The organism is Tessaracoccus sp., assembly GCF_016714275.1.
In the GTDB taxonomy this organism is placed as follows: Bacteria; Actinomycetota; Actinomycetes; order Propionibacteriales; family Propionibacteriaceae; genus Arachnia.
Genome location: NZ_JADJNP010000004.1, coordinates 171,701 through 229,371, shown reverse-complemented (window position 1 = coordinate 229,371; position 57,671 = coordinate 171,701). Strand labels below are relative to the sequence as shown.

The window sequence follows — 57,671 nt, the reverse complement described above, 5'->3', positions numbered from 1 at the left end:
CAGGTTGACTGTGGGGCCTGCGAGGAAGATCAGCGGGAACCAACGCCCCAGGCTCAGGTCCTCCATCCGCTGCGCGTGCAGGGTCACGTCGACCCCGGCCGCGTGCGCCTTTGCGCGGCAGACCTTGAGGATGTCGGGCGACGAGTCGACGCCCTCGACGTCGAGGCCCGCGCGCCGCAGGACGATCAACGGGTCCCCGCCGCCGCAGCCGAGCTCCAGGGCGGGCTCGCCGAAACGCCGGACGAGAGCGATGTACTCCGCCGGGTCCGGCGCCGACCCGCGCAGCGGCTCATACAGTTCCGCCACCAGTCCCGTGTAGAAGTCCGCAGCCTCCATGGCGACTCCTCTCTCGCTGCAGCCATCCTTCCAGGCCTTCACGACAACGACCATGGAGTTTTGACGCATAGTCGGGCCCGCTGTGCCCAATCGGGCACAGGAAGGCCAACCGTGCGTCAAAACTCCATGTCTGCCGAGTAGCCCTCCCTCTGGGCGCCGGTAGGCTCTGGGAATGCTCACCGTCTTGTCGCCCGCGAAGTCGCTGGACTTCGAGTCCCCGCTCACCACGAGGAAGCGCACGGAGCCTCGGCTGATGGACGAGTCCGCGAAGCTGATCGACGTCATGCGGGCCAAGACCCCCGCCGACATCTCGCGCCTCATGCACATCTCCGACGAGCTGGCCCATCTCAACGCGACCAGGTACGCCCAGTTCGACCCTGAGCACACGCTTAAGAACGCGCGCCAGGCGATCCTCGCGTTCAACGGTGACGTCTACCTGGGCATGGAGGCGCGCACGTTCGACGCCCGTGACCTGACCGAGGCGCAGAAGACCGTCCGTATCCTGTCTGGCCTGTACGGGCTGCTGCGCCCGCTCGACCTGATCCAGCCGTACCGCCTGGAGATGGGCACCCGCCTGGAGACCGAGCGCGGATCGTCGCTCTACGACTGGTGGGGCACGGAGGTGACCGACCTCGTCGCCGAGGATCTGGCCGCGTCCCCCGGCACCGACGTGCTGGTGAACCTGGCCAGCGTCGAGTACTCGACGGTGCTCGACCAGGATCGGCTCGGGGCCCGTGTCGTCGCACCCCGGTTCGAGGACGTCGACGCCAAGGGCGTGCCCCGCGTCGTCAGCTTCTTCGCCAAGCGTGCCCGTGGCGCCATGGCGGCCTGGCTCGTGCGCCACCGTGTGCGCACGCCGGGGAAGATCGCGGACTTCGACGGCCTCGGCTACCGCTACGACGAGGCCCGCTCGACGAAGGACCGCCCCGTCTTCGTCCGCGCCAGGGCAGCCGCCTGACAATCCGTCCGAATCCCCCACTCTTGGGGGGACTGCGGCCGGCGGTGCGGTCGCCACGAGCGTCTAGGGTGGAACGGAGCCCGCACCGCGTGCCCCGGAAGGAAACGACGATGATCCATTACGCACTCCCCACCAACGCAGACCTGCGCGAACTCGGCACCCCGCGCGCCGACGCGCTGTCGATCTACCTGGCGACCGAGCCGACCCCCGCGGGGCGCGACCTCGCCCACACGACAGCCAAGAGCGCCGTCGACGAGGCGATCCGGTCGTTGCGCGCCGCCGGGCGCAGCCATGCCGAGCAGGAGTGGCTGCGCACGCAATGGGATGTCGTTGCCGAGGACAGCGAACTATGGGGCAACCTTGCCAGTTCCCTGGTGATCTTCATCGCACCCGACTTCATCGACGAGTACGTGCTCCCGAATGCGCTCGAGGCCCACACCCACCTGGGCACCCGGTTCGACCTGGGCCCCCTCATCCGCGCGGTGACGACGCCGCAGGGCGCCTTCGCGCTCACGCTCTCGGCCAACGGCTGGAACCTGTGGGAGGCGACCGAGTCGTCCCGCGCCACGGAGTTCCCGCTGACGGGCGAGTACGCCGAGGACGCCGCCGAGGCCACCAACAGGATGAGCATCCGCGGCAGGAAGCTATTGCGCAGACTCGGCGGCGACGAGGGCCAGAAGGTGCTGCTCGACCGTTACGCGCAGGTGGTCGCGGGAGCGGTACGCGACGAGCTCGCGCCCCTCGACCCGTCCGGCGCTGTGCCGATCTTCGTCTTCGCGAACGAGCCGCTCGCCTCGATGGTCGTCGCACACGGGCTGCCCGGGGAGGTGGTCGTCGTGCGCGGCGCCGCCGACGAGCTGCGGCCCGACCAGATCGACGAGGCCATCCGCGAGCGCATCGGCGAGATTACCGCGCGCCGGCTGAGCGCGGCCGCCGACAAGATCGGCGACGGCTTTGCCGCGGGCTTGGCGGGCACGGACGTGGCGCAGGTCGCCCGCGCGGCCGCGATGGGCGCCGTCGGCACCCTCTACTACGACATGACCGCCGACATCCACGGCACTCTCGACCCCGACACCGGCGCCATCGCGTTCGACGACGACGGCGAGGACCTGCTCGCCGCCATCGCGCTGCTGGTGCTGGCCAACGGCGGCACCGTGCACGCGGTGCGCCCAGGCGAGATCGATGCCGAGATCTGGAACGGCCGCCTTCTCGCCGGCCTGCGTCGCGCCCTGATCTGACTAGTGGTCTGGGCGTCACGGCGTGGGCGGGCAGCCAGGTGATCGAGCGCGCGGGGCGGGAGCGCACGGTGCTGCTGGTGGTCGTCGGCCTGCTCGTCGCCGTCGTGACGGCCTTCGTCAGCGTCAACGGCGCCGTCGCTGCCCTCATCCCGATGGTCGTCGTGGTCTCGATGCGGGCGAAGATTCCGCCGTCGCAGATGCTCGTGCCGCTGGCCTTCGCCGCGCACGCAGGCTCGCTGCTGGCCCTGACCGGAACCCCCGTGAACATCATCGTCAGCGAGCTCGCCCAGGGCGCGGGCGGGCGGCCGTTCGGCTTCTTCGAGTTCGGGTTCGTCGGCGTTCCCCTCCTGATCGGCACGCTGGGCCTGACGCTACTCTTCGGGAAGCACCTGCTCCCCCACCGCACCCCTGACGAGCTCCCGACGGACCTGTCCGCCCACACCGTCATCCTGCGGCGGCAGTACGACCTGCCCGCCGGGATCTCGTTGACGACCCCCGAGCACGGGATCGCGGAGGTCACCGTCGCGCCGCGGTCCAACCTGATCGGGATGCACCTCTTCCCCGGCATGAGCACGCCCAGTGGCGACCTCGTCGTCATCGGCCTGCAGCGCGGCGGCACCGACCTGACCGGCACAAAGTCGAAGCTGCAGGCAGGACACACGCTGTTGGTGAGCGGCGCGTGGGACGACCTGGAGCGCCACACGTCCGGCTCCGGCGATGTCCTTGTCGTCACCCCGCCCGCCGAGCTGCGGCGCGGCGTCCCGCTCGGCGAGGGCGCGAAGCGTTCGATCCTCGTCCTCATCGGCATGGTCGCCGCGCTGGCGACCGGCCTGCTGCCCGCCGCGATCGCGGGTCTGATCGCGGTCATGGCGCTGGTCCTGCTGCGGGTGGTGTCGCCGGTCCAGGCCTACCGCAGCATCTCGTGGACGACGGTGGTGCTTGTGGCCGGCATGATCCCGCTCTCGACCGCGTTCGTGACCACGGGCACCGCCGACATGCTCGCCGACATGCTGCTCAGCCTCACCGGCGGCGCGTCGCCGAGGATCGCGCTGCTCGCCATCTGCGTGCTCACCATGGTGCTGGGGCAGCTCATCTCGAACACGGCGACGGTGCTGGTCGTGGCTCCTGTGGCGATCGCGGTCGCAACCGACCTCCAGGTCTCCGTGCTGCCGTTCATGATGGCCCTCACGGTCGCCGGCGCGGCGGCGTTCCTGACCCCCGTGGCGACGCCCGCCAACACGATGGTGATGGAGCCGGGCGCGTACCGGTTCGGCGATTACTGGAAGCTCGGGCTGCCGCTGCTGCTGATGTACCTCGTCGCCGCGGTGTTCTGGGTGCCGGTGCTCTTGCCGTTCTGACGCTCATCCGCGAGAGCGGCGCGTCGGAACCGTCCTCCTAGTGCCCCGCATCGGAAGGACGCAGGACACTAGTGGCCCGTCGCGCCCAAATGCGCGGGTACGCGACGCCACGCGGGCGATTGACGTCGTTGTCGTCGGTCGACGTAGTGCCCCGCTATGACTCCCTCCTCCGCCTTGTCACTCATCCCGCCTGACGCCCCGTCCTGATCCGCACCTTTAGGCGCGACAGGCCACTAGAACGAGGTGAGCATCCACATGATGAACCCGAAGTAGGCGATCCAGAACACGATCCCCAGCGCGACGCCGACGATGCTGATGATCCCGAACACCTTGCCGAGCAGGTAGCCCGTCTTCAGGTTGCCTTCCCAGCGATAGGGCGCGCCCCCCTGGATCTCCTTGCGGGCCTGACCTCCCATGTACCAGGCGATGAACGCGGGGATGCCGGTGAAGATGCCGACGATGCCCAGGATGAAGACGATCTGGGCCTGCGGATGCTCTCCCAACGCGTAGGGGTTGCCCTGGTATCCGCCGTAGCCGTACGGGATCGACGGCGCGGGCGCCAGATCCTGCGGGTACGGTGCGGACGCGCCGTACGGTGTCGGGGCCGGTCTCCCGTTCCCGTACGGGTCTGCATAGGTCGGGGCCGACGGCGCGGCCTCGGGCGGGGGCGCGAAGGATGTCGTCGGCTCGTCGTCGAGCCGACGCGTGTGCTCCCACGCGGCCTGGTTCTCCTGGCCGCCCGTGAAGTCCGGGTACTGCCCCATGACGCTCCCTCGTCGTGTCGGTCACTCTAGTGGTGCGTCTCAGTATTGAGGCACCATTTGACGACGCCGGATGCGGCGCCTCGCTTCGTTCTCCTCAGTCGCGGGACCGCCACGTAGCACTCCTTCGTCGGCCTTGCGATGCATCCACCCCGCTCGCCGCCAAACGGCACCCCAATACTGGGACACACCACCAGTGTCGCACCTGGAGCAAGAAGGCGGACAGAGGCCCGGCTGTCCGCCGGGCCCCTGTCACATGATCGAGTGGTGTCGGCTCAGGAAGGGACGACCATCATGAGCGGGATCAAGATCGCCCAGAACAGGATGCCGAGCACGACGCCGACGATCTGCAGGATGCCGAAGACCTTGCCCAGCAGATAGCCGGTCTTGAGCTTGCCCTCGAACGCGTACGGCGCGCCGGCCGCGATCTCCTTCTTGGCCTGGCCACCGAGGTACCACGCGATGAAGGGGACGATGGTGACGAAGATACCGACGATGCCCAGGATGAACACCGTCTGGGCCTGCGGGTGCTCCGCCGGGGCCTGGTAGCCGTAAGACGCCTGCGCGTATGCGGGCGGCTGGCCGTACGAGGCCTGTTGGCCGTAGCCGTATTCGGGGGTCTCCGAGACCTCGGGCTGGCCGTAGCTGTACTCAGGCTGGGCCGTCTGCTGCGGGTCGGGCTGACCGTGTTCGGGCTGGGACATGGTTCTTTGTGCTCCTTGGGAGTGGTGTCACGGGGCGCTGAAGCCCCCGTGGCCGGCGGCGGACTCGCCGGCACCGGGGCCAATTGTAGAGCGCGGCGCGGGAGATCCCCACGCCGCGCTCACGTTCGCCCGCGAAGGTCAGCCCTCAAGGACCGCCTTCGCCGCCGCGAAGCGCGCGATCGGCACGCGGAACGGCGAGCAGCTGACGTAGTCGAGCCCGACGGAGTTGAAGAACGCCACCGAGTCCGGGTCGCCGCCGTGCTCACCGCAGACGCCGGTCTTCAGGCCCGGCTTGGCCGCGCGGCCCTTCTCGACGCCGATCTGGACGAGCGCGCCGACGCCCTCGACGTCGATCGTCTCGAACGGGTTGCGCTCCAGCACGCGCTCCATGACATAGGTGGTCAGGAAGCCGTTCTCCGCGTCGTCGCGCGAGATGCCGATGGCCGTCTGCGTCAGGTCGTTCGTGCCGAACGAGAAGAAGTCGGCGTGCTCGGCGATCTTGTCCGCGACCAGCGCGGCGCGCGGCAGCTCGATCATGGTGCCCACCGTGTAGTCGAGGGTGCGGCCGGCCCTCGCCAGCTCGTCCTCGACGGCGGCCACGACGATGGCGCGCTGCGTCTCCAGCTCCTGGCTGAGCGCAACGAGCGGAATCATGATCTCGACGCCGACGGTCTCGCCCTCGCGGTCGAGGACGGCGAGCGCTGCGCGGACGATCGCGCGGGACTGCATGTCCGGGATCTCCGGGTACAGCATGGCGAGGCGGCAGCCGCGGGTGCCGAGCATCGGGTTCAACTCGTGCAGGCGCTTGACCTGGGCCAGCGTCTCTCGGGCCTCTGCCAGCTCGGTGCCCTCCGCGCCCTGCAGCTCGAGGCGCTGGACGAGCAGCGACTGCTCCACGAGGTTCGGCAGGAACTCGTGCAGCGGCGGGTCGAGGAGACGGACGGTGACAGGCAAGCCCTTCATGGCGGTGAAGATGCCCTCGAAGTCGACCTGCTGCATGGGCAGGATCTCCGCCAACGCGGCCGCGCGCTGCTCCGGGGTCTCCGCGAGGATCATCTTGCGGACGGCCGGGAGCCGGTCCTGCGCCATGAACATGTGCTCCGTGCGGCAGAGGCCGATGCCCTCGGCGCCCAGCTCGCGGGCCTTCGACGCGTCCTCGAAGTTGTCGGCGTTGGCGCGGACGCCGAGACGGCGCACCTCGTCGGCCCACTGGACGACGCGGGTGAAGTCCTCGTTGATCTGCGGCGGGATGAGGTCGAGGGCCTCGCCGTAGACGCTGCCGGTGGTGCCGTCGAGCGTGAGGACATCGCCCTCCGCGTAGGTCACGTCACCGATCGTCAGGGTCTTGCCCGCGACGTCGATCCTGATGCCCTGCGCGCCCGCCACACAGGGCTTGCCCATGCCGCGGGCGACGACCGCCGCGTGCGAGGTCATGCCGCCGTGGGCGGTCAGGATGCCCTGGGCGACGATGACGCCGTGGATGTCGTCGGGCGTCGTCTCGTAGCGCACGAGGATCACGGGTTCGCCCTTGCCACCGCGGTCGGCGGCGGTGTCGGCGTCGAAGACGACCTCGCCGACTGCGGCTCCCGGCGACGCGGGCAGGCCGATCGCGACCGGCTTCTTGCCGTGGTTCGGGTCGATGGCGGGGTGAAGGAGCTGGTCGAGCTGCGCGGGCTCGATGCGCAGGAGCGCCTCCTCCTTGGTGAGGATCCCCTCGTCGACGAGGTCCGAGGCCACCTTCAGCGCGGCCGCCGCCGTGCGCTTGCCGTTGCGGGTCTGCAGCAGGTACAGCTTCCCGTCCTCGATGGTGAACTCCATGTCCTGCATGTCGCGGTAGTGCTGTTCCATGCGGTGCATGGTGTCGAGGAGCTGGTCGTAGGCCTCGGGGAGGATGTCACGCATCTGCTCAAGCGGGTCCGGCGTGCGGATGCCGGCGACGACGTCCTCGCCCTGCGCGTTGACGAGGAACTCGCCGTACAGCGCCTTCTCACCGGTGGAGGGGTTGCGGGTGAAGCACACGCCCGTGGCGGAGGTGTCGCCGCGGTTGCCGAACACCATCTGCATGATGTTGACGGCAGTGCCCAGCGACGAAGGGATGTTGTTCGCGCGGCGGTAGACCTCGGCGCGCGGGTTGCCCCACGACCGGAACACGGCGTTGACGGCGCGGTTCAACTGCTCGCGCGGGTCCGACGTCCATTCGCCGCCCAGGTGCTCGTTGGAAATCTCCTTGAACGAGGCGACCAGGTTCTTGAGGTCCTCAGCGTTCAGGTCGGTGTCGTTCTCGACGCCGCGCTCGGCCTTGAGGCCGCTCAACGCGTCCTCGTACAGGTGCTGCGGGACGCCCTCGACGACCTCGCCGTACATCTGGATGAAGCGGCGGTAACAGTCCCAGGCGAAGCGCTCGTTGCCGAACTCCTCGGCCAGCGCGACGACGGACTCGTCCGAGATGCCGAGGTTGAGGATGGTGTCCATCATGCCGGGCATCGAGAACACGGCGCCGGAGCGTACGGACACCAGCAACGGCTTCTCGGACCCGCCGAGCGTGCGCCCGGTGCGCTCCTCGAGGCGCGCAAGCCCCTCGGCGATCTGCCCTGCCAGCTCGGCGGGCCACTCTCCGTTGTTGTTCATTGCCTCGACGCACGCCTCCGTCGTGACGGTGAACGCGTCGGGGACCGGCACCCCGACCTTGAACATTTCTGCCACGCCTGCACCCTTGCCACCCAGGAGGGGCTTCATGCTCGCGTCGCCCTCGTGGAGGTCGTAGATGTAACGAACGTCACTCATAGTGGGGAAATCTCCTTCGACTGCCCAGATTGGGTCTGTATCCACGCACAGCCTAATGCCGCCCGCCCCCACATCCGATTCAGGGCCCACGATCGCACCCGGGGACGACCCGCCGGTCGGGCTATGGGTTCCAGGCCCGCTCGGTGTTCGAGATGCCGGGCGGGCGGCGGAGGCGCGCCCCCGCCTTGCGGGCGCGGTCGTCGACGATGTCGATGATCCGCGCCGCCGCCTCCTCCAGCGCCACCCCGGTCGTGTCGACGATGGGGCACCCGAGCCTGCGGTGGACCTTCGCGATCTCGTCCAGCTCGTCATAGATCTGCGCCAGGTTCGCGTAGCCGTCCTTCGTGCCGAAGCCGCCCATGCCCTTGACGCGCTCGCCGCGGATCATGAGCAGCCGCTCGGCATCGATGGTCAGGCCGATCAGGCGCCACCGGTCGACCTCGAACAGCTGCTGCGGCGGCGCGATGCCGGGCACGAGCGGCACGTTAACGGCCTTGTACCCGAGATAAGCGAGGTAGATGGACAGCGGCGTCTTCCCGGAGCGAGACGGGCCGATAAGGCAGATGTCGGCCTCGCGCAGCAGCGCAGGGAGGGAGCCGTCGTCGTTGCGGACGGCGAAGTCGATGGCGGCCATACGGACGAAGTACTCGGCCTCGACGCCCGGCGGGCGCATGGGCACATGGTCGGCCTCGACGCCGGAGATCGTGGCGAGCGCGTGCATGGCGTCGCTCATCAGGTCCGCGAACGGGATGCCATGGTCCCGGCAGAAGCCCGTCACCAGCTCCATCAACTCCTCGTTGACGAGGGTGAACACGATGGCGGCACGCGGCATCGCCGCGCGCACCTCCTCCAGCGCCGCCAGCAGCCTCGATGTCTTGTTCATCTTCCTGTGCCGGACGATGCTGAACTCCCGGCTCGGGAATTGCGCCATGGCGGCGCGGGCGATGCGGGCGGCGGACTCGCCCGTGGAGTCTGCGATGACGTGGATCTCCAGCAGCTCTGCTGTCATGGGTCGCAAGTCTATGGGGTATGGCGTACACAAATCTGCGTGATCGCGCTTCGCGCTGCAACGCATTCCTTGGCCTCGGTAACCGAGCAAGCTCGATTGCCCTCGACCTTCGTCTGCGTGGGCTCGCTCAGCTGTGAAATAGGCGGCCGATCTCTGGCAGTTGGCGAAACCTCAGGGATATGTCATCGTTGTCAACGACGGCTGCGGCGCCGCAGCCACGTGAGGAGAAACACCATGTCGCCCGCCGCGCCCGGATCAGCCGCCTACCGCGCCCTTCGCCGGGCCAACCTGCTGCGCTTCGCCGTGGGTTCGCGCCATCCGGCAGGGTTCGGATACCTCGACCCCGCGGGCGACATCGACCCGAGACAACCCGTCGAGCTGTACGTCACCTGCCGGATGACGCACGTGTTCGCGCTGGGCCTCCTCGCCGGGGAGGCGCCGGCTCCCGGCGGACCCGATGCGGCGGCCCTGCGCACGCTGGCCCAGCACGGTGTCAACAGCCTGCTGGATGGTCCCCTGCGCGACGGGGTCAACGGTGGCTGGTTCGCGGGTATCGCCCCGGGCGGCACTGCCCTCACCACGAAGATGGCCTATGCCCACGCGTTCGTCGTCCTCGCGGCGACCAGCGCGCGCGTCGCCGGGCTCGACCGGGCCGACGAGCTGCTGAAACTCGCACTCGCTACACAGAGCGAGCGCTTCTGGGACGACGAGGAGGGGCTCGTCGTCGAGGAGTGGGACGCCTCGTGGAGCACGCTCAGCCCCTACCGCGGCGTGAACTCGAACATGCACGCCGTCGAGTGTTACCTGGCCGCCGGCGACGTCACCGGCGACCCGACCTGGCACCGCCGGGCGGGCCGGATCGCGGAACGGGTCGCGGGATGGGCGCGGGACAACGGCTGGCGGATCCCCGAGCACTTCGACAGCGACTGGCGGCCGCTTCTCGACTACCACCACGACCAGCCGTCGCACCCGTTCCAGCCCTACGGCGCCACTGTCGGCCACGGGCTGGAGTGGGCGCGACTCCTCGTCGCGGTGCACGAGAGCCTGAGAGCGGACGCCCCCGCGGGGCTGCTCGAGGCCGCCGTCGCCCTCGCCGATCGGGCCGTGGCCGATGGGTGGGCCGCCGACGGCGCCGACGGTTTCGTCTACACCACCGATTGGGATGGACGGCCCGTGGTGCACGCCCGAATGCACTGGGTGCTCGCGGAGGCGATCAACACCTCCGAGGTCCTGCTTCGGATCACGGGCGACGAGCGCCACCGCCGGGACCTGGCTCGCTGGTGGGACTACGCCGACACCTACCTCGTCGACCACAAGCTGGGCTCCTGGCACCACGAACTGGGCGCGACGAACCTGCCCGAAGCCACGACGTGGCCTGGGAAGCCCGACGCCTACCACGCGTATCAGGCGGCGTGGATGCAAGACCTCCCGGTCACCCCGTCGTATGCGTCCGCGCTCGCGCGGCGCACCACATGACCGCGTGATCCCGCGCCGGCGGCGCCGTGGCGGTCCCTGAGCAGGACCGCCACGCTGCCGTCAGTTGCGCGCGGCAAGGGCCGCGTCGATGACCTCGGCCAACTCATGAAGCCGGGGGGCGGCACGGCCGGTAAGGAGCGTCTCGCGGTCCTCCGCAGTCACTGCCAGGCTGTCCTTCCAGAGCGACCGGCCGGCCATGGCGCCGCTCGCACCGTGTTCGACGGCGATGCGCACCTGCTCGATGAAGGTCTCGTGGTCGACGCCGGCGGAGAGCACGGCCCACGGCGCGCCCTGCGCTGCCGCGGTCACCGCGTCGCACGCCTCGGCCGATCCCGGGTAAGGGAGCTTCAGCACCTTCGCGCCGCACGCGATAGAGAACGCTGCGGAGTCCGCGATCAGTTGGGGGAACACGCGTGCGTACTCCTCCTCGCTCTCCTCCGGCAGCCGATAGGTGAGGATCTCGATGATGACGAGCACGCCCTCGTCCTCGCAGGCGCGGATCAGCTCGCGCATCTCCTCGGCGACGCGCGACTCCAGATCCTGGCGGTCCGGACGCAGGTAGTAGAGCATCTTCGCGGCGTCGCCTGCGAAGTCGCGGACGGTGCGGGCCGTGACACGGTCGACGAGCCGGGTGAACCGAAGCCCGTCGACGGTCTCAAAGCCGGACGCGTCCATGCCGACGACCAGCGCGGTATCGCGGGCAAGTACGCCGTCGTCCACGACGTGGGGCAGCGCCACCTCGGGGTCGAGCAGGATCGCGGGGCCGCGGTTCGCGAGGAAGCGGACGAGGTCGGCCTTGGCGGCGCGCAACTCGTCGATGCTGATCGACGAGGGGCCGTCGGGCGCGTTCATGACGGCCTTCATGGAGTTGCGCTGGTCGGCGGCAACGATCAGCATGCCGCCGGGGTTGGTGCTGATCCGCGCGAGAGCGCGGCGTTCGGTCGTGGTGAGGGTGGACATGTACTTCTCCTGAGGGATCGGTTAGGAAGGGGTTTGTGGGCGCGTCAGGCGCGCGGGGCATCCAGCAGCTGGCGGGCGAACAGGACCGCGCCGCTGGCGGTCTCCTGGCTGCGCGACGACGTCCGCACGCTCGGCAGGACGCGCGCGCGGGCGTCCCGCACCGACTGCATCTCCGCCCAGCCGCCCGTGAGCAGAGATGCGTGCGCCGGGGGCACCTCGCGATCGATGGCCTCGATCAGCATCCGGATCTCGTCGTTTCCGTGCTCAAGAGCGGCGAGGAACAGCTCGGCGGGCGACACGCCGTCGGCGCGAACGGTGAGCCGCAGCACGCCGTCGTCGTTGCGCGCGCCCCGCACCTCGAGGGCGCCGGGCGCGAGCTTCGTCTCTCCCAGTTCAACGACTTGGGCGTCGAGGGCGTCGCGACCCCCGCGGTCGGAGATGCCGAGCAGCTGGAGCGTGCGGCGCATCAGCAGGCCGGTCTTCACGCCCGCGACGAGCGCGTACTGGCCCGGACGCACGTGGCGGACGCAGTTGATCAGGGCGTCGCCGAGGCGACGCCGGGCGTCGAAGGTGAGCGGGTCGTCGAGCACCCGCAGGAGCACCTCTGCGGTGCCGATGGAGACGTGGTAGGCGTCGCGCTCCGCGCCACCCGAGACCGCGGCGACGAGGTGGTCGTGCCCGGCGACGGTGAGCGTCGCTCCCCGGAATGACGGCGGAAGCCAGCCAGCCGTCGCCGCCCCCAGCGGGGTGCCGGCGTCGACGAGCTCGGGCAGGAAGCGCTCGTCGACGCCGATGTAAGCCAGCATCTCGGCCCACGGGCGGCCGGTCGACTGGTCGAGCAGCCCGGTGCGCGACATCAGGGAGTACTCCCCCGCCCGCCGCCCGCCGAGGAACGCGACCGTCCAGTCCGGCAGGTTCACCCATTGCGTCCCGGCGAGCGGAAGCCCGCCGTCGCGGAGGTGGAGGATCTTCGCGGCAGACACCTGGACGCCCCAGGGGAGGCCGGTGCGGCCCGAGAACTCGTCGCGCAGGGGCCTCGGGAGCGCGGCCGCCTGTTCGGCGCCGCGAGGGTCGAACCAGGCGTAGCCGGGCGCGAGCGCCGTTCCTTCCCGGTCGACGACGAATCCGGTCTCCCCCATTCCGGCGACGGCGATCGCGCCGACCACTGCGTCATCGGGAAGCCGGGCCGCGGCGCGCTCAATCAGCGTCCGGACCGCGGAGCCGACGTCGTCAGTCAGGATGTCCGTGGTGCCGCCCGGGCCGTTGCGCCACGGCGTCGACACCTGCTCCACGACCTCGCCGCCCGACTCGTCGACGACGAGGATCTTCATGGACGTGCTGCCCAGGTCGAGGCCTGCCGCGTAGCGGGGCATCTGGCTCCTTGAAGGGATGTGGGGATGGAGCGGGGGCGGCGCGCCGCCCCCGCTGATGGCTTCCAGGTCGGCTATGTCGACCGCGGTCAGCACTTGGACGCGTAGAGCGCCTTCTGACCTTCCTCGGTCTCGAGGTTGTCCTGGGTGACGATGGTGAAGCCGGTCTGGATCTTCGCCTCGGTCGGCTTGCCCTCGATCGCTGCCAGCGCCTGCTCGACGCCCTGGACGCCGATGTCAAACGGCTGCTGCGCGATGATCGCCTGGACGGTGCCGTCCTTCAGTGCGTCGACCTGGGCCGGTCCCGCGTCGAAGCCGACGACCTGCACCTTCTCCTTCGCGCCCGCCTGCTCGATGCCGGTGGCCGCGCCCTCGGCACTGAAGATGTTCGTCGCGAAGATCGCCTTCAGGTCCGGGTAGCGCTGCAGGGTCGCGGTCACGATGTTTGCCGCCTCGGCAGGCTGGTTCTTGGCGTACTGCACGCCGACGTACTCGAACTTCGAGTCCTTCTTGACGGCGTCTTCGAAGCCGGCCACACGAGCGTCGGAGGTCGAAATGCCGGGCTGGTTGTCGATGACGAGCACCTGGCCGCCGTCCGGCACCAGCTTCTGGATAGCCTCGAACGCAGCGGCGCCGCCACCGAAGTTGTCCGACGAGATCTCGGACACGGCGAAGCCGGGGTCCTCCACCGTCGTGTCGACGAGGACGATCTTGCTGTCCTTGGCCGCCTCTTCGAGCGGGCGCTGGAGTGCGCTGACGTCGTTGGGGGCGATCAGGATCGCCGACGGCTTGGTGGCCGAGACCGACGTGAGGATCGGCTGCTGGAGAGCCGGGTCCCACTTCTGCGGGCCCTGCACCGACACCTCGACCCCCGCCTTGGAGGCGGCCTCGCGGACCCCGCACTCCATGGAGATGTAGAAGTTGTCGCCGATGACCCCCTGGATGAAGGCGATCGACACCTTGTCGTCAGTGCCGCCACCTGTGGTCCCACCGGGCGCGGGATCCGCAGGGGTGCCGGTCGAGCACGCCGCCAGGCCGGCGGCGAACATGAGCGCGACTCCGCTCAGAAACACCTTGTTCTTACGCATGTCACTTTTCCTTTCGTTGTGATGCGAACAGTCGGGAGAGAAGGGACTCTTTGGCCTGGCCGCGGTTCGCTGCGGCGCGCCGGACCTGATCGAAGTAGACGGCGCCGATCAGGAAGGCGCCGACGACGACCTGCTGCCAGTAGGGCTGCACCCCGAGGATCACGAAGCCGTTGCGCAACGTCGCCGGGATGAGCAGGCCGATGACGGTGCCGAACACCGTGCCGAAGCCGCCGAAGAGGCTGGTGCCGCCGATCACGACGCCGGCGATGACGTCGAGGTTGGTGAGGCTGTGGCCGGCGATCGTCGTCGACCGGAAGAAGCACAGGTTCAGGATCCCGGCGAGGCCGGCGAGGAAGCCGGCGAGGGCGTAGACCTTGATCAGGTGAGCGTCGACGTTGATGCCGACGCGACGCCCCGACTCCGGGTTGGAGCCGATCGCCTCGGTGTAGAGGCCGAACTTCGTGCGGTGCAGCACGACGATGCCGATCGCCACGACGATCATCGCGATCAGCACGAGCACCGGAACGCCCGCCACCCGGCCGAAGCCGACGGTGTCGACGAGCACCCTCGGGGCGGAGCGCATGTCGATGCCACCGGTAAGCACCTGCGCGAGCCCCAGGGCAGCGCCGAAGGTGCCGAGGGTCACGATCATCGGTGGGACCTTGGCCTTGGCGACCAGGAAGCCGTTGAGGGTGCCCCAGAGGGTGCCGGAGACGAGAGCGACGACGATGCCCGCGATCGCAACGCCCCACCCCTCGCCGTCGCCGATCGACTCCATGGTCATGGAGGCCACGACGCCGCTGAACACCAGCACCGATCCCATCGACAGGTCGATGCCGCTGGTGATGATAATGAAGGTGGTGCCGACGCCGAGGACCGCGAGGATCGAGACGCTGACGGCGATGTTGAGGAAGTTGTTCGCGGCGAAGAACGACTGTGGCGCGAGCGCGCTGAAGATCGCGACGATGGCGAGCCAGACCAGGACGATCTGCATCGCTTGGGCCCGGACGGCCTGCCGGATCCTGTCCCCCGCCGTCACCTTTGTCGGGGTGGTGGCCGGGTTAGCTTGCTGGGTCGTGCTCATGCGACGTCCTTCCCGTCCAGGCTGCCGGTCATGGCGCCGACGAGCTCCTCGACGCTGCTCTGTTTCGCGTCGTAGACCGCGACGCGGCGGCCGTGGCGCAGCACGTGGACGCGGTCGGCGACCTGCAGCACCTCCGGCATCGAATGGCTGATCAGTACGACGCCGACGCCCTTGTCCCGGATGCGGCGGACCAGGTCGAGGACGCCCTTGGTCTGTACGACGCCGAGGGCGGCCGTCGGCTCGTCGAGAAAGATGACCTTGCTCGCCCAGGCGGCGGCACGAGCCACCGCGATGGCCTGCCGCTGACCGCCGGACATGCCGCCGACGGGGCCGTCGTAGTCGCGCACAGTGGCGCCGAGATCGGCGAAGGCCGTGACGCCCTCGGCGCGCATCTTTCCGCGCTCCATGAAGCCGAGCTTGCCCAGCAGGCCCGGCTTCATGACCTCGCGTCCCAGGAACATGTTCTGGATGGGGTTGAGGTGGTTCGCGAGAGCGAGGTCCTGGAACACGGTCTCGATGCCGCGCTCGCGGGCATCGGTGGGGCTGTGCAGCTCGAGCAGTTGGCCCTCGAACTTGATCACGCCTTCGTTGGGGATGTCGGCGCCCGCGAGGATGCGCACGAGGGTGGACTTGCCCGCGCCGTTGTCGCCGATCAGGGCGACGACCTCGCCGGGTCGGACGTCGAAGTCGGCACCTTGCAGGGCGCGCACCGGTCCGAAGGTGCGCACGATTCCCCGTGCCTCGTAGACGGGCGCGTCAGCCATGACGGCACCTCAGGTGAGTGGCGAGCCGCATGGGCTCAACTGCTGTCGGAGCCATGATCCTCCTTGATCATCGATGCTCATGTCATCGTTGTCATTTCCTGCCGCCAATACTACGGGGACCGATGACAAGGTTGTCAAGCGCTGTGGCCAGTTTGTTATACGAGAGTTTTCATATGCGTTTGACTAGGCAGAACGCGGGCGCAGCTCGCCCGAACCGCGAGCGATCAGGCCAGCGGGCACGTAGATCACCGACTCCCCCGACCCGGCGGTGCCCTTCCCGTCGAGCCGGGGCAGCAAGGCGGCGACGGCAGCGGCGCCGATCGCCGCCGGGGAGTGGTCGATGACGCTGACGGCGGGCGAGAGGCTGCCCGCGAGCGTGAAGTCGCCGTAGGCGAGGATCGCGATATCCGTGCGGCCGAACTGCTGCAGCGTCGGCAGCAGCGCCAGCGACAGGCGGGAGTTGGTGGAGAGGATCGCAGTAGGCGGCTCCGACAGCGCGAGGAGCCGCTCGACGGCGGGGACCACATCGGAGGGCTCGGGCACGTCGGCGGCGATGAGGTCCTCGTCAACGGGGAGCCCATGCCTGTTCATCGCGTCCCGGTAGCCGTGGTGCCGGTTCTGGGTCGTCTCCAGGAGCGGCCGGTCGCTGAGCACGGCGATGCGCCGATGCCCGTGCGCGATCAGGTGCTCCGTGGCCTGCGCGCTCAGGCCGCGGTCGTCGACGACGACCGACTGCGCGCCCGCGACCTCGCCGATCCGGTCGACGAAGACCAGCGGCGTGCCGCGCAGCCGTGCGGTGGAGAGCGAGTCGCGGCCGAGCGGCGCGACGATCATCCCCGCGCACCGACGCTGTACGAACATGTTGACGGCGTCGCGCTCGCGCTGCGGATCGCGATTGCTGGAAACGATCATGCTGCGGTACCCGTGCGCGTCCAGCTCCGCCTCGATCGACGCCGCGAGCTCGGCGAAGAACACGTCGCCGATGGAATCGACGAGAACCCCGACGCTGCGATCCGTTCCGCCGCGCAGCGACTGCGCCGCCGGATCGGGAAGGTAGTCGAGCACCTCCATGGCCTCGAGCACGGCCTTCCGCGTCGTCGGCGCCACGCTGGGGTGGTCGTTGAGCACGCGCGAGGCGGTCTTGATGCTGACGCCGGCCCGCTTGGCCACATCTTTCAGCGTCGCGTTCTCGGGTTCCGCCCCGGTCCCCCCGCGCGGGCTGTCAGAGGTGGTCGACATCCAAACCCCCTTCACGCGGCGCCATGTCTGGCGGAAGCGTATTCCGGTCTACCGGGTTTCACCAAGCACCCACGACGGCAGGCACTCACCTGACTGCGGTGCGAGCGCCCTGCTCGACGATCCGCCGTCGCGCGGCCAGGTACGCCGTGCGGAGCCGGTCGTCGCCGCCGAGGTAGCCGAAGACGGGGACATAGCCGAGCAGCGCACCCGGTTCCTCCTGCTCGAGGGCGGCACGGGCGAGCAGTTCCTCGGCGCGCCGGTCGGCCAGCGGCGGGGACCCCTCGACGAGGTGGCCCTCGAGATAGAGGCCCCAGCCCGCGAGGACGGTCGCGCAGCGATCGATCGGCCCCCCGGCAGCGAGCTGCTCCCGCACGACAGGCAGCAGGAACTTCGGGATCCGGTCCGAGCCATCGACGACCTGACGGGCGAGCGTGTCGCGCACCGCCTGACTGGCAAAACGCGCGATCAGCTGGTGGCAGTAGTCGTCTAGGTCGATGCCTGGCACGGGGCCCAACGTCGGGATGGCCTCGTCGCGCATATAGCCCCGCAAGAAGGCGAGGAAGTCGGGATCGGTACACACCTCGTCGACCATGGTGAATCCGGCGAGCAGGCCGAGGTAACTCATCGCCTGGTGGCTGGCGTTGAGCAGCCGCAGCTTCATCCGCTCGTACGGGACGACATCGTCGACGAGCTGGACACCCACGGCGTCGAGCGGCGGGCGGCCGAGCGTGAACTCGTCCTCCAGCACCCACTGCAGGTACGACTCCGACTGCACGGGCCACCGGTCCTCGACGCCACACCGCTCCTCGACGCCCCGCGCCACCTCGGGCGTGACCACCGGGGTGATGCGGTCGACCATCGACGACGGGAAGGCCACCTCGGCGTCGATCCAGCCGGCCAGCTCGGGATCGCGGTGGCGGGCGAACGACGTCAGCGCGAGCCGGGCGACGTGTCCGTTGCCCTGGACGTTGTCGCAGGAGAGGACCGTGAACGGCGCGATTCCCGCCGCGCGCCGCCGGCGCAGCGCCTCCGTCAGGTAGCCCCAGGCGCTCCGCGGGAGGCCGGCGCCGTCGAGGTCGGCGAGGGTCAGGGGGTCGCTCGGCGCGAAGGCGCCGGTGGCGTCGTCGATGGCGTAGCCGCCCTCGGTGATGGTGAGCGAGACGATCCGCGTCGTCGGCGCCGAGAGGAGGGCGAGCACGCGCTCCGGGTCGTCGGGGCCGAAGACCACGTCGAGGATGCTGCCGACGACGCGGGTCGCGGCCTCGCCGTCGGGGGCCAGGGTCGTGAGCGTGTAGAGGCCGCCCTGCTCTGCCGCGACGTCACGAGTGGCGCTGTCCCCCGGCAAGAGCCCGACGCCGACGATGCCCCAGCCGGCGTCTCCCGCGTTGAGCACGCGGTCGAGGTAGAGCGCTTGGTGAGCGCGATGGAAGGCACCGACACCGAAGTGGACGATGGCAGGCGTGACCGCCGCGCGATCGTAGGCGGGGACGGGGATGGCGAGGTCGGCGAGGGCGTCGGGCCGAAGTACGGTCATGGGGGTTCCTAGGAGAGCTGGAAGATGTGATCGGCGTGGCGCTTGGATGCCTCGACGACGTCGGCGTTGGCCTGGTCGACGCGCAGCACCCAGTCGGTGGCATCGGCCACCGAGTCGCCATGCCCGATGCGGCGGCCGATGAGCCGCCGCTGCCGTTCCTCGGTGGGCACCTCCAGGTACCAGACCTCGTCCAGGAGCGGACGGACCTGCTCCCACCCGCCGTCGTCGTGCAGGAGGTAGAGGCCCTCCGTGACCACCAGCGGGATGGTGTTGACGACCGGCACGGCGCTGCCCACGCTGGTCTCGATCTCGCGGTCGAACCGCGGGGCGTAGGTGACGGGCTCCTCGGCGGCGGCCAAGCGGCGCAGGAGGGAGACGTAACCGGGGACGTCGAAGGTATCGGGCGCACCCTTCGCCTGTCGCCGGCCGCGGGCCTCGAGGACCGGGTTGTCGAGGTGGAACCCGTCCATGCCGACGATGACCGCGCCGTCGCCGAGTTGCTCCTCGAGGGCGGCGCACACCGTCGACTTGCCGGCGCCGGGCGCGCCGACGATGCCGAGGACGCGTCGCTCCCCCGCGCCGACGAGGGCCCGCGCGCGCCAGACGAGGTCGGCGAGCGTGGCGGGGATCACCGGGGGTTGCTCAGACACGGGCGCTCCTTCGAACCGTCTCCTCGAGCATCGGGCTGCTCACGGGCAAATCTAGGAAGGAGTGTCATCGTTGTCAATAGCCATGACAACGATGACTTCGCGTGCCATCATGTCTACCGACAGGCCGGCCGCGGAGCCGCGGGAGCGCCGAAAAGAAACGAGGACTGACATGAACATCGACTTCGAGGGCCGCCCGGTCCTTGTCACCGGGGCCACCGGCGGAATCGGCAGCGAGATCGTGCGTCAGCTGGTCGCGTCGAACGCCGACGTGATCGGCGCCGGCACCAGCGACGAGCTGCTCGCCGTGCTGAGCGAGGACACCGGCTGCCGCACGGTGCGGTTCGACCTGACCTCCGAGGAAGAGATCGCGGAGGCCATCGGCGACCTCGACCTGTGGGGCGTCGTCAACTGCGGCGGCTTCGGCGGAGAGATCGCCTCCCCGATCGACACGGACATCGCGGTCTTCGACAAGGTCATCGCGATCAACGCTCGCGGCACGCTGCTGGTCACCAAGTACGCCGCCCGCACCATGATCCGGCTCGGCCGGGGCGGCTCGATCGTCAACGTATCCAGCCAGGCCTCGCTCATCGGCCTGCGCAACCACGTCTCCTACGGCTCCTCGAAGGCCGCGGTCGACAACATCACGCGGGTCAGCGCGCTCGAACTGGGCGAACACGGCATCCGCGTCAACAGCGTGCATCCCACGGTCGTGATGACCGAGATGTCCGCGTTCTACTGGGGCCGCCCTGAGATCGAGGGTCCGGCGCTCGCGCGCATGCCTCTCGGCCGCTGGGCGACGGAGGCCGAGATCGCGGGACCGGTGCTGTTCCTGTTGAGCAATGTGGCGTCAATGATCACGGGCGCGCACCTCCCCATCGACGGGGGAATGACCTGCTGCTGAACGCGCCAAGGGCGCGTCATCTGCGGCATCGGATGGATTTCCCGGGGTCCCTGTCGGGGTCTCGCGGGGAGGGCTAGGCTTGGTGTTCAGGGCGCCGTGGTAGTCGCCCGTTGGATACCTGGAGGTGTACCAATGTCAGTGGTGGAGGAAACCGAAACCTCAAGCGTGACCGTCAGCCTCGTCGTGGAGCGACCGCTCGACGAGGTGTGGGACGCCCTCATGAAACCCCACGGCGCGGAGGCGCTGCTCGGCGAGGGTGGCCAGTTGGGCCAGAAGGGCGAGCACTGGGCCGCGACCGACGGCACGTACGGCGTGACCCGCAGCTTCCATCCCAGGGAGCAGATCCGCTTCTCGTGGCACGCGGATGAGGACGCGCCGCGCACGGTCGTCGACCTTCAACTGAGCGGCGACGACGCGACCACCAACCTGAACCTCTCCCACGAGCATCTCCCCGAGGACGCCGACGTCGACGCGCTTGCCGCACGCTGGCAGGCGGCGCTGGAGGCGATCGCCGCGGCGTGAGATCCGTCGGACTCGAGGCGATGGCCGGGCGCGAACTGCGCCCGGCCGTTGTCGTCGTCGGCTACCGCAGGAACTGGTAGTCGCTCCGCTCCCCCGCCGCCTGAAACATCCGCGTGCCGAACCGCAAGGTCGCCCGGTCGGGTTCAAGACCCTGGTCCCATCTCACCTCGCCCGTTTCGGGGTCGAGGCCGACGACGCCGCTCGCGGAACCGGAAGTGCTTTCGGCCTCCGACAACGCCCGATATACCGACGCCACGAGCTGGCCCTCGCCTCGGGCGATCTCGCCGACCGTCCCACCAAGGTCGGTGCGCCACCGCTGCCGCCCCGTCGCGAGGTCGAACGCTGCCACTCGACCCATCGGGCTGCCATCGTCCGCTCCGACGAGGCCAAGGAATCCTTGATAGACGACGATGTCGTCACCCCATCTCGTGAGGCTGGCCCATTCGTCCTCGGAGGGCACGGACCAGATCTCGGCACCTGTGCGCGGCGACAACAACGCGAGACGGCCGTCCACGACTTCGGCGATCACCCCGTCGAGGGTGGCCAGGGTGTATCCGCCGCGGTGTCGCCAGAGTTCGGCCCCGTTGGCGAGGTCGTAGGCGATCCGGCCCTCCCCGGTCTCGACGACCGCGACATCGCCGTACGGGGTGGCCTCGGCACCGGGCGGCAACCAGTCGGCGCGCTCGCCGTTGGAGGCCTGCAGCGCAATCACGTACCTGCCGAAGCGGTCGGCGTTGCCGTCGCCGATCAGCAGGTAGGAGCCCCGTGCCACCGCCTGCGGGTCCCACCAGGGCGAGTCACCGCCCGCCTCCGGGAGTTCGATCCGCCAGGCGCGGTCGTCCACGCGGGGCGCGCTCAGCTTCGCGACACTCATCCCCTCCTGCATCGGCGTCGCGAGGAGTAGCGTCCCGTCAGAGGCGGAGAACAGCGTCGTGGCCTGGTAGTAGTCGGAGTAGGTCTCCTCCGGCGCGGGCAGTTCCAGCCGGTGCGCGACGCGCCCCGTCGCACGGTCGAGGAGCAGCCCGACGGACTGCGGGGAGGAGTCGAACCCCCTGGCCGTGACCGCGACCCAGGGCGTCCCCGGGAGATCGGAAACGACCGGCACGGCGCCGATGCCCAGCGACGCGGCCGTGACCTCCCACGACAGCGCGCCGTCGCTTCCTCGGCGGGCGCGGACGGCGTCCTCGTTCGAAAGGACCATGAGGTCGCCCTCCACGGCATCGAAGCCCGTGAATGCCTCCGACGCCGCTATCGTCCACCCCACCTCGGGACCGTGCCGCATGCCGAGAACCTGAGCCGACAGCGGCGAACGGTCGGCGAGCACCGCCCAGCCGGTCACCAGGGCGAGTACCAGCACGCCGACGACGGATGCCACGCGCTGCGGTCGGAGCAGTCGCCGCGCCGACCTCACCCACGGGCGCCGCTCACGAGGGGCCGTCCCTGCCTCTTCTTCGGCGGCCAGCTCATCCAGGTCGACGAAGTCCGCCCCGTTCATCGCAGGAACTCGTCGCCGCCGGTGTCGGGGCTCCACACGATCCGGGTGCCTCGACGCGAGACCCAACCGGGGCCGAGATCCTCGCTCCACCTCATGCGGCCGGTGCCGGGGTCGACGGCCGCGAGACCGCTCCGACTCTCCACCTCGGTGACAATGTTGAACTCAGACTCTTGCTCAGGAGAAACCAGCTCGCCCTCATAGAAGTGCTGCACCACGACCAACTGGCCCTCGCCGCGGAGCACCTCGACGACAGGGTCGCCCAGGTCGATACGCCACCGCCGCGCGCCGGTAGCCAGGTCGAATGCCGTGACGATCGCGGCGTTCGGATCGCGATCTTCGCCCCACGACACTTCTACGCCCGAGTACGCCACGACGATGTCGTCCCAGCGCGTCACCCGCACCCGCTCGTGCTCGGTCGGGACCGACCACAGCTCGGCGCCCGTCCGCGGCGACAACAGCGTCAGCCGACCCCCGCTCACCTCCGCGAGCACCTCGTCGGCCGCGCCGACAGACACCGCTCCAGGCCGGCGCCACAGCTCGGCCCCCGTGCGGAGATCGACGCCGACGCGCCCGTCCTCGCCCTCGATCACGGCGACGTCGCCGAACACGTCGAACCGAGCGCCATCGGGAAGCCACGGCGCGGGCGCGCCGTCGGCGAGGGCGAGGGCCCCCAGGAGCCTTCCGGGCCAGCTCGCGTCCTCGTGGCCGAGCAGCACGTAGCCGGCCCTCTCCTCCGCGTACGGCCACCAGAGGGGAAAACCCTCCGCACCCGTCGGCATCTCGGAGCGCCACACCACGTCGTCGAGGTTCGGCGAGGCGAGCCTCGACACCGCGATCCCGCCCCCGTCCGCGGGCGGGGTCAGGACGAACAGCGTGCCTTCGGCCGTCGAAACAAGGGCGGACGTTTGGTAGTACTCGCTCGCGGTCCTCTCCGGCCCGGGAAGCTCGAGCCGGTACGCGGCCGCGCCCGCGTCCCGGTCGAGGAGGACCGCGACCGTCGTATCGAGGCTGTCGGAGTTGCCCACCAACACCCACGGCGTTCCCGGCAAGTCACGCAGCTGCGACGCGCTGTAGAGGTCGAGCGAGTTCCGGTCGACGCTCCACAGCTCCATGCCGTCGTCGGCCCGGCGGGCGCGGATCGTCATGTCGTCGGTGGTGACGACGCGCGCGTCGTCGATGGTGATCACAGCGCTCAGCCCTCCCGGGGAGCTCCACCCGACCCGAGGGCCGTTCCGCATGCCCGCCGCCTGCACCGGCAGCGGATCACGGGAGGAGACGACGGCGCCCACGGTCACGACGGCGAGGGCGACAGCGCCCGCTACGACGGCCACCGCCCGACGGGAGACCAGCCGACCCAGCGAGGGTCGCCTCCGCGGGCGCCTCGGCGCGGAGGACTGCTCGGCGGCGAGCTCATCCAGGTCGACGACGTCCATTCCGCCAGCCTATAGCGGGGGTAGCGGAACCCCGCGGCGGACGCAAATACTACGAGTCGTAGGATGAGATTGGCGGCGAAATCGCCGCCTCAACCTGGTTCCAACGGAAGTATCAGAAATGGGCACATCGCAGTCCCCAACCCCCACGTTCCTCCGCCGCGCCCTGTGGACGTCGGCGGCCACCGCGGCACTGCTGCTGGCGGGCTGTGCGAGCGGAGGCTCGCCCGACGCACACTCGGGCGGTGAGGCGAACCTGCCGCTGCCCGACCTGAGCAAGGTCGCCTTCTTCGGCCTCCCCGGCGACGTCCTGCTTGGCCTCGGCCTCATCGTCTGCGCGCTGGGCCTCGGCTTCGGCGTGCTCACCTACTCGTCGTTGAAGAAGATGCCCGCACACGCCGCGATGCGCGAGATCTCCGAGCTCATCTACACCACCTGCAAGGCGTACCTGAAGCAGCAGGGCAAGTTCCTGTTCCTGCTGTGGGGGTTCATCGCGACGATCATCGTCGTCTACTACCTCTTCCTGGTCGACCTCGGGATCGGCAAGACGGCCATCGTGATCGCTTTCTCGCTGATCGGCATGGCCGGCTCGTACGGCGTCGCGTGGTATGGCATCCGCGTCAACACGCTCGCCAACTCCCGCACCGCGCACGCGGCTCTGGGCGGCAAGCCGTACCCGCTGCACGACATCCCGCTGCGCTCCGGCATGAGCATCGGCATGGTGCTGATCTCCGTCGAGCTCGCGATGATGCTCGTCATCCTCGTGTTCCTGCCCCCGGAGATCGCGGGCGCGTGCTTCATCGGCTTCGCGATCGGCGAGTCGCTCGGCGCCTCCGCGCTGCGCATCGCCGGCGGCATCTTCACCAAGATCGCCGACATCGGCGCCGACCTGATGAAGATCGTCTTCCACATCAAGGAGGACGACGCCCGCAATCCCGGCGTGATCGCCGACTGCACCGGTGACAACGCGGGCGACTCCGTTGGTCCGTCCGCCGACGGCTTCGAGACCTACGGCGTTACCGGCGTCGCGCTCATCACGTTCATCCTGCTGGGCGTGCAGGATCCGACGATGCAGATCCAGCTGCTCGTGTGGCTGTTCGTCATCCGCGCCGTCATGGTCGTCGCGTCCGGCCTCTCCTACTTCGTCAACGCGGCCCTCACCCGCGCCCGCTACGCGAATGCGACCGAGATGGACTTCGAGCGCCCGCTCACCTCTCTGGTGTGGATCACCTCGGTGGTGTGCATCGCCACCACCTTCCTCACCTCGCTCGCGCTGATCGGCGGCCTCGGCGACGGCCTGTGGTGGAAGCTCTCGCTGATCGTGTCCTGCGGCACTCTCGCCGGCGCCCTCATCCCCGAGCTGGTGAAGGTTTTCACCTCGACCAACGCGCGGCACACGCGCGAGGTCGTCGTCTCGTCCAGCAAGGGCGGCCCTTCGCTCGGCATCCTCTCCGGCCTCGTGGCGGGCAACTTCTCCGCCTACTGGCTGGGCATGGCGATCGCCGGCCTGATGGGCATCTCGTACTGGATCTCCTCCTTGGGGCTCGGCGAGATCATGCTCGCGCCCGCGGTGTTCGCGTTCGGCCTCGTCGCATTCGGTTTTCTCGGCATGGGTCCCGTCACGATCGCCGTCGACAGCTACGGCCCGGTCACGGACAACGCGCAGTCAGTGTTCGAGCTGTCCACCATCGAGGACATGCCCGGGATTGAGGATGAGCTGGCCCGCGACTACGGCATCACCCCGGACTTCGAGCGCGCCAAGTACCTCCTCGAGGACAACGACGGCGCGGGCAACACGTTCAAGGCGACGGCGAAGCCGGTGTTGATCGGTACCGCGGTCGTGGGCGCCACCACCATGATCTTCTCGATCATGATGGGCCTCACGGACGGGCTGACGCACGACGTCGAGAACCTTTCCCTGCTGCACGCCCCGTTCCTGCTGGGCCTGCTCGTCGGCGGTGCCGTGATCTTCTGGTTCACCGGCGCCTCGATCCAGGCCGTGACCACCGGCGCCTACCGGGCCGTCGAGTTCATCGGCGACAACATCCGCCTCGACGACGACGCCACGAAGGCCAGCGCGGAGGACTCGTCGAAGGTGGTCCAGATCTGCACGCAGTACGCGCAGAAGGGCATGTTCAACATCTTCCTCGGCGTCTTCTTCGCCACCCTCGCCTTCGCGTTCGTGGAGCCGTTCTTCTTCATCGGCTACCTGATCGCCATGGCGCTGTTCGGCCTGTACCAGGCCATCTTCATGGCCAACGCGGGCGGCGCGTGGGACAACGCGAAGAAGCTGGTCGAGGTGGACCTGGCGGCGAAGTCGACGCCGCTGCACGAGGCGACGATCGTCGGCGACACCGTCGGCGACCCGTACAAGGACACGTCGTCTGTCGCATTGAACCCGGTGATCAAGTTCGCGACACTGTTCGGCCTCCTGGCCGTGGAACTCGCCGTGAGCCTCAAGGAACAGGGTGGCGGCACGCTGACCACGGTCCTCGCGGTCGTGTTCCTGCTTGCCAGCATGTACTTCGTGTACCGCTCGTTCTACCGCATGACGATCGGCGAGGAACTCCACGACGTGCGCGCGGGCCTCCCGCTGGAGGTCGACCAGGCGGCATAGCCAGCCGGGAATCTGTCATCTAGAATCGGACCTACCACGCCATTTGTCCGGACATGGCGGTACAAGGAGGAACAGTGTCTGTCATCACCATCTCGCGCCAGCTGGGCAGCCACGGCGGCCGTATCGCGCGCGGCGTCGCCAAGGAACTCGGCTGGAAGCTCGCCGACAAGTCCACCATCAACGGTGTCATCAAGCAGTACGGCCTCATCCACCTCGACGACATCTACGGCGACGAGCCCCCCAGCTTCTGGGACCTCTACAAGGAGGACAGCGTCTGGACCATCGAGTGGATGAACAAGACCATCGAGGCCATCGGCGCCGGCGGCGACGTGGTCATCCTCGGCCGCGGCGGCTTCGTCGTGCTCGGCGGCTACGCGGACTCGCTCGACGTCTTCGTCAAGGCGCCGGTCGACGTGCGCGCGAACCGTATCGCGCAGCGCGACGGCATCTCCGACGAGAAGGCTGCCGACAAGATCAAGGCCGACGACAAGACGCGCCAGCGCTTCACCAAGCGGATCTACGGCACCGGCTGGGCCGACGAGAAGAACTTCGATCTCGTCGTCGACACCGGCGCGATGAGCGACGAGGAAGCCATCGCCGCCATCGTCGCCGCGTACACCGAGCGCCAGGCCGACCTGGCCGACGGGAAGCTCGTCAGCAGCATCGAGGTCGACCCCGCGCTGAAGGACTCCATCGACAAGGTCTTCTCCTGACCTGAGAAACCGCACAGAAAGGCTAAACGCCGGTGGCAACGGGCTTTTTCGCCGCTCGCTTCAGATTCCGTGACCCGATTTTCCGTTACGACTAGCAATCTGAGACTTTCTCAGCTATTCTCAGACAGGAGTCGCCGACCTGAAGGCGCGACACCAGACGAGCCCGCCTCACCGTGAATCCCCCCAAGGGTGAGGCGGGCTCTTGGTGTCTCCTGGGTCAGTTAAGGCCGACGAGGTCGCAGACGAAGATCAGCGTCTCCCCCGGCGCGATGACGCCACCGGCGCCGCGATTGCCGTACGCGAGGTGGCTGGGGATGACGAGCTGACGCCGGCCGCCCACCTTCATCCCCTGGATGCCCTGATCCCAACCGCGGATGACGTGCCCGGCGCCCAGCGGGAACGACAGCGCCGCGCCGCGGTTCCAGGATGAGTCGAACTCCTCGCCGCTGCTGAAGGCGACCCCCACGTAATGCACGTGCGCGACGTCGCCGGCCTTGGCCTCCGCACCGTCGCCCTCGACGATGTCGGTGATCACGAGGTCGGCGGGCGCCTCGCCGCCGGGAAAGTCGACTTCAGGCTTGCTGTTCATATCAGTCATGCGAACGAGCGTACTGGCCCTTCGCGCCTAAATGCGCGGGTACGCGGCGCCATGCGGGACGGTAGCCTGGGCGGGTGAGCATCGAGGTACGTCCTATCTCTGCCGAGGAGCATCTCGGCTTCGTCGCCGATCGCGGGTCTGCGTCGTTCCTGCAGACCCCCGCGTGGGGAAAGGTGAAGCCGGAGTGGCGGTCCGAGACCATCGGGTTCTTCGACAGCGGCGAGCTGACCGGCGTCGGGCTGGTCCTCTACCGGCAGCTGCCGAAGCTCCGCCGCTTCCTCGCCTATCTGCCTGAGGGACCCGTCCTCGACTGGGGACGTGCGGACGTCGCCGAGCACCTCCGCGCGCTCGTCGCCTACGCGAAGTCGCGAAAGGCGTTCGCCGTCCGGATCGGGCCGACCCTCGTCCACCGCCGCTGGTACGCGGACACGATCAAGGCCGCCGTCGCCGACGACGCCGTCGCGCGGCTCAGCCAGGTAGCGCCCGACGCGACGGACCTCGTCGCAACGCGCCTGCGCAACACCCTGCTGCACGGCGGCTGGAGCACCGACGAGCACGGCGAAGGCTTCGCCGCCGGCCAGCCGATGTTCAACTTCCAGCTCCCCTTGAGACACGCCGACGGCACCCAGAAGACGGAGGACGAGCTCCTCAAAGGCATGAATCAGTTGTGGCGTCGCAACATCAAGAAGGCGGCGAAGGAGGGGGTCGTCGTCCGGCTCGGCGAGCGCGCCGACCTCGCCCGCTTCCACGATGTCTACATCGAGACCGCCGCGCGCGACGGCTTCACCGGCCGCTCGCTCTCCTACTTCGAGACGATGTGGGACGCGCTGAACGCCGAGGAGGACGGCCGGATGCGGCTGTACCTCTCTGAGCACGACGGCGACCTGGTCGCCGCGACGACCATGGTGCGGGTCGGTGAGCACGCCTGGTACTCCTACGGCGCCTCCTCCAACGCCAAGCGCGAGGTGCGCGGCTCGAACGCCATCCAGTGGCAGATGATCCGCGACGCTGCCGCGGCGGGCTGCGCCGTCTACGACCTGCGCGGCATCACTGAGGGCGTCGGGGCCGACGACCCGGAGATCGGCCTGATCCAGTTCAAGGTCGGCACCGGCGGCGAGGCCGTCGCCTATCTCGGCGAGTGGGACTACCCCATCAACAAGGCCCTGTACGCCGCGTTCATGCTCTACCTGAAGCGGCGGTGACCATGGCGCTCACGCTGAACATCTTCCGCGCCCGGTGGGACGCGCATCAGCGCACGCTCCTGGCCGATATCCCCGGCATTGTCCCCGTCGCGAAGGGCAACGGCTACGGCTTCACGCTCGAGCTGCTCGCGGCGCGCGCAGCCGAGTTGGGCGTCGATGCGATCGCCGTGGGGATCGCGCAGGAGGTTGCGCGCGTCCGCGCCGGCGGCTGGACCGGCGACGTCGTCGTGCTGAATCCGTGGCGCCCGTTCGACGCGCTGGCCACGGAGTTGCTCGACGACGACGCCGTCGTCACGACCGTGTCCCGTGTCGAGGATCTTCGCGCGATCGCCGCCGGCCACCCCGGCGCGCGGGTGATCGTCGAGCTGTCGACGTCGATGCTCCGACACGGCCTTGCCGTCGCCGAGCTCGCTGCCGCCGTCGACGCCCTCGCCGGACTGCGACCCGAGGGCTGGGCGATCCACCTGCCGGCAACGGGATCGCTCGATGAGGCGCGTAGGCTCGCCGACGCCGCCGTCGACGCTCTCCCCGCGCCCGTCTGGGTATCCCATCTGAGCGTGACCGACTACCGCACGCTGGCCGGCGAACTCGAGGTGCCCACTCGGATGCGCGTCGGCACCCGGCTGTGGCTGGGCGACCGGAGCGCCTACGAGACCACCGCGACGGTGCTCGACGTTCACCCGGTCGCGAAGGGGCAGCGGATCGGCTATCACCAGGCGCCGATGCCGAAGGCCGGCTTCGTCGTCATTGTCTCAGGCGGCACCGCGGAGGGCGTGGCGATGGCCGCGCCGGTGCCTCAGCGCTCGGTCAGGAAACGCCTGGTCACCGCCACCGAGGGCATGCAGGCGGCGCTGGGCCGTTCGCTCTCCCCGTTCGCCGTCGGCGGCCGCAAGCGCGCCTTCGCCGAGCCCCCGCACATGCACTCGTCGATGGTCTTCGTGCCCGGGTCTACCCCGACGGTGAAGGTCGGCGACGAGGTCCCGGTCACCACCCGGATGACGACGGTGACCGCCGACGAGATCCGTTGGTCTTGACGCTGAACTGGCACCTTCCCGCCCGGCTCGACCAGCACAGTAAAGCATCCTTGACGTACAGTTCACTTGACTGTACAGTTTCCTTTACCAATCGGTGAAAGGAGAACACCATGAACACCCCCACCACCTCGAGGCAGACCCGATGGGGACGATCCCGGATCCTCGGCGGAGGCGCGGGCCGGCTGATCGCCGTCTCCGTCGTCCTCGGAGCGGCGCTGTCGTCAACCATCGGCGGACTGTTCGTCGCCTTCGACAACCCCTCCCGGCCGTGGGTGGCGTTCGCCATCTTCGCGGCCGTGCTACTGCCGGTGTCCACGGCGCTCGCCTGGGTGCTCCTCGTCGACCGCTCAACGATCGCCGGCGCGACGAAGAACCCCGAGGAGAACGTCGAGAACGTCTGGTTCGAGCGGGCCGCGCTAGGCGCGCTCGGCGACCTGATGGTCGTCCTCGGCCTCGGCACGGGGGCGTTCGCCCTCTTCGACCTCGACGTCGCCCCCGCGCTGCTCCTCGGCGCGCTGTGGTTCCTGGCCACGGCCGACTTCGCCGTGCGGTATCTGCTCATCCGAAGGGCGGAAGGCTGATGCGCAACGCGCTTCCGGATCGACGCCAAGACCGCGGCTGGTCCCAGCAACGCCTCGCCGACGAGCTCGGGGTCTCCCGTCAGACGGTCATCTCGCTGGAAAAAGGCCGGTTCGACCCCTCACTCCCCCTCGCCTTCCGCCTCGCGGCCACGTTCGGCTGCACCATCGAAGACCTGTTCTTCCCGGACGACGAGGACGCCTAGACGACTGGACTATCGCGACTGCAGCGCGACAGTCCATGAGCGCTTGGGCGCGAACTCAGCGACGAACGCGTCCCCAGCTCAGCCCTCCGTGGGCGAACACGATCTCACGACTCTCCGCTTGCCACAGATCCAGCCAGGCCGGACCCGACCGATCCCGTTCGCGAGCTGAGGGACAGCTCCACCGGTCTGGCCGGGCTCGATCCACTCCACCAAAGTACCCGCTCGCCACCGAGCTCCGCCGCTAATCGCTAAATTGTCTAGATTTGCTAGACTCGCCGCTATGAAGACGATCTCCGTGGGGCAACTCCGACAGAACCCCTCCGATGCGCTCGCCGAGGTGGAACGCGGCGAAACCTACCTCGTGACGAGGCACCGGCGGGAAATCGGGCGGCTCGTGCCACCCCCTCACAATCACGAGGTCAGTCCAGAAGCGTTCCTGCGTGCGATCCTTGCCACGCCGATAGACCCCGCCTGGGCGGACGAGCTGAGCGCAACCCGATCTGACTTCGACGGCGACTCGGACCCGTGGGCCCGATGAAGGCGCTGCTCGACACCAACATCCTGATCGCCTCCGCATCGCACGCCGGGGAAGCGCCGCGCCTCGAACCGTTCACCGGGCTTTTCGTGAGTTCCCTCAGCTGGTCGGAACTCACGAAAGGGCTTCACACGACCACATCCCTGACGGAGTTCAAGGTGCGAAGCGCCCGCCTTCAGACACTTCGCGCAGCCTTCGGAGCTGGTCTTCCCTTCGACAACGCGTGCTCCGACGCGTACGACCGCATCCTCGCCGCAGTCACCGCCGCAGGCGGGTCCGCCCGCGCCCATGTGCTGGACCGGCTGCTTGCCGCGACGGCGCTCGCGAATGACCTCACGCTGGTGACCCGCGACCAAGGCGCGTTCGCAGGCCTCGACAAGGTCGTCCGAATCGAGCAAGCCTGATCACCCGTGGCGTTTGAAGGTCTGAGTACGCGGTCGTTGGCCAGCGCCTTCAAGGTCGACCCGACGTTTGTGCTACTCGCGCCCACGAGAGAGGCAAGTTCGGTACTGATGATCCGCTGACGCGATGTTCAGGCCCAGGCTTCGTTCGTTGAGCCAGGCCCCCGCGCGGATCGCCGGGCCCGCGTCGAAACGTCCGACACTGTGAGCAGGGAGCCGCGGCAGCCCAGCACGCCGGTGGGTTTCGGACCCTTCGAGACGGCGCCGCGGAACTCGTACTCGGTGCAAGGACGTGCGCGGCGCCTCCTCGAGGAACGATGACCACCCGACCGCGCAGACAAGTGGGCAGCAAAGATAGGGAGGCTGATTCCGTCGCCCGACCGGAGGCCTTGAGGCTGGATTCGTCACCGAACGACGGCGGTGAGGCAGATCGCTGGCCAACTGAACGTTCTCAACCTGGGTCGCGCTCAGCGGGGAGCTCAAAGGATGACTGTCTCGACCTCACAGCCCCGGGACCCGGCTGGGCGACGGATGCGCCGCTACCGCGCGGCGCACTGTCGGAGGATGCGGATCAGGAGCCAGCACTCGACGGCCCAGCGGAAGATGATCGCCAGCCAGTACAGCAGGTACGGCCCCGACTGGGCGATGGTCAGCCCGCCGCCGAGCCAGCCCCAGATCGCCAGGTAGTAGGCCACCTGCGTTGCCGTCAGCGCCACCAGCTCCGTGTGGAACGGCCGCGCCAGCACGACGACGAACAGCAGCCATAGCGCGGTCTGCGGCGGGAAGGCCGGGCCGAGCATCGCCGTCGCGAGGACGACGACGGCCGCCAGGTCGGCGACACGGGGGCGCCGCCCCGTCACATACAGCCAGGAGATCAGTACTCCGAGGAGCAGCACGAGCACGGCGAACCCGAACGACCCGATCTCCCGCAGCGGCGCGCCCACCAGTTCCAGGAGGTACCAGATCGAGCCGTAGCCCGTTTCCTTGTTGACCTCCCCGTGATAGAAGGCGTACACCCGCCCGGGGTCGGCCAACAGCAGCGGCAGGTGCACGAGCAGGAACGACGCCGCGGCGCCGACGCCAACCGCCGACGCCATCCGCCAGCCCCTGCGCAACCCGAGCGCCACGACGGCGGCCACGACGACGGCGATCGGCATCGTCCCCGCGGACGCTGCCAAACCCAGGACGATCCCCGCGGGGACCATCAACCCACGGGCCAGCAGCAGGAGCCCCACGGCTGTCAGCGCCAGCGGGAAGAGCGTCCAGTCGATGAGGCCGACGGCGAGCACGATCGGGGAGCCCGCCACCACCACCGCGTCCCAGCTCGGTGATCGCGTGTGCCCGCGCCCCAGCCGGCCCATGCACAGCACGAGTACCAGGAAGCAGACGAAAAGTGCGACCGTGGTGACGGCGAAGAAGACGACACTGGCGTCGACCTGTTCCTGCAGAGTGGCGCCGACGGCGACCGGCGCCCCCAACGCGACCGCGACGGCGCGACTGGCGATGACGAGCACCGCAACGAGCGGCGGCAGGGTCATCTGAGCGGACGTCAGCGGCGAGCCGCCCAGGCCGAGGCCCTCGCCAAGGAAGACCGGCTGCAGGTCCGAGTAGCAGGCCCGGATGTAGGTGTTGATGACGTCGTCGGCGTCGGTCTGGATACACGGCACATGCCGCAGGAAGAGCAGCGCGAACAGCCCGGCCGCGAGAAAAACCGCCCACGGGAGCGGCGTGAACCACACGCCTGTGCGCCTGGCGTGCCGCCCCATGGGGCCGCCGAGGCGCGGGATCAGGGCGTCGGTCACGACCCCGCGTCGTCGTCAGGGACCTTTGTCGCCTCCGGCCGAGTGGGCGGTTCGACCGACGCGGTCTTGTCCGGGGTCGGCGTCTCCGTCGGCTCCTCTGTGGGCTCCGTCGGTTCCTCGGTCGGTTCGGTCGTCGGCGTGGCCGTCGGGGTCGGCGTCGGCTCCGCTGTCCTGGTGGGAGTGGGGGTCGGCGTCTCCGTCGGGGTCTCGCTCGGCGTCGGCGTGGGCGACGGCGAGGGGCTGGGAGACTCGGACCGCTGCGGCTCGGCCGTCTTGCCCCGCTCGGGGCGGATCTCGCGGGCGCGGTCGAACTGCTCGACGGGCATGCCCTCGGTGGCCGTCGTCATGAAGTCGACCCAGGTCATCAGCGGATAGGTCGACCCGAAGAAGGTCCCGTCCTGCGGCCGCTTGTACGTCTCGAGGTCCTCCACGCCGGAGTCGCCCGCCACGTACATGACCGCCGTGGAGACCTGCTTCGTGTAGCCGACGAACCAGGCCGACGTGATGTCGCCGTCGATGTCGTTGGTGCCGGTCTTGCCCGCGACGGGCCGGCCGAGCGCCGACGCACGCGTGCCGGTGCCCTCCGAGACCACGGAGGTGAGCGCGTCGGTCACGTTGGCGGCCACGTTCTCGTCGATGGTCTGCTCGCCCGCGCGCTCCGCCTGGTAGACCACCTCGCCGTTGCGGTCGAGGACACGGTCGACGATGTGGGCCTCGTTACGCTCGCCCGAGTTGGCGAACGTCGCGTAGGCGGATGCCATGTTCACCGGGCTGACCTCCGCGGCGCCGAGCGCGATGCGGTTGTTCATGTCCCAGCCGGCACCGGTCGGCGCGCCCGCGTCGTTGGCGGCCTTTGCCACCTCGTTCGCCCCATCGGGCATCTGCTCGGTCATGTCGACGAACGCCGTGTTGATGGAGTCCGCGGTGGCCCGGCGCAGCGTCACGGGCCCGTACTGGTGGCTGAACTCGTTGCGGATCGTTTTTGAGTCGCCGCGCGGGGTGAACGTGTTGCCGTTGAAGATCGAATCCAGCGAGAACCCGTTGCGCAGGCCGGCGACAGTGGCGAACGCCTTGAACGTCGACGCCGCGGCGCGCGGGGTGGTGGCCCAGTTGCGGGAGTTCTTCACGTAGTCCGGGCCGCCGTACATGGCGAGGATGCCGCCGTTGGCCGTGTCGACGGAGGCGATGGCGACGTGGAGGTCGGCGGGATCGGGGTCGCCCGCGGCGCCCTCGGCCGCCCGCTTCGGGTACTCCTCGCCGGCCTTGGCGGCGGCGGCCTGCATGGACTTGTCCAGCGTCGTGACGATCTTCAGTCCGCCGCCCTGGATCTCGGCCTCGCTGAAGCCCTTGTCCTCGAGTTCCTTCTCGACCTCCTTGATCAGGAAGCCCTTCCAGCCGCCGTAGCGGTCGTTGACCGGAACCTCGGGGAACTCGGGCAGGGCGGGATGCGCACGGTCGTGTTCGGCCTGCGTGATGGCGCCCATGTCGAGCATGCCGTCGAGCACGTACTGGTAGCGCCCCAGCAGCTTCTCGAGCTTCTCGGGCCCGCCCGACGGGTTGAACGCGGCCGGATTGTTGAGGATCGCCGCCAGCGCGGCGGACTCCTCGAGCGTCAGGTCCTTGGCGTCCTTCAGGAAGAAGGATCGCGCGGCGGCCTGGATGCCGTAGGCGCCGCGGCCGAAGTAGATGGTGTTGAGGTACCCCTCGAGGATCTCCTCCTTCGGCAGCTCGCGACCCATCTTGATGGCGAGCATCAGCTCACGCACCTTGCGAGAGAGCCGCTGCCCGGAGTCGAGGTAGAGGATCTTGATGTACTGCTGCGTGATGGTCGAGCCGCCCTGCAGCTCGCCACCTGTTGCGATGGAGAACGCGCCGCGCGCGATGCCGGTAACGGAGAATCCCGGGTCTTCCCAGAACGTGCGGTTCTCCGCGGCGACGACGGCGTCCTTCATCAACTGCGGCATCTCGGCATAGCTGATGGTCTGCCGGTTCTGCACCGCGAGCGAGCCGAGGCGCTCCTCGCCGTCGCGGTAGTAGATGAACGTGGTGTTGGTCTGGAAGTCCGCGTTCGGGTCCGGCAGGTCGGTCGTCGCGTACAGGAAGAAGAACGCCCCCATCCCGCTGAGGCCGACGACGATGAACGCCACAAGCGCGGTGATGCCGAGCCGCTTCCAGAACCGCTTCGCGCGCGACCCCTGAGGGGCCTTCTTGGCCTGCTTCTTGCCCCCGCCCGAGGGCCGCTTGCCCGACTGCGCCATCCGAGTCCTCCGCTCTCCCACCACGTACGGCGGCCCCCAGCCTATGCGACGAGGCGAACTCCGACTCAACCAGCAGAGCCGAAGCCGGCGCTGGCGAGGGCGAGGACTGCGCGTTCGCGGACCGCGCGGGTCGGGGCCGCCTGTTCGTTGGGTCCGGTACGGAGCCTGATCTGGATGGTGATCTCGGTGGCGGTTACCGCTCCGACGCCCAGCACCTCCGGCGCCTCAAGCAGCACCTCCGCCCAGCCCTGCTCCTCGGCCATGGGCGCGAGCGCAGCCCGCAGCACCTCCTTCGCCTTCTCCGGGTCCTCGCCGACGGCGATGGGGATGTCGATCACCGATGTCGAGAAGCCCTGTGAGACGTTGCCGAGCGTCAGCACCTCGCCGTTGCGGACGTACCAGATGGTGCCTGACGGGTCGCGCAGCCGTGTGACGCGCAGCGTCACCTCCTGCACCGTCCCCGTCAGCACCCCGATCTGGACGAGGTCCCCGACGCCGAACTGGTCCTCCGTGAGCATGAAGATCCCGGACAGATAGTCCTTGACGAGCGACTGCGCGCCGAAGCCTAGCGCGACGCCACCAACGCCCGCCGATGCGACGAGCGGCCCCATCGGGACGCCGAAGATCGCGAGGATGGTGAGGAGGACGAGGACGACAAGCACGACGTCGACGATGTTGCGCAGCAACGATCCCAACGTCTCGACCCGTTGCCGATGCCGCGCCGATGCCGCCCCGCTCGCCTTCTCCAGCACGCGCCGCGCCTTTGCGCCCAAGTCTTCGTTCGTTTGGTGGTCCCTGGTGGTCAGCACCCGCACGGTGCGCCGGATCGCGAACCGCAGCACGGCCCGCAGCACCGCCGCGACGACGACCACGACGCCGCTCAGCGCCAGGTTCTGCCAGATGTCGTTCATGGCCTTATCTTGCCAAGCCCCGCAGGAAAGAGCGCTGCCCCTCGCTGCAACCCTTTCCTGACCGACGGGGGGACGTAGACTTGCCCCTCGTGCCGAACCTCACCCACGCCCAGACCAACGCGATGCGCGAGCTGCTGCGCATCGCGCCTGTCATCGACGACCTGGGCCGACTGTTCTCCCACGCGGGGCACGAGATCTACCTCGTCGGGGGGTCGGTGCGCGACGCGCTGCTCGGCGTGCTGGGAGACGACCTCGACTTCACCACGTCGGCCCGGCCCGAGGAGACGCACGCGCTGCTGAGGCAGTTCACGCCGTCGACGTGGGACATCGGCAAGGAATTCGGCACCATCGGCGCGATGAAGCGGGCCGACGGTCACGACTGGAAGATCGAAGTCACGACGTTCCGCGCGGACATCTACCGCAGCTCGTCCCGCAAGCCCGATGTCGCGTTCGGCGACACCATCGACGGTGACCTGATCCGCCGCGACTTCACCGTCAACGCCATGGCCATCAACGTGGCGACGCGCCAGTTCGTCGACCCGTACGGCGGCCTCACGGACCTCGCGGACGGCATCCTCCGCACCCCCTCGACGCCCGAGCGCAGCTTCTCCGACGACCCACTGCGCATGATGCGCGCGGCGCGGTTCGCGTCGCGGCTGGGGTTCGCCGTCGCCCCTGAGGTGGTGCAGGCGATGAAGGACATGGCCGACCGCCTCGCGATCGTCTCGAAGGAGCGCATCCAGGCGGAGTTCACCGGCCTGCTGCTGACAGACAAGCCGCGCGAGGGCCTCGACTTGCTCGTGCGCACCGGGCTCGCCGACCAGTTCCTGCCCGAGCTGCCCGCGCTCCAGCTCGAGATCGACGAACACGCCCACCACAAGGACGTCTACCAGCACACGCTGACCGTGCTCGACCAGGCGATCGCGCTGGAGAAGGAGCGCGGCCACGAGCCGGACATCGTGAACCGGCTCGCGGCGCTGCTGCACGACATCGGCAAGCCGGCCACCCGGCGCTTCGAGGGCTCGAAGGTCACGTTCCACCACCACGACGTCGTCGGCGCGAAGCTCGCGAAGAAGCGGCTCCGCGAGCTGACCTACTCGTCGGCGGTGGTGAAGTCCGTGACGAAGCTGATCGACCTGCACCTCCGCTTCCACGGCTACTCCGACGGCGAGTGGTCGGATGCGGCCGTGCGCCGCTACGTCCGCGACGCGGGCGACGAGCTGGAGCACCTCCACATCCTGACTCGCGCTGACTGCACCACGCGCAACCGCACCCGTGCCACGCGCCTGCGCCGCGCGTACGAGGAGCTGGAGTGGCGGATCGACGAGCTGGCGAAGGAGGAGGAGCTGAACGCGCTGCGTCCGCACCTCGACGGCACCCAGATCATGGAGGTCCTCGGCATCGGACCGAGCCGCGAGGTCGGCGAGGCGTACACGTTCCTGCTCGAGCACCGCACGGAGCACGGGCCGATCCCCCACGACGACGCCGTGGAGCTGCTCAAGGGCTGGTGGGCCGCCCGATGACGGAGACACCGCAGACGTTCCAACTCAGCCCGCAGTCGAGGCGCGTCTTCATCGGCCTGCTCGTCGGCATGTTCGCCGCGTCGATCAGCCAGACCATCGTCGGGCCTGCCATGCCACGCATCGTCGCGGAGCTGGGAGGCATGGACCACTACTCGTGGGTCGCCACGGCCGCCATGCTCATGTCGGCCATCATCGTCCCCATCGCGGGCAAGCTGTCCGACCAGTACGGCCGACGCCCGTTCTTCCTCGCCGGCCTCGTCGTCTTCATGTGCGGGTCGCTCATCTCGGGTTTCGCGACCAATTTCTGGATGATCGTCCTCGGCCGCGCCGTCCAGGGCCTCGGCATGGGCACGATCATGCCGCTGTCGCAGACGATCATCGGCGACATCGTCCCCGCCCGGCAGCGCGGCCGCTACCAGGGCGTGATGGGTGCGGTCTTCGGCCTGACCTCGGTCGCGGGGCCGCTCGTCGGCGGCGTGGTCACCGACCATCTCGGTTGGCGGTGGCTGTTCTTCATCGCGCTCCCCGTCGGCATCGTCGCGTTCCTCCTCGTCGCCCGCTTCCTTCACCTGCCGCACACCCCCCGCGACGCGAAGATCGACGTCTTCGGCATGGTCACCCTCACGCCCGCGCTCGTCACGATCCTGCTGGCGACCAGCTGGGGCGGCACCACCTACGCGTGGGGCTCCCCGGTCATCATCGGGCTGTTCGCCGCCGGCGCCGTGCTGCTCGGCCTCTTCATCTTCGCGGAGACCCGCGCCGAGGAGCCCGTGCTCCCGCTGCGCCTTTTCCGCTCATCGATCTTCACCCTGACCAACGTCTCGGTGTTCGCGTTCGCGATGCTGATGTTCAGCGCCATCATCTACATCCCCGTGTACGCGCAGGGCGTGCTCGGCGTCAACGCGACCAACTCCGGTCTGATCCTCATGCCGCTGATGCTGGGCTTCGTCGTCATGGGCATCCTCTCCGGCCAGATCGTCAGCCGCACCGGGCGCTACAAGGAGCTGATGCTGGGCGGCATCGTCGTCATGGGGGTCGGCGTCGCCATCCTCACCCGCCTCGCGCACGACTCCAGCGCCGCGCTTCTCACCGGGGCCATGACGATCATGGGCATCGGCATGGGCATGGTTTCGCAGCAGTACGTGCTGGTGATCCAGAACGCCTCCACGCGTCTCGACCTGGGCGTGGCAACGGCCTCGACGCAGTTCTTCCGCAACGTCGGATCCACGGTCGGCACGGCGATCGCCGGCGCGATCATGACCGCGGGCCTCGCCGAGGCAATCCTTTCCCACCTGCCCGACAACGCGGCCTCTGCCCTTCCCGAGGGTGGGATCAGCGCGGGCGCGGTCCTCGACCCGAGCCTGCTCGCGCAGCTGCCGCCGGCGGTGGCTGACGCCGTCCGCCAAGGCCTCGCCGACCAGCTCCACCTGGTGTTCCTGCTGCTCTACCCGCTGCTGGCCATCCAGTTCGTAGCGACGCTCTTCATCCGCGCGATCCCGCTGCGCGAGACAAACGACGACCCCGGGCGCGAACTCCTGGACTCCCTTTCCCAGTCCGCCGCCAACGAGGGCGACCTGGTGCCCAGCTTCCGCCACACGGACCGCCACGGCGCCCGCACCCGGGAACGGGTGCTCGGCTACCGGTTCCACATCATGGCGGAACAGGCCGAGCTGCCCGAGCGACCGATGCTGCGCCGCGTCGTGGCCGACCTCGGCGACGGTGACCTGCAGCGCGGCCAGCAGCTGCTGCACCTGACCGCCGACATGCTGATCAGCGAGGACCCGCGGACAGTGGCCAACCGTGAGAAGTACGCCGCCGAGGTGGCCAGCCGGGCCCAGAACGGGATCCTCTCACCGGCGCTGAAGCAGGAGATCGCTTCGCTGCTCGCCGACGTCGACCGCTCGACGGTGCTCTCCACCGTCGAGCCGACCGTCGCGGAGCGCTTCGAGGCCGTCGACGTGACGAAGCTGTTCGAGGCAGGGGCGGACCTCGCCGTCGCCTACATCGCGGACCTGACCGGCCGCGCGAAGCCGACCGAGTAACCAGCGGCTACCCGGCCTCGCGCGCGTCGACGAGGGTGGCGCCGGTCGCCCGCAGGGAAAGGCCGCGTGCGGAGCGGTCGAACAGCACCCAGGCCACGGCGACGGTCGCGAAGGCCGAAGCCAACCAGCCTGCAACGGATGCGACCGCCTCGAAAGGAACAGACCCGACGGCGTTGAGCAACGACCAGGCGCCCAGACCGGCCATGGCGCGTGCGAGCCGTCGGCCAGGCGAGGGTGGGGCTGGGAACTCCGGCTGCAGCCACATCGCGCGCTGGCCGAGGGAGGCGCCGGCCCGGCTGAGGGCGGGGAGGACGGCGATGAGCACGAACGCGGCGAGGCCCGCGAGGAACGGCACCCAGGCCGACTCGTCGGCGATCGCGTTGCCCGCCACGTAGACGTCGTACATCCGCCAGGTCAGCACGAGGGTGACCTGCACCATACCGACGGCCGAGGCGTCGATCAGCATGCCGACGAGCCGGCGCGCCCTCGTCACCGGGCGGGGCGCGCGGCGCCGCTCGGCCGCGCCACGCGGGTCGGGCAGGAAGAACAGCAGCAGGGGCGCGAACACGGCGCCGATCAGCGCCCCGGACCCGTTCAGGATGACGTCGTCGACGTCGCCGACGCGGTACCTGCAGGCCAGCAGGCCGAACGCGCCCGTGGTCTGGGTCAGCTCGATCAGCCCGGAGACCAAAACACCCGACAGCGTCGCGAACACGATGCCGCGCCCGAAGAACCGCCGCAGGAACGCGCCCCAGGGCACGAAAAGCAGCACGTTGAGCGCCGCCTGCAGGAACACGAAACTGGTGAGCGTGCGGCGGCCGCCGTGCGCGCGATAGTAGCGGAGGATGTCGTGGACGAACGAGAGCGGCTCGAGGTTGCGCGGCGGCCGCGGATTCGCTGCGCACCACTCCTCGGTCGGAATCGGGACGAGAGTGTAGGTGATCAACGCGAGGCCGTAGACGGCCACCATCGCCGCGCCGAGGACACGACTCGGCAGGATGCGTCCCTGCCGACGCGACTCCCACGCCAGCACGGGGACGAAGACGGCGGCGAACAGGACAGCGCCGAGCACTATCGCCAGGTACGCGGGCATCGTCCAGTCGTCGATCACGCGCTCAACCGTAGCGGCCCGCCGCACGACTACGATGTGTCCGGTGAGGGTCCGAGGTGTGCTGCGCGTGATGCTCGCCGCGCTGCTCCTTGGTGTCGGGGTCGTCGCGGCTCCCCTGACCGCCTCGGCCAACGACGGCGACTACCTCGACGTCGACATCACCGCCATCTCCACACCGACGCTGGACCTCGGCGATCGCGAGCAGGTCATCGACATCTCCGGCACCGTCACGAACACGTCGACGGTGTCCGTGCGCTACGCCGCCGTGCACTTCTGGCGCTCGCCGCAGCCCCTCGCATCTCCCGCGGCCCTCGCCGAGCACCTGGCCGACCCACCCGCGGGGCAGCGGCTGTTCCAGGAACCCAACGTCGACATCCTCTCCCAGGAGGAGGGCCTCGCCCCCGGGGAGCGGGCCACGTTCACGGTCCGCGGAACGGTCGAAGAGTTGGTCACCCAGGGCACGCCGCTGACGGTCACGAATGTCGCCTACGCCCTCGGCGTGCAGGTGCTCGGCAACGCCCCTGGCGAGAACAGGCGGGTCGTCGGGCGCGACGCGATCGGCGTGGCCGCCGCCACGGAGCCCGTCGAGTCCAGTGCACTCGTACTCCTGACTGCGCCGCCCACCTGGCTGCCGAGCGGCGAGTTCCTGAGCGACGGCCTGGCCGAGGACCTCGACGACCGCCTCGAGACGCTGCTGGCCAGCGCCGAGCGTCCCGGCGTTCTCGCCGCCATCGACCCCGCCGTCTACGCCGCTGTCGCGCGACTCACCGAGGAACACGTCGTCGATGGCGAGCCCGTCGACGGCAACGGCATCGCGCTCGCTTGGCTGAAGCGGGTCGACGCGCTCGCGGCACAGGGCAGGCTCCTGCGGCTGCCCGCAGGAAACCCTGACCTGGCTAGGGCAGACGCCAGCGGCATCCTCGCCGGCGTCCTCGGCTGGTCCGACGACGCCGTGCCAGCAGTGCTGGCCAAGCTACCGACGGTCGCCGTGCTCGGCGCCGGCGCGACGCCGGAGCTCGCGACCCGCCTGGGTGCCGTGAACACTGTGATCGTCCGCGGGGCGGCGGGCGGCGACGGTGGCACCCCCCGCGTCCTGGCCGGCGCCCAGCCGACGGAGCAGGGCCTTCCCGACGGCGTGCGCCTTGCCCGGCGCATCGCCGACGAACTGGTCGCGCCGTCACCCCCGCTGTACCTGATCGAGAATGCGCAAGACGTCCGCGCGGACCAGCACCTCGACCCGTGGCGGCGGCACGTCGACCCCTCAGCTCCCGTGCGCGAGGAGCTCAGCTGGCCCGAGACGAGGCCAGCGACGCCTTGGCGGAAGGTCGCGGCGGCGCTCGAGCGCGAGGCCGGGCAGGCCAGCATCCTTTACGACCTGACGGGCGAGCCGTCCCCCGGCCTCTCCGAGCTGGGCGCGACGGCCTTCTCGGCGGGCTTCGCGAACGAGAAGGCGGCCCTCACCTACTTGTCGGCCGCGGCCAAGCCCTCGACCGACCTCGCGAAGGTAAAGCTGCGCGCCGTCGCGTCGTTCGTCATGGGCTCCAGCACCAACACGTTCCCGGCGACGCTCACCAACGAGCTCGACGTGCCGGTCACCGTCGGCGTACGGTTCACGTCCGACGCGCCCCAGCGCGTCCGCGTCCCCGACCTGGCCCCCATGGTTCTGCCGCCCGGCGAGCCGGTCACCGTCAACATCACCCCGGAGGCCGACGCCAACGGCGTCGCCCTCGTCGAGGCACAGGTCGTGACGCGCGGCGGCGTCCCCGTCGGCAAGGCGACCACGATCGAGATCACGGCCACCAACTTCGGCAGCATCGGCTGGCTGATCATCGCGGGTTCGGGCGCGGTGGTGCTGGGCGGTACCGCGTGGCGGATCAGGGCCGTGCGCCGCGAACAGGCCAAGATGGACGCGACGGGGAACGAGGAGGGCGAGTGAGCCAGGTCAGCAGCACGAAGAGGCTCATCAACGCCAGCGCCGTGATGGCGTCCGGGACCATGATCTCGCGCATCCTCGGGGTGCTGCGCGTCATGCTCGTCGCGTTCATCCTCGGCAACGGCACGCGCCAGGCCGACATGCTCGACATCGCCTCGATGATCCCCAACGCGCTCTACATCCTGCTGGCCGGCGGCGCGCTGAACACGGTGCTCGTGCCGCAGATCGTGCGGGCTGTCAAGCACGACGAGGACGGCGGCGAGGCCTACACGAACCGGATCATGACGGCGTTCCTGCTGGCGGTGACCGTCGTCGCCGTCGTGGTGACGGCCGCGGCGCCGCTGGTCACTCGGCTCTACACGTCGTCGGCGTGGCGCGAGCCGGACCTTGCCGCGCAGTACGCGTCGATGGTGGCGTTGGCCTATCTGACGCTCCCGCAGATCTTCTTCTACGGCGCGTTCTTCCTGCTGGGCCAGGTGCTGAACGCGCGCGACAAGTTCGGGCCCATGATGTGGGCGCCGATCGCCAACAACGTGATCTCCATCCTCGTGATGGCGATCTACCTGGTCATCTGGGGAACGGACACGGACCGTTCCGGGCCGTTCACGACGCCGCAGATCCTGCTGCTCGGCCTCGGCTCCACCATCGGCATCGCTGTCCAGATGCTGGTGCTGCTGCCCTACCTGCGCAAGGTGGGGTTCAGGTACCGGCCGCGTTTCGACCTAAAGGGCACGGGCCTCGGCAAGACGTTCAGCCTTGCCAAGTGGACGTTCGCGTTCGTCGGCATCAACCAGGTCGCGCTCATGGTGGTCAACAAGCTCGCCACCTCGGCCACCGCGACGGGCGCAGGCGCAGGCTCGAGCGTTTACTCGAACGCGCACCTGCTGTGGATCCTGCCGCACTCGCTGATCACCGTGTCGCTGGCCACGGCGATGCTGCCCAGCGCGTCGCGGTTGGCCGCCGCCGGCGACAAGCCGGGCGTCGCGGCCGAGTTCACGCGGACGGTGCGGCTATCGCTGATCGCGATCGTGCCCGCCACCGTCGCCTTCCTCTCCCTCGCGGGCCCAGTCACCGGGCTGCTGTTCGGCCAAGGCGCCGGCGCGAAAGACGCCATCTTCATCGCCTGGGCGTTGATGGCGTTCGCGCTCGGCCTCATCCCGTTCACGGTCCAGTTCCTCTGCCTGCGCACGTTCTATGCGCTCGAGGACACCCGGACCCCGTTCCTGCTGCAACTGCTGATCGCCGGCGCGAACATCGTCGGGGCGCTGCTGCTCACGTGGGCGTTCAACGATCCCTCCTGGGTGGCGGCGGAGCTGGCGCTGGCGTATTCGCTGGCCTACGCCGTCGGCGTGCCGTTCTCTTGGCGGGTCTTGAAGGGCCGCATCCCCGACATCGACGGCGGCAAGCTCGCACTGCACGTCCTGCGGCTGCTGATCGGCTCGGTCGTGGGCGGCATCGGCGCCTACTATCTCTCCCAGTGGCTGATGGACGTCATTCCCGGCCGCATGCTGGGCCAGGTGGCCGCGCTCGCCGCCGGCGGGGCTCTCATCCTACTGACGTTCTACGTCGCTGGCCGGCTGTTGAAGGTGCGCGAGCTGTCCAGCATCGGCGGGCTGATCGCGGCCCGGCGCGGGCGTCCCGTCGCCGCGAAGCCCAACCAGCGCGCGACGGAGGTCATGGATGCCGTGAAGGCCGACGACGATCCGCCGACGGTGATCCTCCCTCCCCCCGGCCCGGAGAGCATCGACTTGGAGACGACGGGGCCGATGGACATGTCGGACGTCTTCCGCCCGGACCGGCCCGCGGCGGCTCCCGCTCCCTCCGAGCCGGCGACGTTGGTGATGGCGGCGGCGCCGTCCTCCGCCGACGAGGCCGAGCCCGACGACGAGCAGGATACGGCGGCGGAGGAGAGCCTCCCGCTGGTGGTGAACGACGAGGAGCCGACCCTGCGGATCGCCCACGAGGGCATGTTGCTCAGCACCCGCTACGAGCTGTTGAACCTGCTGGCCTCCCGCAACGGGACGGAGACCTGGCGAGCGCACGATCACTCGCTGTCGCGCGATGTGGTCGTCCACGTCATCGGCTCCGGCGACGACCGGATCGTCGAGCTGCACGCCGCGGCCCGGAAGGGCGCGGCCGCCACCGATTCCCGGTTCCTCCGGGTGCTCGATGCCGTCGAGCTGATGGACTCCTCGCAAGGCCTCGGCGGCTACGTCGTCGCCGAGTACGCCGCCGGGCGCTCTCTGACAGATCTCCTCGCCAAGGGACCGTTGAGCGCCATCGAGGCCGCGTACGTGGCCCGCGAGCTGGCCGACGCCCTGACCCCTGTCCATCAGAACGGGCTCTTCCATGAGCGGCTGAACCCGGACAACGTGATCATCACCGACGTCGGCGCCGTCAAGCTTGTCGGCTTCGGGCTGGAGGCCGTGCTCGCCCAGGGTGGCGCGCAGTGGTCGCGGTCGTGGAGCGCGAAGCAGCGCGACGACGTCGTGGGCATCGGCAACCTGCTCTACGCGATGCTGGTGGCCCGGTGGCCTGGCGCCGGCGACTACGGTCTCGCGCCCGCGCCGCTCATCGCCGGCGAGCCCGCACCGCCGCACGAGGTGCTGGTCGGGGTGTCGTTCGCGCTGGACCGGATCTGCAGCACCACCATCACGGAGCGCGGCGCGGCCGGCGAGCGGCGGATCACGACGACGACCCAGCTGGCCGCGATGCTGACGCAGGTGCTGGGCACGGCGAATGCGTCCGCCGACCTGGAGGCGCGCGTGCGCGCCTGGACCGACGCCCCGTCCCCGGCGCGCTGGGTCCACGCCGACCCGCCGTCGGCGTCCCGAGTGCCCGCCGCGCCGGTCAAGACCGTCGCAGGGGATGCGACGGGTTCTTCCGCGTCTTGGGCGACGGACTCGTCGTCTTCGCCCGCAGCATGGGTGACCACGCCGGGATCGGCGGTGACTCCGGGATCCGCGGTGACCCCGGCGCGGGATGAGCCGACTTCTGCGGCGTCGCCCGCGCGCCCGGTTCCGGTGGCCGCGTCGTCGGGTCCGTCGACGCCGACCAGTCCGCTGGGCGCGATCAGGCCAACGTCCGCCTCCGGGCAGCATCGGCGCGCGCTCTGGGCAATCCTGATCCTCGCGGTGTTGGCGCTGGTGGTGTCGCTGATCGTCGTCGGCGCGATGAACGCGAAGGACAACGCCGCGCCCGCGGCGGTGCCGGGGACGTCTGGCCCTACCACGCCGGGCGGGTCGCAGGACGAGCCCGCGGCGGGCCCGTTCGCGATCGTGGGCGCGAGCGACTTCGACCCGGAGACCGATGGCGGGAACAACGAGGAGAATCCCGACGCCGTGGCGAAGGCCTTCGACGGCGACCCCGCGACGTACTGGGAGACGCTGCGGTACAAGAACCGCCCGACCCTCGGCGGCCTCAAGCCCGGCGTCGGCGTGGTGCTCGACCTCGGCGAGAAGCGGACGGTGACGTCGGTCGACCTGACGCTGTCGGCGGACAACCCGAACGACCCGACCAGCGTCGAGCTGCGTGTCCCGAAGGGCTCGAAGCCGTCGACCCGCACGGAGGCCGATTGGAAGGTCGTGGGCTCGGACAAGGCCGCGAAGGGCACCGTCACCATCGATCTCAAGACGCCGACCGAGACGCAGTACGTGCTGGTCTACTTCACGAGCCTCCCCCCGACAGACAACGGCTACAAGGCCCGCCTCCACGAGGTCGTCGTGCGGTGAGCTACGTCTACCTTCCTCCGAGCCAGGCGGTGGGTGAGGATGAGTGCCGCGCGTTGCTGGAGGAGGCGGGCGCGGCGCTGTGGATCACCGGCGGCGAGGGGGTGCCGTCGGCGACGCTGCTCCCGACGCTGTGGCGCGGCGGCTCACTGATCGCCCACGCGTCCGGGCACAACGAGCAGTTCACGACCCTCGACGGCGAGGTCGCCTGCCGGGTCGTGGTGCAGGGACCGGACACGTACGTGTCGCCGCGCTGGTACCCGTCGATCCAACCGGTCGCGGAGGGAGGCGCAGCACGCGGGCGCGCCGAGGGCCGCGCCGTCGGAACGTGGAACTACCAGCAGGTGCAGTTCGCGGGCGTCTTGACCACCTACCGCGACGTCGAGCGCCTCCGGCGCGAGGTCACCGAGCTGGGCGAGCTTTTCGACGCCGACCGCGTCGCGGAGTGTCCGGTCGACCACCGCGGCTCCTGGTCCCACGAGGAGGCACCCGCCGACTTCTACGCGGCGATGCTGCACGGGATCATCGGGTTGGAGCTGCGGATCACGGACGTCGTGGGGCGATTCAAGCTGTCCGCGAACCGCACGGAACTCGACCGCGACAGCGTAACCACCGGCCTCCGCGACCGCGGCCGCCCGCGCGACGTCGCGGTCGCCGACGCCATGGACGCCGCGACCCCGCTGCTTGACAGGGGGGTGTAGTGCGCTACACACTAGTACGGCCAGGCGGGCCGAAGATCGTCGGTTATCGCCACGCTGGGAGTCCGGGGTTCGAGTCCCCGCTGATCTGATCAGTAGCTCAGCTGGAAGAGCATCAGCCACTTCCGGTGGTCGATCCCCTGCCCGTCTGGCCCCATAGACGCGCGGGGTGGGCCGGAGTTGATCGGTTACCTCTCATACAAGGAAATCGGCCCAGGAGTGGGTCGGCCCGGCCCAGCCGGGTTTCACCCGGTCGGCACAACATGCCCGCCCCGCGCCCACTACGTTGGAAAGGAGGACCGGAGATGGACATCTTGCGCACCCTCGGGTTGCGTCGCACCCGCCAGAGCGAGGCTGCTGACCCGCGTCAGGTCCCGAACTCGGCAGGCGGATATACCTTCGCGTTGGACGACGCCGCACGTCTGCGCCGGTTCCTCACCCTCGGTGTCGACGGCGGCACCTACTACGCCTCGGATCGCGCGCTGGCGCTGGAGAACGCCCAAGTCCTCACCCGCATGGCGGCCAACGACCCCGACGGGCTCGTCGCCACCATCGTCGACGTGTCGGTGCGGGGCGCCGCCCCCAGGCAGAACCCGGCGCTGTTCGCGCTGGCCTACGCGGCGTCGGTGCCCGAGACCGCGAAGGCAGCCCTCGACGCGCTGCCGCAGGTCGCACGCACCGGCACGCACCTGTTCCTGTTCGCCGGCTACGTCGAGCAGTTCCGCGGATGGGGCCGCGGACTACGACGCGCGGTCGCCGGCTGGTATACGTCGAAGGACGTCGATCAGCTCGCCTACCAGCTGGTGAAGTACCGCCAGCGTGAGGGATGGTCCCACCGCGATCTGCTGCGCCTCGCGCACCCGCAGGTCACGACTCCTGCTCTGAGGGACACCTTCGAGTGGGTGACCCGCGGGGCCGTAGGCGTCGAGGCGCCGCGGCTCGTCGAGGGCTTCGTCGCCGCGCAGACCGCCGACACCGCGGACGCGTGGGCGCGACTCGTGCGCGACTACGGCCTCAGCTGGGAGATGCTGCCCGACGCGGCGCTCGCCGAGCGCGGGGTCTGGGATGCACTGCTCGACGCGGGTCTCCCGCAGACCGCGCTGCTGCGCCAGCTCCCCCGCCTCACCCGGTTGGGGCTGCTGCCGGAGATGGGCGGCCGCACCGACGAGGTGGTCGCCCAGCTGACCGATGTCGCGCGCCTGCAGCGGGCCCGCGTGCACCCGGTCTCCGTGCTGGTTGCCCAGCGCACCTACGCCTCAGGGCGCTCTGCGCGCGGCGGGGCGACCTGGACGCCGACGCAGAAGGTGGCCGACGCGCTGGACGCCGCGTTCTACGCAGCCTTCGGCGCCGTCACGCCATCGGGGAAGCGCACCCTGCTCGGCGTGGACGTGTCCGGGTCGATGAGCGTGCCGATCGCGAACCTGCCCCTCACGGCGCGCGAGGCATCGGCGGCGCTGGCGCTCGTGCAGTTGGCGACCGAGCCGTTGTCGATGGCCTTCGGTTTCGCCGCGAGCGGCCCCCTGTGGGGCCCTGCGGAGCTGAAGCCCTTGGCGATCTCGCCGCGGCGTCGCCTCGATGACGCCCTGCGCGTGATCGACCGCATGCCGTTCGGCGCCACCGACTGCGCTCTGCCGATGCTGCATGCGGCCGAGCAGGGCCTCGAGGTCGACACCTTCGTGGTGTACACCGACAACGAGACCTGGGCAGGCAAGGTGCACCCGTACCAGGCGTTGCGCGCGTATCGGGCGCAGACCGGCATCCCGGCGAAGCTCGTCGTCGTCGGGATGTCGGCCACGGGTTTCAGCATCGCCGACCCCGACGACGCGGGCATGCTCGACGTCGCAGGGTTCGACGCAGCCGTGCCGAACCTGATCGCGGACTTCGCCCGTGGCTGAGCACCCAGGAGCCGGCACCCCGAGAAGGGGTGCCGGCTCTCGCCGTCGGGGAGGCATCTCCGACGCGAGACTCGCCCGCGCCCGCGAACTCCACCGCCAAGCAGCAGAAGCCGAAGAACTCGCAGCCCGGCTACGCGCCGAACGCGACACACTGATCAAACGCCTCCGCGCGGAAGACCCCGAAACCTGGTCCTACGGCACCATCGCCGCCGGCATCGGCTGCAGCCGCGAACTCATCGCCCTGGTCTCCAAGCGGTGACGCGCGGCGTCGGGAAACGAACGGCCTTCGGCGGGCTGGACTTCCGTGGCCAGATCACACCTGAGTTAGCGCCATTGTGACGGCAGCACGCGCGCGGTGGAGGCGGCTCTTCACGGTCTGCACCGGGACTCCCTGATGGGCGGCGATCTCCTCATAGCTGAGGTCGCCGAACTCTCGCAGCACGAGCGCCTCGCGGAACTGCGGGGAGAGGCCGTCCAAAGCGTCGGCGATCCTGTCACGCTCGGCGAGCAGCTCGACGAAATCCCTGCCCACCGGGCGATCCAGCAGCTCGATCTGGTCCGATGGCATGTCCCGCCGGCGACGCACCACAGCCATGGCAGCGTTCGACGCGATCCGATAGGCCCAGGTGCCGAACCTCGCCTCACCGCGGAAGGAACCGAGATGGACCCACGCGGCGGTGAGGGCGTCCTGCAGGGCGTCCTCGGCATCGGCGCGGTTGCCGGCGATGCGTAGGCAGATGGACCAGAGCCGGGAGCGGTAGTCGGAGACGAGGTCCGCGAAGGCCAGGTCGTCGCCGGCGCGGGCGCGCGCGAGCAACTCCTCCTCCGCGCCAAGCATCTCCACGATCCCCTCCGCCCCGTCGCGTGTGCTCATTATCGGGTCCGCCCGAACGCCGGTCAACGATTTCCCCTAGGAATCGGGAACAAACCAGCGCGCCCGCCCATCTAGCTCCTGATAGGCACTTCCACATCGGGACTCGCCGCGCCGCGGGGTCCAGGGAGGACGGCACCCATGACGGCTCCGACGCGAAGGGCGCCGTATACGTCCGTGATACCTCCGCTGGACCGGACGCGGATCGAGACCATAGCCAAGAACCTCGCGACGGTCGGCGAATCGGAGGCGGCCGCGACGCTGAGGGCGGGCGTCCTCCGCGGCGAGGGCCGGCCGAAGGTCGTCGTCATCGGCGAGGTGAAGCGCGGCAAGAGCACGCTGGTCAACGCCCTCGTGGGAAGCGTGGTGTCCGCAACCGGCGCGGCGCTGGTCACCTACTGCCCCGTCGTGCTCGTGCCCCCGGACGCAGACCGGGCCGCCGGCGAGGGCAACGTCGTCTACGCCGAGACGGGGCCGGGGCCGACGATTCCCGTCGCGGAGGTCCTCGCCCGGCTCGCACGCCCCGAGGCCGGCACGCCCATCGGCGCTGAGATCGCGGTGGAGAGGACCCTCGTCACCGGCATCGACCTCATCGACACCCCCGGCGTCGGCGGGCTGGTCGAGGCCCACGCGCAGGTCAGCCTCGCCGCGCTGAAGGGTGCGGACGCGCTGCTGTTCGTCACCGACGGCGGACAGCCGCTGACCGCGCCGGAGCTCGACTTCCTCAGGAGGGCGAGCGACGCCGTCGAGCACGTGCTCTTCGCGTTGACGAAGGTTGACCTCACGACGCGGTGGGGCGAGATCGAGGCCGAGGACCGCGCGAAGCTGCGCGCGCACGCGCCGCGGTTCGCCGAGGCGCCGATGTTCCCCGTCGCCGCGGCGCTCGCCGTGGACTCCTGGACGGCGCACCCGGACGACGCCGAGTTCCTGTTCGACGAGTCCGGCATCGCCGCGCTCGCCGAGGGCGTGCGAGCCGCCGTCGGCGACGCAGACCGGGTGCGGGCGGGCAACGCGGTGAGGGCCGGGTTGAGCGGCATCGAGCGCGCCGCAAAGGCGCAGGAGACGACGCGGGCGGCCCTCGCCGACCCCGAGCTCCTCGCCTCGCTCGAGGCCGACAGGGCTCGGCTGACCGAGTTCCAGGCGCGGGGCAAGCGCGCCACGCGATTCGACGTGCCCGGCGCGATCAACAAGCTCCGGCGCAGCCTCACCGACCTGATCGGAACGGGCTGCTCGGACATCACCCACGCGTTTACGACGAAGCTCACCGCACCCCGGTGGACCGCGCTGCCCGACGCCCAGTTCCGCGCCGAGCTCCAGGCCGAGCTGACGGCGCTCGCCTCCCGGGTCACCGACGAACTCGGATCGGGGTTGGACACGATCGCCCGCGAGGCGTTCAAGGATCTGCCCGAGCCGGTGTCGACGGCGACCGTCGACCTGCTGGCCGCGCACGCCATCGACGTCCGCCTCGTGGACGGCGCAGTCGTCCCGAACAGCGACCTGCTGCAGTACGCGGCACTCCCGGGAGGCATGTTCATGGCCTCGAGGATGGCTGCATGGATCGCGCAGAGCGCAGGCCCCTACCTCGGCCCCCTCGCTCCCGTGGCGACGGTCGTCGGGTGGCTCATGGGCGCCGCGCCCGTCGCCATACAGCTCACGCAGCGGCGGAAGGGGTCCGCGCAGCAGCAGCAGATCAGGGACATGCAGGAGTCGATCTCCACCCTCCGGAGCGAGGCGACAAAGGCCGTGGAGTCCGTACTCTCCGACTTCCATCCCGCGCTCGCCATCGAGCTAGAGGACAAGCTCACGGCGCGGATCGCCGAGTTGAGCACGATCATCCAGACGGCGACGGCGAAGGGCAAGCTGAACGAGAAGAACGCGCAGCGCGTGGAGCAGAACCTCAAGGTGCTCGCCACGGCAACCCGGCAGCTGGAGGAGATTCTCGAGGATCTCGCGCGGGGTGGAGGGGGCTCGCGGGTCCCGCCCGAGGATGACTCCGCCTTACCCCCCGAGGAGAATGGGTGACAGCGATGCTCGGTTTTCAGTGGTGGCAGTTGGCTATCCTCGCGGCGACGGCGATTACGTTCCTCGCGGTTGGTCTCGCGCTGGGCGCGCTGCTCGGGCGGCACTCCCGGCCGCAGCCCTCGCTCCCGGCAGCCGCCCCGGCCCCAGCCCCTTCCCACGCTCGGGTGCCCTTCCTCCCACCGACGCCCCCGTCCGCGGCGGATCCCCGCCTCGTCGCCGGCCTGATCGGTGCCCACGACCTCGCCGAGGACAACGAAGCCGTCCGCCGCCACGTCGAGCAAGTGCTGCGCACGCAGGGCATCGCAACGATCATCCCCGCGAACGGGACCCCGTTCGACCCCGAGCTCCACAACGCTGTCGGTACCCGACCCACCGCGCCCGGGGAGACCGACGGTACGATTGCCGGCGTCACCCGTCCGGGCTGGCGGAGCCAGGCGGGCGTGATCAGGCCGACTGAGGTGGTGGTGCGAACGTGACCGACGACTACGCGCTCGGGGATCCGGTCGAGCCGCCCGCGGGCATCTGGGAGGAGGCCCTCGCGCGGCTCTCCCGGCTCGACGATGCTGCCGTCGGCCTCTCCGAACTGATCCCCGATTCCTTTGAGCAGTCGGACCCCGCGTCGCAGGAAGGGGACATCCTCGCCCTCATCGACAACGATGACGAGGAGGCGGACAACCTCGACGGCGACGCCATCACCGCGCTCGAGCACGTGGTCATCGAGCCCACCCCCGATCACGACCTCGCGCCCGGACTCGGCGTTCCGGACGACATCGGCCTCCCGGACGACGACATCGGCGGGCCTGGCGGGCAGGAACCGTGGTGAGCACGACGCTCAGGGAGCGGATCTCCCTGCTGTGCGACGACCTAGCGGCGATCGCCGAGCCCGAGTTCCGGCTGGGGATCGACGCCGTGCGTGCGGCGATGGGCGAGAAGCTGCGGCTCGCCGTCGTCGGCAACGTGAGCACAGGCAAATCGACCATCGTGAACGCCCTCGTCAGGCGCAGGGTCGCGCCGACGGCGGCTGGCGAGACGACGAAGGTCGTCACCTGGTATCAGCACGGCTACGTCGACTCGGCCACCATCGAGTTCGTGGACGGCACGACGCGGCGCCTGCCGTTCGACAGGGAGCTCCCGACAGACCTCGGGCTGTCGCAGGGGCAGTTCGCGCAGGTCACGCGGCTCAGAGTGCAGCTCGTCTCGCCGCGCCTGAAGGACCTGACGGTGATCGACACCCCCGGTCTCGCCAGCCTCACCCCGGAGCGTGCAGAGGCGACGAGGACCGCCGTGCTCGGCTACGAGCGCGACTCGCAGCACGCGGCCGGCGAGGCGGACGCGCTGCTCTACACCTTCCTCGACGCCGCGCGCGAGACCGACATCGGCTTCCTCGCCGGGTTCCGCGCCGCGTCCGGCGACACGGACGCCGAGGCAGTCAATACCATCGGCGTCTTCGCCCAGGCGGACCGCCCGAGGGATCCCGACCCCATTGCCGCAAGCCAGGTGCTCGCCGACGCCCTCGCGGCCGACCATGTCTCGCTGCTCGCCGACGTTGTCGCGGTCTCCGGCCTCCTTGAGCAGTCGGGGCGCACCGGCCAGATCACGGAGGACGTCGCGCGCACCGTCGCCGCGCTTGCCGACGTCGGCCCCGCCCGGCTCCGCGCGTGGACGCGGCTGACCGTCGACGGCGTCGACACCGCCCGCATCCGCGAGGCGGGTGAGCTCCTCCAGGCCTACGGACTGATCGCGGGCGGCAAGGTTGCGACCCGCGGCGCGGCCGCGCTGCGCGACTGGTGCCTCCTCGGTGCCTCCGGGTTCGCCCGGCTGGACGAGGCTATCTACGGCAAGCTCGTTCCCCGCTCGCAGGCCATAAAGGCGCGCGCCGCCATGCGCCGCCTGACGGACCTCGGCCGCAGGATGGACCGCAGCGACGAGGCCCTCACCCTGATCGAGGAGGCGGAGCTCGACCCGGCGCTCCACGGCCTGGAGGAGCTGCGGATGCTGCAGCGGCTACTCAAGGGCCTCCCCGGCTCCTCCCTGCGGCGCACCCTCGAGCAGATGATCGACGCCGCGGGAGACGAAAGACGCCGCCTCGGCCTCTCCCCGGAGGCGACCCCTGCCGATATCCGCACGGAGGCACTGCGCCGATGCAGGGAGGCCCAGGCGACCGCGGCGCTGGCCCTCGACAGCAGGGAGGAGGCCGCCGCGCTCGTGCTCGCCCGGTCGTACCAGTACATCGCCTCCTCGTCAGCGTAGCCAGGCGGGCGCCGGGAACATTGCCGACGGCTCACGCCTCTATTCCCGTATACACCCGGACGCGGAAAGGCGACCCCGATGAACGACTTCCAGGACGACTTCACCCACGACGACCCGGCGCAGAACCCGTTCCAGGTTCCCGCCGACCAGGGTTTCGTCGACGAGGACTTCGACGATGTCGCCGCCCCCGAGGCCCAGGGCTACCTCGTGCAGGCCGGGTTCCTCGACGGCATCGGCCAGTTCGAGGTGATCGACCTCGGCGCCGACGGCGTCGGCGACATCCTCGGCATCGACACCAACGGCGATGGTATCGCCGACTTCAGCGTCGTCCGCGACGGCGATCAGCTCGTGCTGACGGCCGACGGCGACTTCGACGGCACCGCCGACTGGCAGGAGGTCGTCACCCCCGTCGAGCTCCTCGAGCGGTACCCGCTCCTCTCCGACGTGATCAACTCGGTCGAGGGCTTCGACCTCTTCTTCGACATCGACCATCAGGACACGCAGCTGCCCTGGCGGGAGATCGACCAGGACGTCGTCGACGACGGCTTTGAGGTCTCCGACGGCGTCATCCACGGCGACCCCTTCCTCCTCGAGGACACCTGGTTTGAGCAGTCGTTCAACGGCGCCTGCCTCCCTGCGTCGGTGGCGCAGATCTACATGGACTACACCGGCGTCGAGCTAACCGACCAGGAGTTCGTCAACCTCGCCAACGCGGTCTTCCAGAGCCAGGAAGGCGGCTGGGTGATCGGCCCCGACGGCGCGCCGGGACTCCCGCCGCAGGCGGCGGAGACTCTGCTGGAGAGCGCGGGCATCCCCGCGTCATACGAGACCGGCCTGACCCTTGAGGACCTGGAACGCGCCGTCGATCAGGGCCCCGTGATGGTGGCCGTCGACTCCGGCGAGTACTGGTATGGCGAGTCGGTCGAGGACGACACGATGGACCACGCCGTCGTCGTCACCGCTGTCGGCCCCTTGGTCGACGAGGAGGGCAACGTCGTGCTCGACGCCGGGGGAAATACCACCGAGGTCGTCTATCTCTCTGACACGGGAACGGGCGACGGCAATGTACTCCCCGTGCCCGTTGACGTCTTCCTCGACGCCTGGGAGGACTCGGGCTTCGCCGCCGTCACCTGCGACATCTCCGCCGACGACTTCCGGGCGGCCCAGGAGGGCCTTGTCCTGGACGCCGACCAGGCGGCGGCCGGTGGCACGGAGATCCCCGCGCTGGCGCCGCTGGACGTCATCACCCCCGACAACCAGATCGAGGAGACGGCGTCCTGGATGGCCCAGCACCCCTCGTGGTGGATCGTCCCGGTGCGCCTGATCGTCCCCGCGGCCATCGCGAGCCTGGCAGCGGTCGGGATCGCCAAGGCGGCCAAGAAGAACTGATCACGAGGAAGGGCCTGAGCGGAGTTCCCGTCCAGGCCCTTCCTCCTCGCTCCTAGAAGGCGTCGATGATCGTCCGGTTCATGCGGTTCTGGATCTCCATCATGTTGAGCAGCTCCCGCAACACCTTCTCGCGGTTGTCGACGGCGTCAGGGTCGTTCTCGTCGATCGGCGTGTTCATCACCTGCTCGTACAGGTCCATGAGGCTGGGTGTCCCGCCGTCCGCGGGGGCGGTCTCCTGCGGCTGTGGTTCAGGGTCGAGGCTCAGCTGCGGGACGAGCTGGCCTTGGGGCGCGTAGATCTGCGGCTGGCCCTCCACTGGAGTCACCGGGACCGGGACATTGGCGTACATGATGTGCCACAGCCCGTGTCCGTCCCGTGTGATGTTGTAGGGCACCGTCGCGGTGGCGCCGGGCACACCGGTGTAGTCGTCGATGCCGTCGTGGTTCGCGTCCATCGACTGGTGCGTGATGCGCCCAGATCGCTCGTCGATCAGCTGCGCGGCCTCCACCACGCCGTCGCCGTCCACGTCGATCAGCCGCGCCTCGATCCTGCCGTCCTGGTCGTCGTCGAGCTCAACGACGTCGATGCGGCCGTCGAGGTTGGTGTCCTTGAAGTAGACGTCAGGGATGCCGTCGCCGTTGCGGTCGGCGACGGCCGCGTCCGGGACGAAGTCCTGGTTGGTGTCGCCCGCGTACATAGACGCTCCGCCCCCGTCGGGGGCCATCGGGATCGAGTGGCCGATCATGTCGTCGGTCATGCCGTCGTGGTCCATGTCGAACCACTCGACATCGCCGAAGGGGCCGGGATCCATGCTCATCAGAGTCTCCTGTCCATCTCGTGGGTCTCCGGTTGGACGTCACCGCGACTGCCGATGTTCCCGGCGACCGGGACTCGCCGTCAGGTTGCGGGCTTCTTCCAGATCTCGCGCAGTAGCGCGGGCACGGCGAGCACCAACACGACCCACGTGACGCCGCCCATCGAGAAACTCACGGCGATGAGGAGCCCCACGATCACAACGGCGATGCTCGCCAGCACCTTAAGCGTGACGGCGAGGCCCTCGTTGGCCTGGACCTCCGTGATCTCCAGCGGTGGCTGCCACGGCACGACGACATCGCCGGGCTGGGCAAGCAGCCGACGGACGACGCCGCTCCGCGCCGCGCCCTGCCGGGCGAGCCCGCCCGCGGTTCTCGCCTCGTACACCGGCTGCCCCTGGGCAACCTTCTGTCCAGGTGCGACCAGCCACTTCTCAAGTACCGCTGAGGGGGGTGGCGGCGGTAGCGGATCGACGTCCTGCTCTTCATCGTCATCGGACGTGAGTTGGTCCCCGTCAGGGAGTGCGTCGAGAACCTGCACCAGCGCGGAGTCGAGGAACTCATCAACGTCGGTGACACTGTAACCGTCGGAGCGCACCTGGGAGAACCGCACCGAGTCAAGCCGGTCGAGCCAAAGTTGCGCCTCCGACGTCCTGGCAGCCAGAAGGTCCCTGACGAACAGGTCCACCTCTTCGACCCGATAGCCGACTTTGCCCTTCGTCAGGAGGAACCTGGCCTCTCCGGTCACGAGCAGATCACACTGACGCGATGGAGGCGTACCGACCCGGGGGGCGTTGTGGGCGCCGAGGGCCACGACGAGCTTCGGGTCCTCAAGGCCCCTCGGCTCCCTGCCCAGCAGGTCGGTCAACTCGCTTCGCACC

The 57,671-nt window shown here is 69.5% G+C and carries 49 protein-coding genes (2 of these 49 running past the window's edge); 26 read left to right on the top strand and 23 right to left on the bottom strand.

The features are described from left to right. Positions 1 to 336, bottom strand: partial view of a class I SAM-dependent methyltransferase gene (locus IPJ61_RS15225; protein ID WP_297109372.1) — the 5' portion only. The gene continues 207 nt to the left of window position 1, outside the view; the window shows 336 of its 543 coding nt (coding positions 1-336); the start codon lies at positions 334 to 336; the stop codon falls past the left edge of the window. Between the two features lie 172 nt (positions 337 to 508). Here IPJ61_RS15225 and yaaA point away from each other — a divergent pair, with 172 nt between their 5' ends. The 3 genes from yaaA (at position 509) to IPJ61_RS15210 (ending at position 3,890) form a co-directional block, all read left to right on the top strand. Further along, a complete protein-coding gene (yaaA, locus tag IPJ61_RS15220; RefSeq protein ID WP_297109369.1) occupies positions 509 to 1,294 on the top strand; it encodes a peroxide stress protein YaaA in 786 nt (261 codons plus the stop codon). 110 nt (positions 1,295 to 1,404) lie between these two features. Then, the gene (locus IPJ61_RS15215) at positions 1,405 to 2,532 is read left to right on the top strand and encodes a baeRF11 domain-containing protein (protein ID WP_297109366.1); all 1,128 of its coding nucleotides are present in this window, start codon (positions 1,405 to 1,407) and stop codon (positions 2,530 to 2,532) included. Beyond that, a complete protein-coding gene (locus IPJ61_RS15210; RefSeq protein ID WP_297110966.1) occupies positions 2,487 to 3,890 on the top strand; it encodes an SLC13 family permease in 1,404 nt (467 codons plus the stop codon). The genes IPJ61_RS15215 and IPJ61_RS15210 overlap by 46 nt, the downstream gene beginning before the upstream one ends. A 233-nt stretch (positions 3,891 to 4,123) precedes the next feature. On the opposite strand, the gene IPJ61_RS15205 is transcribed toward IPJ61_RS15210, so the two are convergent. The 4 genes from IPJ61_RS15205 to IPJ61_RS15190 all read right to left on the bottom strand — a co-directional run bounded on the left by IPJ61_RS15205 (position 4,124) and on the right by IPJ61_RS15190 (position 9,148). Next, positions 4,124 to 4,654 carry a hypothetical protein gene (locus IPJ61_RS15205; RefSeq protein WP_297109363.1) on the bottom strand — a complete coding sequence of 177 codons (531 nt, stop codon included), beginning with the start codon at positions 4,652 to 4,654 and terminating at the stop codon, positions 4,124 to 4,126. A gap of 272 nt (positions 4,655 to 4,926) precedes the next feature. Then, on the bottom strand, positions 4,927 to 5,355 hold the full coding sequence (locus IPJ61_RS15200) for a hypothetical protein (RefSeq protein WP_297109361.1): 429 nt from the start codon (positions 5,353 to 5,355) through the stop codon (positions 4,927 to 4,929). A 138-nt stretch (positions 5,356 to 5,493) separates the two neighbouring features. After that, positions 5,494 to 8,139, bottom strand: a complete 2,646-nt coding sequence (ppdK, locus tag IPJ61_RS15195; protein WP_297109358.1) for a pyruvate, phosphate dikinase — start codon at positions 8,137 to 8,139, stop codon at positions 5,494 to 5,496. Between the two features lie 121 nt (positions 8,140 to 8,260). Then, positions 8,261 to 9,148 (bottom strand): pyruvate, water dikinase regulatory protein, encoded by an 888-nt coding sequence (locus IPJ61_RS15190; protein WP_297109356.1) that lies wholly within the window; start codon positions 9,146 to 9,148, stop codon positions 8,261 to 8,263. A gap of 234 nt (positions 9,149 to 9,382) precedes the next feature. On the opposite strand from IPJ61_RS15190, the gene IPJ61_RS15185 reads away from it, so the two are divergent. After that, the gene (locus IPJ61_RS15185) at positions 9,383 to 10,624 is read left to right on the top strand and encodes an AGE family epimerase/isomerase (RefSeq protein ID WP_297109353.1); all 1,242 of its coding nucleotides are present in this window, start codon (positions 9,383 to 9,385) and stop codon (positions 10,622 to 10,624) included. 60 nt (positions 10,625 to 10,684) lie between these two features. Here the strand turns inward: IPJ61_RS15185 and IPJ61_RS15180 are convergent, their stop codons facing one another. The 8 genes from IPJ61_RS15180 to IPJ61_RS15145 form a co-directional block, all read right to left on the bottom strand. Next, entirely contained in the window at positions 10,685 to 11,584 is a 900-nt protein-coding gene (locus IPJ61_RS15180; RefSeq protein WP_297109352.1) for a hypothetical protein, read from the bottom strand. A gap of 44 nt (positions 11,585 to 11,628) precedes the next feature. Further along, positions 11,629 to 12,957, bottom strand: coding sequence for an FGGY family carbohydrate kinase (locus IPJ61_RS15175; protein ID WP_297109349.1), 1,329 nt, complete (start codon positions 12,955 to 12,957; stop codon positions 11,629 to 11,631). An 86-nt stretch (positions 12,958 to 13,043) separates the two neighbouring features. Next, positions 13,044 to 14,042 (bottom strand): ABC transporter substrate-binding protein, encoded by a 999-nt coding sequence (locus IPJ61_RS15170; RefSeq protein WP_297109345.1) that lies wholly within the window; start codon positions 14,040 to 14,042, stop codon positions 13,044 to 13,046. 1 nt (position 14,043) lies between these two features. After that, positions 14,044 to 15,126: an ABC transporter permease gene (locus IPJ61_RS15165; RefSeq protein ID WP_297109342.1), complete on the bottom strand. Its 1,083-nt coding sequence runs from the start codon at positions 15,124 to 15,126 to the stop codon at positions 14,044 to 14,046. Beyond that, positions 15,123 to 15,890, bottom strand: coding sequence for an ATP-binding cassette domain-containing protein (locus IPJ61_RS15160; RefSeq protein WP_297109339.1), 768 nt, complete (start codon positions 15,888 to 15,890; stop codon positions 15,123 to 15,125). The genes IPJ61_RS15165 and IPJ61_RS15160 overlap by 4 nt, the downstream gene beginning before the upstream one ends. A gap of 183 nt (positions 15,891 to 16,073) precedes the next feature. Beyond that, a complete protein-coding gene (locus IPJ61_RS15155) occupies positions 16,074 to 17,129 on the bottom strand; it encodes a LacI family DNA-binding transcriptional regulator (protein ID WP_297109336.1) in 1,056 nt (351 codons plus the stop codon). Between the two features lie 85 nt (positions 17,130 to 17,214). Further along, positions 17,215 to 18,663 (bottom strand): mannitol dehydrogenase family protein, encoded by a 1,449-nt coding sequence (locus IPJ61_RS15150; RefSeq protein WP_297109333.1) that lies wholly within the window; start codon positions 18,661 to 18,663, stop codon positions 17,215 to 17,217. Between the two features lie 8 nt (positions 18,664 to 18,671). Beyond that, positions 18,672 to 19,313 (bottom strand): nucleoside/nucleotide kinase family protein, encoded by a 642-nt coding sequence (locus tag IPJ61_RS15145; protein ID WP_297109330.1) that lies wholly within the window; start codon positions 19,311 to 19,313, stop codon positions 18,672 to 18,674. A gap of 169 nt (positions 19,314 to 19,482) precedes the next feature. Here IPJ61_RS15145 and IPJ61_RS15140 point away from each other — a divergent pair, with 169 nt between their 5' ends. Together IPJ61_RS15140 and IPJ61_RS15135 are read left to right on the top strand one after the other, a co-directional pair. Further along, complete coding sequence (locus tag IPJ61_RS15140) at positions 19,483 to 20,214, top strand: SDR family oxidoreductase (RefSeq protein WP_297109327.1); 732 nt, start codon at positions 19,483 to 19,485, stop codon at positions 20,212 to 20,214. A gap of 132 nt (positions 20,215 to 20,346) precedes the next feature. Next, positions 20,347 to 20,736, top strand: coding sequence for an SRPBCC family protein (locus IPJ61_RS15135; protein ID WP_297109324.1), 390 nt, complete (start codon positions 20,347 to 20,349; stop codon positions 20,734 to 20,736). 61 nt (positions 20,737 to 20,797) lie between these two features. Here the strand turns inward: IPJ61_RS15135 and IPJ61_RS15130 are convergent, their stop codons facing one another. Both IPJ61_RS15130 and IPJ61_RS15125 read right to left on the bottom strand, forming a co-directional pair. Further along, entirely contained in the window at positions 20,798 to 22,231 is a 1,434-nt protein-coding gene (locus tag IPJ61_RS15130) for an outer membrane protein assembly factor BamB family protein (protein ID WP_297109322.1), read from the bottom strand. Further along, complete coding sequence (locus IPJ61_RS15125) at positions 22,228 to 23,664, bottom strand: outer membrane protein assembly factor BamB family protein (RefSeq protein WP_297109319.1); 1,437 nt, start codon at positions 23,662 to 23,664, stop codon at positions 22,228 to 22,230. Before IPJ61_RS15125 ends, IPJ61_RS15130 begins: the two co-directional genes overlap by 4 nt. A gap of 118 nt (positions 23,665 to 23,782) precedes the next feature. Here IPJ61_RS15125 and IPJ61_RS15120 point away from each other — a divergent pair, with 118 nt between their 5' ends. Continuing rightward, positions 23,783 to 26,278 (top strand): sodium-translocating pyrophosphatase, encoded by a 2,496-nt coding sequence (locus IPJ61_RS15120; protein ID WP_297109316.1) that lies wholly within the window; start codon positions 23,783 to 23,785, stop codon positions 26,276 to 26,278. Positions 26,279 to 26,352: 74 nt separating this feature from the next. Then, positions 26,353 to 26,991: a cytidylate kinase-like family protein gene (locus tag IPJ61_RS15115; RefSeq protein WP_297109315.1), complete on the top strand. Its 639-nt coding sequence runs from the start codon at positions 26,353 to 26,355 to the stop codon at positions 26,989 to 26,991. A gap of 217 nt (positions 26,992 to 27,208) precedes the next feature. Here the strand turns inward: IPJ61_RS15115 and IPJ61_RS15110 are convergent, their stop codons facing one another. Further along, entirely contained in the window at positions 27,209 to 27,580 is a 372-nt protein-coding gene (locus IPJ61_RS15110; RefSeq protein ID WP_297110963.1) for an FKBP-type peptidyl-prolyl cis-trans isomerase, read from the bottom strand. Between the two features lie 83 nt (positions 27,581 to 27,663). Here IPJ61_RS15110 and IPJ61_RS15105 point away from each other — a divergent pair, with 83 nt between their 5' ends. From IPJ61_RS15105 to IPJ61_RS15080, 6 genes are all read left to right on the top strand, one after another. Further along, positions 27,664 to 28,791 carry a lipid II:glycine glycyltransferase FemX gene (locus IPJ61_RS15105; RefSeq protein ID WP_297109313.1) on the top strand — a complete coding sequence of 376 codons (1,128 nt, stop codon included), beginning with the start codon at positions 27,664 to 27,666 and terminating at the stop codon, positions 28,789 to 28,791. 2 nt (positions 28,792 to 28,793) lie between these two features. Beyond that, positions 28,794 to 29,825 carry an alanine racemase gene (locus tag IPJ61_RS15100; protein WP_297109311.1) on the top strand — a complete coding sequence of 344 codons (1,032 nt, stop codon included), beginning with the start codon at positions 28,794 to 28,796 and terminating at the stop codon, positions 29,823 to 29,825. 110 nt (positions 29,826 to 29,935) lie between these two features. After that, a complete protein-coding gene (locus IPJ61_RS15095; RefSeq protein WP_297109308.1) occupies positions 29,936 to 30,406 on the top strand; it encodes a hypothetical protein in 471 nt (156 codons plus the stop codon). Further along, entirely contained in the window at positions 30,406 to 30,609 is a 204-nt protein-coding gene (locus IPJ61_RS15090) for a helix-turn-helix transcriptional regulator (protein ID WP_297109306.1), read from the top strand. Before IPJ61_RS15095 ends, IPJ61_RS15090 begins: the two co-directional genes overlap by 1 nt. A 280-nt stretch (positions 30,610 to 30,889) precedes the next feature. After that, positions 30,890 to 31,147: a type II toxin-antitoxin system Phd/YefM family antitoxin gene (locus IPJ61_RS15085; RefSeq protein ID WP_297109303.1), complete on the top strand. Its 258-nt coding sequence runs from the start codon at positions 30,890 to 30,892 to the stop codon at positions 31,145 to 31,147. Next, positions 31,144 to 31,548, top strand: a complete 405-nt coding sequence (locus IPJ61_RS15080; protein ID WP_297109300.1) for a PIN domain-containing protein — start codon at positions 31,144 to 31,146, stop codon at positions 31,546 to 31,548. The genes IPJ61_RS15085 and IPJ61_RS15080 overlap by 4 nt, the downstream gene beginning before the upstream one ends. 536 nt (positions 31,549 to 32,084) lie before the next feature. Here IPJ61_RS15080 and IPJ61_RS15075 read toward each other — a convergent pair. The 3 genes from IPJ61_RS15075 to IPJ61_RS15065 form a co-directional block, all read right to left on the bottom strand. Further along, complete coding sequence (locus tag IPJ61_RS15075; protein ID WP_297109298.1) at positions 32,085 to 33,347, bottom strand: glycosyltransferase 87 family protein; 1,263 nt, start codon at positions 33,345 to 33,347, stop codon at positions 32,085 to 32,087. Continuing rightward, positions 33,344 to 35,605, bottom strand: a complete 2,262-nt coding sequence (locus IPJ61_RS15070) for a transglycosylase domain-containing protein (protein ID WP_297109296.1) — start codon at positions 35,603 to 35,605, stop codon at positions 33,344 to 33,346. Before IPJ61_RS15070 ends, IPJ61_RS15075 begins: the two co-directional genes overlap by 4 nt. A 65-nt stretch (positions 35,606 to 35,670) precedes the next feature. Beyond that, positions 35,671 to 36,516, bottom strand: a complete 846-nt coding sequence (locus IPJ61_RS15065) for a mechanosensitive ion channel family protein (protein WP_297109293.1) — start codon at positions 36,514 to 36,516, stop codon at positions 35,671 to 35,673. Between the two features lie 122 nt (positions 36,517 to 36,638). Between IPJ61_RS15065 and IPJ61_RS15060 the strand changes: the two genes are divergently transcribed. Further along, complete coding sequence (locus IPJ61_RS15060) at positions 36,639 to 38,039, top strand: CCA tRNA nucleotidyltransferase (protein WP_297110960.1); 1,401 nt, start codon at positions 36,639 to 36,641, stop codon at positions 38,037 to 38,039. Further along, on the top strand, positions 38,036 to 40,081 hold the full coding sequence (locus tag IPJ61_RS15055; RefSeq protein WP_297109290.1) for an MDR family MFS transporter: 2,046 nt from the start codon (positions 38,036 to 38,038) through the stop codon (positions 40,079 to 40,081). The genes IPJ61_RS15060 and IPJ61_RS15055 overlap by 4 nt, the downstream gene beginning before the upstream one ends. Positions 40,082 to 40,088: 7 nt before the next feature. Here the strand turns inward: IPJ61_RS15055 and IPJ61_RS15050 are convergent, their stop codons facing one another. After that, positions 40,089 to 41,192, bottom strand: coding sequence for a VanZ family protein (locus tag IPJ61_RS15050; RefSeq protein WP_297109287.1), 1,104 nt, complete (start codon positions 41,190 to 41,192; stop codon positions 40,089 to 40,091). Positions 41,193 to 41,235: 43 nt separating this feature from the next. On the opposite strand from IPJ61_RS15050, the gene IPJ61_RS15045 reads away from it, so the two are divergent. From IPJ61_RS15045 to IPJ61_RS15025, 5 genes are all read left to right on the top strand, one after another. Further along, a complete protein-coding gene (locus IPJ61_RS15045) occupies positions 41,236 to 43,128 on the top strand; it encodes a DUF6049 family protein (RefSeq protein ID WP_297109284.1) in 1,893 nt (630 codons plus the stop codon). Beyond that, positions 43,125 to 46,856, top strand: coding sequence for a murein biosynthesis integral membrane protein MurJ (murJ, locus tag IPJ61_RS15040; protein WP_297109281.1), 3,732 nt, complete (start codon positions 43,125 to 43,127; stop codon positions 46,854 to 46,856). The genes IPJ61_RS15045 and murJ overlap by 4 nt, the downstream gene beginning before the upstream one ends. Beyond that, entirely contained in the window at positions 46,853 to 47,554 is a 702-nt protein-coding gene (locus IPJ61_RS15035) for an FMN-binding negative transcriptional regulator (RefSeq protein ID WP_297109278.1), read from the top strand. Before murJ ends, IPJ61_RS15035 begins: the two co-directional genes overlap by 4 nt. A 302-nt stretch (positions 47,555 to 47,856) precedes the next feature. Continuing rightward, positions 47,857 to 49,446: a TROVE domain-containing protein gene (locus IPJ61_RS15030; RefSeq protein WP_297109276.1), complete on the top strand. Its 1,590-nt coding sequence runs from the start codon at positions 47,857 to 47,859 to the stop codon at positions 49,444 to 49,446. Next, entirely contained in the window at positions 49,439 to 49,705 is a 267-nt protein-coding gene (locus IPJ61_RS15025) for a hypothetical protein (protein ID WP_297109273.1), read from the top strand. The genes IPJ61_RS15030 and IPJ61_RS15025 overlap by 8 nt, the downstream gene beginning before the upstream one ends. A 54-nt stretch (positions 49,706 to 49,759) precedes the next feature. On the opposite strand, the gene IPJ61_RS15020 is transcribed toward IPJ61_RS15025, so the two are convergent. Further along, on the bottom strand, positions 49,760 to 50,320 hold the full coding sequence (locus IPJ61_RS15020; protein ID WP_297109270.1) for an RNA polymerase sigma factor: 561 nt from the start codon (positions 50,318 to 50,320) through the stop codon (positions 49,760 to 49,762). A gap of 138 nt (positions 50,321 to 50,458) precedes the next feature. On the opposite strand from IPJ61_RS15020, the gene IPJ61_RS15015 reads away from it, so the two are divergent. The 5 genes from IPJ61_RS15015 to IPJ61_RS14995 all read left to right on the top strand — a co-directional run bounded on the left by IPJ61_RS15015 (position 50,459) and on the right by IPJ61_RS14995 (position 55,978). Beyond that, positions 50,459 to 52,339 carry a dynamin family protein gene (locus IPJ61_RS15015; protein ID WP_297109267.1) on the top strand — a complete coding sequence of 627 codons (1,881 nt, stop codon included), beginning with the start codon at positions 50,459 to 50,461 and terminating at the stop codon, positions 52,337 to 52,339. 5 nt (positions 52,340 to 52,344) lie between these two features. After that, on the top strand, positions 52,345 to 52,815 hold the full coding sequence (locus IPJ61_RS15010; RefSeq protein WP_297110957.1) for a nucleotide exchange factor GrpE: 471 nt from the start codon (positions 52,345 to 52,347) through the stop codon (positions 52,813 to 52,815). Continuing rightward, positions 52,812 to 53,162: a hypothetical protein gene (locus IPJ61_RS15005; protein WP_297109265.1), complete on the top strand. Its 351-nt coding sequence runs from the start codon at positions 52,812 to 52,814 to the stop codon at positions 53,160 to 53,162. The genes IPJ61_RS15010 and IPJ61_RS15005 overlap by 4 nt, the downstream gene beginning before the upstream one ends. After that, positions 53,159 to 54,589 (top strand): dynamin family protein, encoded by a 1,431-nt coding sequence (locus IPJ61_RS15000; protein WP_297109262.1) that lies wholly within the window; start codon positions 53,159 to 53,161, stop codon positions 54,587 to 54,589. Before IPJ61_RS15005 ends, IPJ61_RS15000 begins: the two co-directional genes overlap by 4 nt. 78 nt (positions 54,590 to 54,667) lie before the next feature. After that, complete coding sequence (locus IPJ61_RS14995; protein WP_297109259.1) at positions 54,668 to 55,978, top strand: hypothetical protein; 1,311 nt, start codon at positions 54,668 to 54,670, stop codon at positions 55,976 to 55,978. Between the two features lie 52 nt (positions 55,979 to 56,030). On the opposite strand, the gene IPJ61_RS14990 is transcribed toward IPJ61_RS14995, so the two are convergent. Together IPJ61_RS14990 and IPJ61_RS14985 are read right to left on the bottom strand one after the other, a co-directional pair. Next, positions 56,031 to 56,795, bottom strand: a complete 765-nt coding sequence (locus tag IPJ61_RS14990; RefSeq protein WP_297109256.1) for a hypothetical protein — start codon at positions 56,793 to 56,795, stop codon at positions 56,031 to 56,033. Positions 56,796 to 56,875: 80 nt separating this feature from the next. Beyond that, positions 56,876 to 57,671: the 3' end of an Hsp70 family protein gene (locus tag IPJ61_RS14985; protein WP_297109253.1), read on the bottom strand. 956 nt of this gene lie beyond the right edge of the window; the window shows 796 of its 1,752 coding nt (coding positions 957-1,752); its start codon lies off the right edge, out of view; it ends in the stop codon at positions 56,876 to 56,878.

Bases quoted from the DNA above. Each gene is read 5' to 3' on its own strand.
- IPJ61_RS15120 (WP_297109316.1), top strand. From the start codon at position 23,783: ATGGGCACATCGCAGTCCCCAACCCCCACGTTCCTCCGCCGCGCCCTG.
- IPJ61_RS15125 (WP_297109319.1), bottom strand. From the start codon at position 23,664: ATGGACGTCGTCGACCTGGATGAGCTCGCCGCCGAGCAGTCCTCCGCG.
- IPJ61_RS15215 (WP_297109366.1), top strand. From the start codon at position 1,405: ATGATCCATTACGCACTCCCCACCAACGCAGACCTGCGCGAACTCGGC.
- IPJ61_RS15150 (WP_297109333.1), bottom strand. From the start codon at position 18,663: ATGACCGTACTTCGGCCCGACGCCCTCGCCGACCTCGCCATCCCCGTC.
- IPJ61_RS15140 (WP_297109327.1), top strand. From the start codon at position 19,483: ATGAACATCGACTTCGAGGGCCGCCCGGTCCTTGTCACCGGGGCCACC.
- IPJ61_RS15160 (WP_297109339.1), bottom strand. From the start codon at position 15,890: ATGGCTGACGCGCCCGTCTACGAGGCACGGGGAATCGTGCGCACCTTC.
- IPJ61_RS15205 (WP_297109363.1), bottom strand. From the start codon at position 4,654: ATGGGGCAGTACCCGGACTTCACGGGCGGCCAGGAGAACCAGGCCGCG.
- IPJ61_RS15185 (WP_297109353.1), top strand. From the start codon at position 9,383: ATGTCGCCCGCCGCGCCCGGATCAGCCGCCTACCGCGCCCTTCGCCGG.
- IPJ61_RS15090 (WP_297109306.1), top strand. From the start codon at position 30,406: ATGCGCAACGCGCTTCCGGATCGACGCCAAGACCGCGGCTGGTCCCAG.
- yaaA (WP_297109369.1), top strand. From the start codon at position 509: ATGCTCACCGTCTTGTCGCCCGCGAAGTCGCTGGACTTCGAGTCCCCG.
- IPJ61_RS15135 (WP_297109324.1), top strand. From the start codon at position 20,347: ATGTCAGTGGTGGAGGAAACCGAAACCTCAAGCGTGACCGTCAGCCTC.
- IPJ61_RS15030 (WP_297109276.1), top strand. From the start codon at position 47,857: ATGGACATCTTGCGCACCCTCGGGTTGCGTCGCACCCGCCAGAGCGAG.
- IPJ61_RS15095 (WP_297109308.1), top strand. From the start codon at position 29,936: ATGAACACCCCCACCACCTCGAGGCAGACCCGATGGGGACGATCCCGG.
- IPJ61_RS15175 (WP_297109349.1), bottom strand. From the start codon at position 12,957: ATGCCCCGCTACGCGGCAGGCCTCGACCTGGGCAGCACGTCCATGAAG.
- IPJ61_RS15070 (WP_297109296.1), bottom strand. From the start codon at position 35,605: ATGGCGCAGTCGGGCAAGCGGCCCTCGGGCGGGGGCAAGAAGCAGGCC.
- IPJ61_RS15015 (WP_297109267.1), top strand. From the start codon at position 50,459: ATGACGGCTCCGACGCGAAGGGCGCCGTATACGTCCGTGATACCTCCG.
- IPJ61_RS15080 (WP_297109300.1), top strand. From the start codon at position 31,144: ATGAAGGCGCTGCTCGACACCAACATCCTGATCGCCTCCGCATCGCAC.
- IPJ61_RS15010 (WP_297110957.1), top strand. From the start codon at position 52,345: ATGCTCGGTTTTCAGTGGTGGCAGTTGGCTATCCTCGCGGCGACGGCG.
- IPJ61_RS15065 (WP_297109293.1), bottom strand. From the start codon at position 36,516: ATGAACGACATCTGGCAGAACCTGGCGCTGAGCGGCGTCGTGGTCGTC.
- IPJ61_RS15190 (WP_297109356.1), bottom strand. From the start codon at position 9,148: ATGACAGCAGAGCTGCTGGAGATCCACGTCATCGCAGACTCCACGGGC.
- IPJ61_RS15180 (WP_297109352.1), bottom strand. From the start codon at position 11,584: ATGTCCACCCTCACCACGACCGAACGCCGCGCTCTCGCGCGGATCAGC.
- IPJ61_RS15165 (WP_297109342.1), bottom strand. From the start codon at position 15,126: ATGAGCACGACCCAGCAAGCTAACCCGGCCACCACCCCGACAAAGGTG.
- IPJ61_RS15060 (WP_297110960.1), top strand. From the start codon at position 36,639: ATGCGCGAGCTGCTGCGCATCGCGCCTGTCATCGACGACCTGGGCCGA.
- IPJ61_RS14995 (WP_297109259.1), top strand. From the start codon at position 54,668: ATGAACGACTTCCAGGACGACTTCACCCACGACGACCCGGCGCAGAAC.
- IPJ61_RS15055 (WP_297109290.1), top strand. From the start codon at position 38,036: ATGACGGAGACACCGCAGACGTTCCAACTCAGCCCGCAGTCGAGGCGC.
- IPJ61_RS14990 (WP_297109256.1), bottom strand. From the start codon at position 56,795: ATGAGCATGGATCCCGGCCCCTTCGGCGATGTCGAGTGGTTCGACATG.
- IPJ61_RS15130 (WP_297109322.1), bottom strand. From the start codon at position 22,231: ATGAACGGGGCGGACTTCGTCGACCTGGATGAGCTGGCCGCCGAAGAA.
- IPJ61_RS15110 (WP_297110963.1), bottom strand. From the start codon at position 27,580: ATGAACAGCAAGCCTGAAGTCGACTTTCCCGGCGGCGAGGCGCCCGCC.
- IPJ61_RS15020 (WP_297109270.1), bottom strand. From the start codon at position 50,320: ATGAGCACACGCGACGGGGCGGAGGGGATCGTGGAGATGCTTGGCGCG.
- IPJ61_RS15155 (WP_297109336.1), bottom strand. From the start codon at position 17,129: ATGTCGACCACCTCTGACAGCCCGCGCGGGGGGACCGGGGCGGAACCC.
- IPJ61_RS15085 (WP_297109303.1), top strand. From the start codon at position 30,890: ATGAAGACGATCTCCGTGGGGCAACTCCGACAGAACCCCTCCGATGCG.
- IPJ61_RS15170 (WP_297109345.1), bottom strand. From the start codon at position 14,042: ATGCGTAAGAACAAGGTGTTTCTGAGCGGAGTCGCGCTCATGTTCGCC.
- IPJ61_RS15100 (WP_297109311.1), top strand. From the start codon at position 28,794: ATGGCGCTCACGCTGAACATCTTCCGCGCCCGGTGGGACGCGCATCAG.
- ppdK (WP_297109358.1), bottom strand. From the start codon at position 8,139: ATGAGTGACGTTCGTTACATCTACGACCTCCACGAGGGCGACGCGAGC.
- IPJ61_RS15200 (WP_297109361.1), bottom strand. From the start codon at position 5,355: ATGTCCCAGCCCGAACACGGTCAGCCCGACCCGCAGCAGACGGCCCAG.